Source organism: uncultured Sneathiella sp., from assembly GCF_963976355.1.
In the GTDB taxonomy this organism is placed as follows: Bacteria; Pseudomonadota; Alphaproteobacteria; order Sneathiellales; family Sneathiellaceae; genus Sneathiella.
In genome coordinates, this window is record NZ_CAXBKA010000012.1 from 1 (window position 1) to 50897 (window position 50897).

The following is a 50897-nucleotide window of genomic DNA, read 5'->3' on the forward strand; positions in this document are numbered from 1 at the left end:
CATGGACGTCCGGCGGATGGAGCCTGGACGGTTCTTGAAGGCATAGGCCTCGATATTGAGAAAGCAATGTCGGATGCAAAGATGCCGGATGTCGTGGGCACCTTGAATTTGGACGCAGCGGATGTAAGTGCAATCGGTGTGAACAAGACACCAACGTTTTTTGTTAACGGAAAGCCGCTAACACAATTTGGCGCTCAGCAATTGCAAAGTATGGTCAAGGCGGTGGTGGCAGAAAATTGAAAACAGTACATCTTATCCTTTGGGGAGCCATCGCAGCTGGTTTGGTCCTCTTTCTTTGGCTAAACATTTTTCAGGATGCTAGCCACCTTATAGAGGATAACTCATCGCAGAACACGGCGGTCGCCTTTACACCGACCTTCTCTCTGACCGATCAAAGCGGAAATGCTGTTACGGAGCAAACTTACCGAGGCAAATGGCTTCTGGTCTTTTTTGGATTCACTAATTGCCCGGACATCTGCCCGACGACGCTTGCCGATCTTGCCAGTGTGATGGAACAACTCGGGGCGGACGCCAAAGCAATAAAGCCATTGTTCATTTCCGTCGACCCTGATCGCGACCAGTTGGAAACCATGGCGGAATATGTCTCCGCCTTTCATCCAGCTATTGTTGGATTGACGGGTACGGGCCCGCAGATAGCTGAAACAGCAGGATCATTCAAGGCCTACTTCGAAAAACAGCCGCATGAATCCGCTCCAGACGGCTACACTATGGGGCACACCTCTGCAGTGTATCTTGTTTCTCCCGATGGCGCATTCGTTCGCACATACAGTTATGGAACGCCGCCGGAGGAAATCGTCACGGACCTTCGACAGAAATTGTGAGATTTAAAATATGTCAAAAGCTTTATATTCATTTTTCTTAGCCTTTTTCTTCCTTGCTTCTGCATTTCCGGCATTCGCTGAACCGACTCAGCTCGGAGATCTAATTATCGAAACACCGTGGGCGCGCGCATCGATCGGCATGTCACGGCCGGCCGCTGCTTACGTAACTATCAGGAACGAAGGACAGACAACCGACATCCTTACAGGAATTGAAACAACCGTCTCCGCCATGCCGGAAGTTCACAGGATGGAGATGAAAAACGGCGTTGCCAGCATGGGACCGGCCGGCCCCGTGGAAATACCGGCGAATGGTTCCGTCAAACTGGCCCCCGGGGGTCTGCACGTCATGCTCATGAAACTGCAGCAGCCACTGAGAAAAGGTGATCAGTTCTCGATGACCTTGATCTTCAAGGACGCCGGACGAGTCGACATATCCGTTCCCATCTACAGCGTGGGCGCCTCCGGACCCGAGGAATGAAGCACCATCAAATGTATGGGCTTATCGGCCTTGGGGTTGCGGGTGTCGGGACGGCTATAATGCTTTCAGTCGGGTCACTCTTAGGAAGTTCCGACACCAAGTCATTGGTCGAGGTAGTATCCGCACCAGTGATATTTGATGCTGGCGATTACGAGCGGAAAAGCACGCGCGCCAACTTGTCTATCCGGCGAGAAAAGAGCGAGCAGACAATTGAACTGTTTCTTAAGCCGGGAGACACGCTGCTGAGCGCCCTCGTTAGGGCTGGCGTCTCCGGCAGTGAAGCCCGTGCGGCCAGCGAGAGCTTGAAATCGATGATCGATCTCCGCGCGCTCAAGGTGGGCCAGGAATTGAAATTGAGTCTCCGGGCAGACGACAAAACTGCTACAGAACGCCGTCTTGGAAGTTTGGCGCTAGTCCCGGAGATTGATCGGCTTATCGTTATCGAACGCTCCGCCGACAATAGCTTTGACGCTCAAGCTCGAATGATCGAGCACAATATTGGTCTGATCTCGGTGTCAGGCAGGATCACGGCAAGTCTTTATGAGGCCGCGCGCGATCAAGGTACACCGATGCCCGTTCTGTTGCAAACATACAGCCTTCTGGATAAAGCCATTGATTTTCAGCGCGATATCCGCGAAGGAAATCGCTTCATTTTGGGCTATGAAAAGTTCGACGATGGAGATTTTGGGGAAGAACATACGGGAAAACTCGTTTATGTCTCGCTTACCTTGGCCAACCGTACGCTTAGCTACTTCCGCTATAAGGCCAGTGACGGTTTTACCGGATACTTCGACGCCGATGGCAATAGCGTTCAGACCAGACTGACAAAGACTCCGGTTGATGAGGGGCAACTCTCTTCGCTCTTTGGTAACCGCGAACATCCGGTCCTTGGCTACGCACGAATGCACAAGGGTTTTGATTTTGCCGCCCCGCGGGGCACGCCGGTGTTCGCAGCCGGCGATGGTGTCGTTACCCGTCGGACACGCAACGGCAGCTTTGGAAAATACATCAGCATCCGCCATGACAACCAATATGCTTCGGGTTACGCTCACCTCAGCAAATATGCCGACAACCTTGAAAAAGGGGATCGCGTCCAGCAAGGCGACATTATTGGATATGTAGGCGCTACCGGCCTGACGACCGGTCCTAACTTGCATTACGAGGTCCTGCAGGATGGCAAGCAGGTAAACCCTATGACAATCAACTTACCTCCACAGCGAGTGTTGACTGGCAACGAGCTTGTGCGATTTAGGAAGGCAACAGCCAAGCTGTTATCGGCACTGGAACTCAACGGCTCGAAAAACGAAGCGCTAAGTAAGCCCGATCTCCCGAAAACGGGGCCAAGAAATGGATAGATATTGCAAAAGGAGGAAACCTATCCGTAATTTCACCTGTGCCTTGACAGCCGCCAGTCTTTTGTCAATTACTGATTTAGCGGTGAAGTGGGTAGTGACAACAATCGTCATGAACCCGCCGCGTCGAATCCCTATCCTGCCATTCTTCGATCTCGTACTTGTTTTTAATAGCGGCATGAGCTTCGGTCTGTTTAGTGAACCGGGAGTCTGGGGCCCTAAAATCTTGTCAGGGGTGGCCATCAGCATCGTTGGATTACTCATTGTGTGGCTGTGGCATGTTCAACGCATGAACGAGGTTATTGGGATCGCCTTAGTCATCGGAGGGGCCATAGGAAACGTCATTGACCGCGTTCGAAACGAAGCCGTGACGGATTTTCTTAGTTTGTATATCGACCCATACTATTGGCCTGTTTTCAACAGCGCGGATGTATTTATTACAATCGGCGTAATATGTTTTCTCCTACCCAAATTTGGAAGTGAGCTAGGTGTTGCACATAGTGACAAAATAGCTCGAAAAACAAGATCACATAATATTTCTATAGGGGATGAATGAAGATATGACCGTCTCGCGACGCAATGTGGCGCTAGCTATCGGGGGCACTACCAGTGCACTTGCCGCCACATTGCTGTTCGGCTGGTGGCATACGGACGGACCCGGAGCTCCTCAGCGACCGGTTCGTTCCGATGTCTTGCCTCTTCCTCTTTATGAGATGGATTTCCAACTGACTGATCATTCGGGATTAAAGATCGGGCCGGAGGACTGGATTGGCCGCCCGACACTCGTGTTCTTCGGGTTCACATATTGTCCCGATGTATGCCCGACGACCCTCACCGACATTACAGGATGGTTGCAAGGTCTTGGCGACGATGTCTCCCCGTTGCAAGTAGCGTTCATTACAGTTGACCCCGAACGGGACACGGTTCAGGCAATGGCTGACTACGTGAGCAATTTCCACCCCGCCATCGTTGGTTACACGGGCTCGCGTGATGAGATTGCCAAAGCGGCCGAAGGATTTCGGGTGAAATACGAACGAGTATCAACCGAGTATGGTTATACCATGAACCACACCGCCGGCGTATTCGTCTTTGATGCTCGCGGAGAGTTTGTCAGCATCATTGATTTCCACGAGCCTAGAGAGAATGCTATTCCAAAAATACGAAGAGCATTGCAATAAACGGGTTTGTTGTCATGTCTGGATGGCGCTTCTATGGCAAGGTAAAAATGTGATGTTTTCCGGCGGCTGGTTGCGGCCATGTCTCCGGCCTTTAAATGCGGCTTTTATCCGACAACCGCGGGCCCTGATGTTTTTCGCTGGAGCTGATCCCTCTCAGACTATCGTGCTTGAGAGACGCAAGACAGCACCTCGGGTTTTTCAGTCCTGACGACTTCCATTTCGCCTTGGGTTCACATCATCACTTTCTCACTCCGCCAATTGTGAATGCCCACAGGGCAATTTCTATTCATGACTTTCAATTATGCCATTTTCGAAGCAATCCCCTTGGGCGTCGGCTGGTATATTGTGTTTTGCATCATAACCGCCCTGCGATACATGCCATTTTGTTAGCCAGAGCAACGGCAACGAGCTAGAAAGGCATTTTTGCTAAATGCAATAAAACCTATACGGCAAGTGGAGTATCAGTTTTGCCCGACTTGATGCTGTAGAGGGCTGAATGGGCGCCGATAACAAGCAACTTTCGCAAACGCCGGTTACTCATCTTTGTGATGCGGCCCAGAGGGGTTGGCGTGATCACCGCGACGGCCCTGGTAGCGACGATCGGTGACGGCAGCAAGAACAAGCTGGGACGAATATCGAAGCGGGGAGATGGGTACATTCGGCGTCTGCTTGTGCACGGCGCCCGAACTGTGCTGCGTTGGCACCGCGCGAGACCAGAAGCAGATACCGGGTGGGCCGATCAACTTCTCGCCCGTCGACCAACCAATGTCGTCCTCGTCGCTATGGCCAACAAGACAGCGCGGGAGATGATCCGGCTGGGGCACGAGGTGAAACTGATTCCGCCACGCTATGTCAAACCGTTCGTGAAGCGGCAGAAGAACGATGCGGCCGATGCCGAGGCAATCGTGATTGCGGCGCAGAGACCCGAGATGCGCTTCACCGCGCCTAAATCGGAGGAGCAACAGGCGCGAGCCGTGCTGTTCCGGAGTCGGGAGAGGCTGGTTCACCAGCGAACGGAACTGGTGAAGGCGTTGCGATCGCATCTCTACGAGTTTGGATACACGATCCCGCAGGGAATTGGACACCTCAACCGTGTGAAGGCGATCCTTGATGATCCCGGTTGCGACTTGCTGGATCTGGTTGGTGAGGAATGCCACGACCTTCTTGACCAGATCTCGGAGATGACGGTGCGGATCGGCGCAAAGACGAAACGGGTCCAGCTATTGGCGGCGGAGGCAGATGTGGCGCGACGGTTGCAGACTATGCCCGGGATCGGCCCGATCAGCGCGCTGGCAGTCGAAGCTTTCGCACCTGACATGGCGCGCTTCAAACGCGGCAGGGACTTCGCGGCCTGGCTGGGTCTTGTTCCCCGATAATATTCCTCTGCGGGCAAGGAGCGATTGGGCCGCATCTCCAGAGCCGGGCAAGCCGATATCCGCAGATTGTTGATTATCGGGGCGATGTCCCGGCTGAACTGGCTGGGTCGCAAATCGATCCCGGAAGGCTCGTGGCTGGCGCGGCTACTCGAAAGGAAACCGAAGATGCTCGTCGCGATTGCCCTGGCCAACAAGATGGCGCGGATGATCTGGGCCCTGCTGACAAAGGATGAGGACTACCGGGATCCGGCAAAGGCTGTCGTTGCCTGACAATGATACAACGCACGACAAGCCAAAGCCGGTGAAAGGGAGGGTGAGAAGTCGACGACCTGCAGGGGCGAAATGATTGAATAGATCTGGAGCAGGAAAACCAGTGCTGGCCCACGAGCCAATCCGAGCTCGTTCATCAGATTTGGACCTGATCCGCGGATCACCATACCGGCCCGTGGCTTCTGAAATGGCCGCAATTCAAGGCCTCACAGAAGACTGCACTCAATCACTTTTCAAATGCTTCAAAATACTTCTTGCATAATCTGCGGCAACCACAGAAGGGCCAGAGGTCAAAGCACCGCAACAAAAGGCCGGATACATGACTGCAAACCCGTCCCGCCACCAAATCAGAAATCTCTTGCATTTCAGGAGGCGTCCATACATGACAAAGCCATCTGACGCAGTAAGGTTTTTCCACCATCATAGGTATATCGTTTCTTGGCCATCTCCGTTACCTCCACAAGTTCCTAGAAAATCACAAACTTTTTGTATCAGATGCAGGGTGGGCAGAACACAGAGTTGGAATTTATTTATCTGAACCAGATTGCGCTAGAAAGCAATCCCTTACGATAACCCTCGTGGATACGTCAAATTGCACGAGGATTGCCTTGTTGAGCAATTCCGTTATCAGAGCGATGAACGAACCGGACACAAGAAGGACAGTCTCGATTGTCGTTTAATCCGAAAGAATAGAAAGCGGTGTCATTATCAGAAATCCCGGCAATTCTTGGCGTATAGCTTGCTCATTCCAGAATGCGGCCCACAATCCCGGCTTCGAAGCCCTTAGGGTGGCATGCCATCTCACCGTGTTATTTTTTGCGCTTGAGCCCTCGATTTTCCTGCGATTGTCCAATAATTAAATAATGAGCGGCGACGACAATAATCCAAGCGAGAAGCATAGTAACGATCGTATGAGAGAGAAAATGCCGACCGTTCAACATTTGAAATCCACCCATAACCCAACCGGCGATGAGAGCGAAGATGAGAGCCGTATTACGTTGCTTTCCCGGTTTCGCGAGAGGCACCAGGAACAACAGCGCAAAGCCACCTGATGCATGACCTGCAGGAAAACAGGCAGCGCTCTTAGCGCTAATGAAATCGAAAATCGGGCCCTCTTTAAAGGATCCGCCAAATTCCTCGAGCTGATAAGGGCAATAAATATTAGTTAGTTTTTTACCCGCACCCACAATCAGAGGAACAAGAGCTGCGCAGAGGACAATGAATAATTGCCGTCTTGAGCGAAACCGGCGCAAACCCTTTACACAGAAAGATAACGCCAATAGGATAAGCATGCAGCTGGCGAAAGTAACCAACAGCCATTTCGGAAGAATATAAAATAGAAAACGAAGTATAGGCTGCCGCGCTTCGATCAGCCAGCTTTGTCCATCATAAAATGCATGCGCTACTGAATAATCTAGTCCACTTATTCTGACGAGGTAAGGAATAAGCAAAATAGCCGCAATTGTTAGTAGAATGTGACGGCCCCACCTAATGTCATAGTAAGTTTCTTGTGATTGCGGTTTCATAGCGAGGTACTTTCGTAATTCTTGAGAATGCCCGTCAGTGATTTTAGTGTTGTAGGGGCGTTTCCTGCACATTCCGATCTGCGATCACGACGTTAGATTTCAAAACTACGAGTTTTTTTTGCGACTAGCTTCGTGGCGGACACTTAGAAAAAAAACCACAATATTACCTAACAACAGGAACACTCCACCTACAAGCGAAGGCATGTTGGTTTCAAATATCAATGCTGCGGCAATCAGAACTATTGCAATGATGGCGACAGTCAGACGAGCGTCACTGACAAACATACTGAACAATTCCACAAAAACATCTTTAAGCACATTCATCGCGTTCCCTCCAGGTTTGGGTGCCTGACCATTCGGGCGGCAACCAAGCCTGCGATAAGAAAGAAACCGCCAAAAGCGAATAACGCCAGATCATGTCCGGGCCAGTCCACACCCAGCCCCTCACCCGTCCAAAACACGCCGAATGCAGACAACATGACGCCGACACCGAATTTGAGTGTGTTTTCCGGAACCCGGGAGAGTGGACGATGCGCTATGGCTCCAATCGACAGCACCAGCACGCAGGCCACAAGTGCGCCGAGGCTGGCGGGCCAGAGGAGGCCGCGTCCTGACCCGACTGCGATGACGATGAATATAACTTCAAGCCCTTCCAGCAAAACCGCCTTGAATGCCGCGATCCCGGCAATCCAGTCCAGCGACGTTTTCTGCCGGTTGACTTCGGCGTTCAACTCCGTCGTTTTTTCGGCAAAGATTGCATCTTCGTTATGCAACGGGATAACTCCTCCCGCCCTAAGTGAAGCCTTGCGCAGCCAGCCGATGCCAAAAAGCAGCAACAGCACACCGATCACGAGCTGCAGAACATTGAGAGGCACTCTGTTTAACAATGGGCCAAGCGTCAGAACAATTGTGCCGAGCACAAGTAGCGCCGCCCCCGTCCCTATCATGGCGGGCTTCCAGCCGCGTAAGGTGGCGACAACCAACACGATCGTGAAGGCTTCCACAACTTCGACAACTGATGCCAGAAATGCGGCGCTGATGGCAGGGGCTGCTGTTGACCATTCAAGCATTGCAGGTGGCTCCGCAATAGTTATGTTGTCTCAGGACCACCGCTGAGCCTCCCTAACAGCTTCAAGTCGGCTCTTACCAATGTCGTTCAGCAATCGAGTATCCAACTCGGACAGGCGAACACGCTGCCGTTGCCGATCAAGCCATGCGAAAAGCGTATTTAAGAAGGAGTCGTCAGGTGTAAGCGGCGCAAATTGGCTGATAATGCTAGGAAAGTATGAAGTATATGCTTTCATTTTCTAATCCTCACTTGTTTTCATCATGGGCATCGAAGACCATACGCGCGTAGTCATCGAGAACCGCGACGCATCCCTTCAACCGTCCTTGCGCTTCGGTCGCCCGTTCAGCGCCATAGAAGTCAAGCTTCTGTATTTTCGCAAGCCAGTTCTGAAGTTTCTTCAGATCGACGTCATTTTCTTCAAGTTCAGCATACGTGTAATGGTTGGCTGTCACTTCCTTGGCAACCTCACGTTCGAAATCATCGCATTTATCAATGAACTCCTCATAGGCATCGTCCCTCTCGGCTTTAAAGCGAGTTAGAACTTTAGTCTCCTGTGTCGGATCGAGAGCGACAGTTTCGAGGATCACCGATTCACCGTTTGCCTCGAAAATATCATTCTCCAGCATCTTGAGGCGGCGGACATGATCATCTGTTTTGGGCAGAAGGCAGACACCATTCTGTATATAGACAGCGCCCATACCTTTAAGTTTACGCCAAAGAGAAACACGTTTAGCAGCAGGTTCCGGCGGGACTTTATAGGTGAGCAAAAGCCATGATATGTTTTTCATGACTCTTTTATATTGTTACGATCGTTACATGTCAATTAATTAATTCAGCACAAATATCTTGATAGAAATTGAACTAATTTCTAATTGCCGCCGTTATTTATTTGATTTTTTTATTCAAACTTTGCGACAGTTGTCTTAGCTCTTCTATTGTTCAGTTTGTTTTTGAATAATAGCTTCCATCAGATGTTGACGGAGTTCATCGATTTTTTCGTGCAGACTCATGATCTCAAGTTCTGCCTTGAGGTTTATTTCATAATCGTGATTTACTTCCACGCGATCCTTGGCGGCTTGCCGATTCTGCGACATCATGATGATTGGAGCTTGAATTGCGGCCAGCATTGATAAGATCAAGTTAAGAAAAATAAAGGGGTAGGGATCAAAAGCATCAACACGCGGAAGGAGCCACACATTCATTGATACCCATGCAATTAGAATAACGGCAAACAATATAATAAATGACCAGGACCCACCGAAAGCAGCGACACTATCCGCCATGCGTCGCCCAAACGTTAGGTTAGCATGAAACCGCGTGTTGATATTTACCGAGATTGCAATTCGCTTGGCAATCCGCTTTAGCACTTTTTGCTCATGAGGCAATAAGTCGTCATAACCAGTGTTAAGTAGCCTTCTTGCCATCTCCTTAATCGTATCGTCCATCATACTCTCCAAAAGAAATCGGCGTTTAGATGTTCGCCTGTTTATTCTTCATGCGAATGGTGGGCATGAAAACCAATAGCGCCGAAAACGCCCCCGCTCACAATCATATTGACATCTGCCGCCACCAGCAGCGGGTCAACGCCCCCCCATGTCGCCATGTAACGCGGACGCCACTCTGGCCCAAATTTGTTTTTATAGGCACGCAACCCTTCAAAATTATAGAAATGCTCACCAAGGTGATAGATTGTGATGCCAAGACGATCCCAAAGCCGTTTGTGCCTCGTTTGTTCCAAGCCTGACAACGGCGCCATACCGAGCGAAAATTCCCGATATCCTTCCTCTTTCAATTGCAACATCAGACGGATGAACAAATAATCCATTGTCACGGCCGGGGCATCAGAGGAATGACGCATTAAATCAATGGTTGCGTTGCCGCCTGCTTTTGTTTGCATAATGTTTGCAAACGCGACGATCTCACTTCCTTTTTTTACCAACGCCAGCGGGAAATACTGAAGGTAAGACTCATCGAAGCGACCGAGAGAAAAAGATTTTTCCTGAGCATTCTTTAATGACAGCCATTCATTAGAAATAAAGTTCAATTGGCGCAACAAACCTTCACTATGCGGTGGCCCAGAAATGTCAAAATTTAGCCCTTCTCGTTCCGCCCGGTTATTAGCTTGCCTCGCATCTCTGTTCTTTGACCCTTCCAACCCAAATTCCGCAAGTAAAATAATTGCCTCTTCACCAAGTTTATTCATTGTGAAGCCAATATCGATGTAAACGGGAAGGAGTTTGGACCCCGCCTGGTAAAACGCGGCGCGGCAATTTTCGCGATCTGCGAGATCAACAAAGTCGTCTATCAAGGCTGCAAAGGATGAATGATTGCCGATAGGATCGCCGAGCGAGATAAAGCTGCGACCCTGCTTCGCGTACATGATAAAGGCATCTTTATCTTCAGATAGCAGGACCTCCTTATCGTCGGTAAAAACAAATTTAGCGTCTGGATTTTCTTGTTGATCAATAACAGTCTCAATGAGAGTAAAGTCTATCTCGCCCCTCTGCCCTCTCGCACCTTTAGCCGGACGTAGCGCCATTGCCAGCAAGATCAACAAGCTGCCAATTGCTGCCGCACCAAATACCCGTATGGCACGGGGTGTATTGCGATCAAAAGCGAAGTCCCACCAATTATGGTGCTGATATCGCATGTCACCATGCGCGAACAAAAAAAGTAAGAATGCTGAAAAAAACAAGCCCCCGACTAACACCAGCCATTGGTTCGAAAATGTTTCTGTCGTCAGCCTCGATCTACGGTAAAAACTATGACGCGAAACCCACATAAGTGCTGCGATGAAGAGCAAGAAGGCTGCTAGATCATAATCTAGACGCTGTGCAAGTAATGAAAGTATTGCTACCAAAAGCGATGCCAAGGTAAGCCATAAAGCGGCTCGAACCTTACGCCGCAAGGCATTGGCAAGGATGACGAGTACTCCACCTATTACACCAACGATGACATTTGAGACCTCAAAAAACGAAGTTGAAACAATAGGTTGAACTTCTAAGAGAATTTCTTTCGGTATTGGCATAATGCCATTGAGTATAAGAATAGCGCCGCCAATAAATATCAGAGCCGACAAGCCTATAACCATGACTGGCTGCATTGACTGGATTAGGCTTCCCAGTGCATTGTCGGAAAGAAATTTTGCAGTGATTATACGGCTATTTTGAACGGCCTCTAGCACGGCCAAAATCATCAAAGATAATATAAAAGGAAGAAAGTAATATATTGCTCTATACGCAAGCAGAGCAGCAGCAACCCCTGGAACCAATTCCGGTGACGTTGACAAACCTGCAATCATAACCCCTTCAAAAACACCGATACCGCCGGGAATATGGCTCAAAACACCTGCCACTGATGCCGCCGCGAACAAAGCGACAAATATTGAAAATGGGATAGCCAATGCATCTGGCAGTAAGATATAGAGTGTCGTTGCTGCCAGCAGGATATCGGCGAGAGAAAATAAAACCTGGGCGCCCAAGCTAATCGGTTCCGGAAGACCTATTCTAAATCGTCCAAGCATAAAAGAATGTTTTGAAATCGAGCTCCACAGCCCAACGCCAATTATCAATAATAATAAAGCTAAGCTCGCCCAACGGATCACTTCCTGTGAAATAGGGAGTATGGGACTTAGTGCCGCAGGGTGATAAATTAATGCAGAAAAACCTACAAGAGTAACTCCTATGCCAAACGACATTGCACAAAACGTTGAGACAACAGCTACATCCGAGGTATCAAGGCCAAGCCCCCGGTAAAATCGATAACGAACCGCCCCGCCGGAGAATACCGACAATCCGACTGTATTCCCCATTGCATAAGCGGTAAAAGATCCGAAAATAAGAGTAGGTAGCGGCGCCGACTTGCCGATGAAGCGAAGAGCTGACCAGTCGTACCCGACAAGCGCCAAGTACCCGGCTAAAGTCGTGAACACTGCCAGAGCGATGGCAGATGGTGCAATTTGATGAAGCTGTGCAACAACGTCATGAATATTGACTGAGGTCAATATTTTATATATGGCAAAAGCACCCAATCCAAAAAGTAAAAATGAAACTACTATTGAACCATGCATTCCTAAAAATGCAAAAAGAGGAAACTCTTTTAATGGTTTCTTGGGTGATCTATTAGAACCCATTCTCACTCACCATTTCCTATAAATATATATCTTGAGAACGAATTTTAGACTGCCTTACAACCACTTTAATTTCAAGGAAGACGCTTAATACGAAACTAATCAAAATCACTAAATCGAGACCATTGTATTTAGCTCGAAAATTTACAAACGAATTCGCTCGGTGATATTTTTCACCGAGCGATTTTTTTCGCTAACTAGAATAACTGATGAAACTACGTTTAAAAACTAGTCATCGTCTTCATCACCGTCATTGTCTTCGCCATCCTTGTCGTTGGCAGCTCCAATTTTAATGATGTCGCCGGACATCGCATCAATCTTTACTTCATGCTCAGAACCATCAGAGGAAACGACTGTTACTTCATAAGCAGACAGCCCTTTTTCAATATCAAATGATACTTCTGATGCAGTGCCCTTTTGCGCTGCGGTCGCTACATTAATAGCGTCGATGATTGATAGCTTTGCAGATTGTTGGGCCTGTAACTCGGCAATATCCTTATCGTTCGTTCCACTGGAAGCCAAGGCTGTTCCAATTGTTCCGGCACCAAGCCCGGTGGCAACAATCGCAGCTGCTATGATCATATGTTTTTTCATGTCTCGTTCCTTTAATTTGCGGAAACACATTTTGTGTCCCTCTACAATGAATATGGGAACAGGATATTGCGGAAGTTTTTCGTCGAATTTACAATTTTGTATGATTTAAAAACTGACATTTGTGACGTCCGAATTTGAATAATTTTAGCCCATTTCCTAAGCCAGACCAACATACTCAAGGAATGCCCATTATTCGTCGCGATTTTTTGTAAATGAATGCCTAATAACCCATACTATATGAGAGTTAATCTGCTCTAACGGCTGAAATAAGAAGCTATCAAATTTCCCAGCCAACGCTCGTGCCAGTACTGCAGATAGAACAGAAATTAAAAATGAAGCAGCCATATCCAACGGAAAATGCACTCCTACATAAATTCGCGCCCAGGCTGTCGCTAATCCAAGCATGGAGATTACAATTCCGAGAACGCGTAACTGCCTCGTAACCAATAAACCAAAACCCAGAGCCCATAAAAACGTAGCATGATCACTTGGAAATGACGTTTCCGCCGCATGAATTAATAATATTTGTCCAACGCCGAGCTCGAAAGGACGCGGCGCATACGTCAAAGTTGCGAAAAGAAAATTTGCAGCCAGACCCGAGCTGAGCGAAATGCCTGCAATCATTAAGGATCGCCGCTGACCAGACGTTCCGAATAACCAGTAAAAGGTTGCTAATGACATCGCTACCCACGGAGAAAGAATGGCGAAGCCTTTTGCAATGACAACGGTGAGGGCGATCGGTGTTTCAGAAGCGTTAATAAAATGAAACAAAGTCATATTCATCGGGAAGTAAGTTTCCATCTTTATCTTTTCAGCAAAAGCTCTTGGATACAAAATTAAACGGTTTGATTGCCAGAATCAGCGCAGCCAACGCAATCTATTATTCTGGATTAATCTTGGGAAATTTCACGGCTACAGCCAGGCCCGGCTGGTGGTCTTCAAGAGACAATTCTGCGTCATGGAGATCGACGATTGCTTTGACCATGCTAAGTCCCAAGCCAGAACCCGCTGTCGTGCGACTCTTCTCAAGGCGATACAGACGCCGTAAAACAACCTTTCGTTCTGGCTCTGGTATGCCAGGTCCATCATCCATAATGCTGACGGTTACAGTGTTCTGACCAAGAACCATGAAATATTCTATTTGCGTATTCACAGGACAATGTCGTATGGCGTTTTCGAATAGGTTTGCAAATAGTTGGGTCAACAGCTCCCGATCTCCAAATATCTCAGCCTTTTCCAATTGAGTTGAAACACATTTTAATTTCATGCCCGCATCACTTGCTACATCTACATAGATGTCTGCCGTTTTCTCTAAAACTTCCGTAACGTCAACCAGAGAGAACCTGGATTTTCTTGCGCCAGATTCAATTTGAGCAATGCGGAGCAAAGCAGAAAAGGTTTCATTGATCTGGTCGCTTTCGCGAGCAGCAGCCTCTAATTCACCCTCAACATTTATTCCCTTTTCACTTTTGTCGAGGGCTGCCTCTATTATTATTTTTAGACGATTGAGTGGCGTTTTAAGGTCATGAGCAATATCAGAACTGACTTGTCTAAGGCCCTCGACTGCAACTGAAAGATGCTCAAGAGCAGCATTCACCTTTGCAGAAATCAGATCAATATCATCATTATTTCCGAGCAGAGGAATTCTGGCAGTTAAGTCACCCGCAGAAACCTGTTCCATCGTTTCGTTAAGTGCGTTTAACCTTCGTTTCGCTCGTATTGCAACCGAGATCGCGCCGGTTGCCGCAAGTGCGGCTGCAACAAATAATGCCCAACCAAAACTATTTAATAACACTTCGCCCAGTTCATCAATTTCAGCATTGCTCACACCGACAACCAGTCGGTTACCATTTACAATTCCTTCTAGCAGGCGATACTGATAATCTTGATTAAAACCGAGTTCATCACCAGTGATAACGGACACACCCGTTTTACTGCGAATTACAGGCATATTACCGACAATAAATTTCCCGTCCTGAGTAGCCAATAAAAGTATAGTATCACGGCTTCTATCAACCGCGATCCGCTGAGTTATACTCTTAATCAAATCTTGTTCGTTATTACCTGAGAGAACCTGAAATAGTTGAGCTACACGATGGTCATAAATTTCAGCGATTTCTCGCTTTGATGAATCATAAACGATAAAACCTGCGATAAAATACGTTACAGATGATAGAGCTACAAAGGAAAGAGCCAGCCTGAAAGGAGTGCTTAAATTAAAATTAGCGCGGAGCATGAAGAGAGTATCCAACGCTGCGAACCGTGTGCAGCAAATTTACATCAAAAGGCCTATCAATTTTTGCCCGCAAGCGGCTAATGTGGGTTTCGACCACACTTGTCTTTGGATCGAAATGAAAATCCCATACTTGCTCCAACATCATTGTTCGTGTAACGACCCGGTCAGCATTTCTCATGAGAAATTCTAGAAGGCTGAATTCCTTGGGCTGTAAATCTAATTCCACCCCAGCCCGTGATACCCGTCTGTTGATCAAATTCATTTCCAAATCATGGACACGTAAACTTGTTACCTGGCTTTGTACGGGTGGTCGTCTAGAGATAGCATTTACTCGGGCAAGAAGCTCAGAGAATGAATATGGTTTTACCAGATAATCATCACCTCCTGCCTCTAAGCCTTCAACACGGTCATCCACTCCACCTACCGAAGTTAAGAATATCACGGGCGTCTTTATACCTGCTGCACGTGCGGCTTTTACAAGGGACAAACCATCTAGTCCTGGCAACATGCGGTCAACCACAATTACATCATAGGTTTCTCGAGTAGCCTGAAAGAGACCGTCGTGACCGTTATCCAACGCATCACAAATATGACCATTTTCCTGGAATCCCTTACTTGCATAATCTGCAGTTTTTTGATCATCTTCAACTAATAGAATACGCATATTTTATACTACGCTTTCGAAGAAAAATTGAGAGATACCTATGTATCGTAGCACTCGAAGCCACCTTTTTTATAAAGAAAGCTAACCAGCTTCCCAAGTTTTTGGGCTATTCTAGCTTCTGCCCCCAACTTTTTCCAATCCCTTATGGGTCAATGTCATATACCCAATGATAACTACTATAGCCGTTAGAAACAGGGCACTAGTCACTACCGTACCAAATCCGAGCCCGCCGTTCGCTTTTGCCTGTGACAATAAATCACCGAATGAAGCACCCATCGGTCTGGTAAGAATATAGGCTAACCAAAAGGCAAGAATGCCATTCATCCTAAGGATATAATATACAGCAGTAATGACGGCAATTATGGCTCCGTACATCAAACCCGCTGTAAGATAACCAAGCCCTAACCCCTCAGCAGCCAGGTCTCCCGCAGCAGTTCCAAGCGCAAAAGTAAAAAGGATTGCAAGCCAATAGAAAGCCTCGCGCTTGGCCGTAAAAATAGTATGTATTGAAAGCGTTCTTTCTGAAGCAAACCAGACGGAGAATGTTGCTGCTAACGCTATTGAAAAAGCGATTGTAGTTGATTGCAGGCTAAAGCCAAGATTATCAACTAAATTATCGGTGACCAAAGTTCCAACAACGCTTATCAATACAACAGCCAGCCAGTATATCGAGGGGACATATCTTTTCTGGGAAAACTGCAGAATTAACGCCGCGATTAAAAGGCCACTCATAATCCATGAGGTTGTGGAAAGCCCCAACCCCAAGTTCTGATTAAGGAAATCTGCTGCCGTTTCACCGACAGTGACAGCCATTAGTTTGATCAGCCAGAATTCGACTGTAACTTGCGGTACGCGGTTATATTCTGGGGTAGCCGAGTCTAGTGCGGATGAGGTCATTATAATTCTCCAATATTGACCCATGCGAAATTCGCACTGTCAATCGGTGTTGCGGTATTTTGAGTCTACTATGAAAATACAGTCACTTGTGGCCCGTAGCCTTACAAACTCTCATGGAGTCAATACTCATGTCTAATACTAAAAAATCACGCAAATATTTCGCTAAATATACAAATACGTAAGGTTCCGATTTTTCACGTATTTCATTTTTCAGAAAACAAATAGGCACATACAGAATTATTTTCATATCACCCTTTACGCAGTATTCAGCTGATAAATTTGAAATATTAAGCAAGTAATAAGACATTTCCACAAGCGCAGTATTTTCAAAATTTTCTATTTAGATTAAAAGAAAAAAATCAAAATCCATACTATTAAACAATAACATAATGATAGCAGAACAGCAGCGCTCGCAACGTCTTTACTTGCCTTGGATAAGTCGTGATAGTCTTCGGAAATTCGGTTTATTGCGCATTCTATGGCGGTATTCAGCAACTCAGTTATCAAAACCGCAAACAAGCCAGATAGTAACAGCGCTATATCCAGAGGATGCTTACCTGAGAATAAGGCGACCGGGACTAGCAATATGGCTATTAATACTTCCTGCCGAAACGCTTCCTCGCTTTTTAAGGCAAATCGGAAACCATCCGTGGAATTTTCCAAGGCTGCAATGAGGCGCTTTACACCCTTATTTTTTACGCGGCCCAAAGGTTACTTCCTCTGCTCTTGATTAAACATAAATTTATCGGATATCACTTGTCGCCTGAGCGCGTTCTGCCAATGTCGATGAGAGTTTTCTGTGATTTGTTTTCCAAAGTGATGCTCTCTCGTAATTTGTCACGACTGATAGTAGTGCCTCCGAAGCCACTTTTTGTTTATCCTCCAATGTGCCCAGTTCATTTTCCAGACCATAGGCTTTGACTGGTTCGACAAATGTAACCGTGCCATTTTGATAGATGCCCAGCTTTTGAAAAGTTGCAATAAAGGCTCGCTCGACAAACGCATTTTTCATTATATCTCGACCAACAAATCTACTTTTATAGTCAAACCCTAGAACTGAGAGGAGCGTAACGGGCAGATCAATTTGGCTGGCAAGTTTGTTAATCTCCTGAGGCTTAATTAACCCAGGTGCGTAGAGCATAGCTGGAATATGGTATCGGCTTGGCGGTAATGAGGTTTTCCCCGCAGCCCCGGCGGTATGATCTGCAACGATAACAAAAATCGTATCGTTGAACCAAGATTCATTCTTTGCGTCTTCAAGAAAACGGCCAATCGCATAATCTGCATATCTGACGCCGGCCATTCTACCACCTCCCTCAACAGGAATATTGGCAGTATTTTTTGGGAAGGTATACGGTCGATGGTTAGACGTTGTCATAACCATATACATGAATGGTTTACCCTTTCCGTAATCTCTTTGCGCTTCTTTTATTGTTTTTTTGAATAGATCCTCATCGGCAACTCCCCAAGCATTGGAAAAGGTCACTTCTTCATCAGAAAGATCCGTGCGATCGACAATTTCAAAACCATTATTCTCGTAAAAGTAATTCATATTATCGAAGTATCCATAACCCCCATAAATAAACTTAGTTCTGTAACCACGATCTTTGAATATATATCCCAATGAAAAAAGGTTTTCGTTATTAGGACGCTTAACAATTGATCGGCCTGGAGAAGGTGGAATAGATAATGTTAGTGCTTCAAGGCCACGAACCGTTCTTGTACCGGTTGCGTATAGATTGCTAAAATTAAGGGAGCTTTTTGCAAGCACATCCAGATTGGGCGTAAAATTTCCTTTGGCACCATAGCGTCCCATAAACTCTGCACTCATAGATTCCATCATTATAAAAACGACATTTTTAAACTGCCGAGGCTTATCTGAGCGAACGTCCATCACTCCAATCAGCGGCAACGGTCGTTTCTCAATATCTTCGTAAGTGATGTAAAAATCTTGGTATGAAAGTTCATTGTTTTTAAACGCGGAAAACAAGCTATAAATTCCGTTCGCCGTTATCTCATTCGTGTAGTTATTTTCGGAAATGGCCTTATCTCTGAGAGATAATGCTTGATATCCAATAATTGTGAGTAGAATAAATCCTCCAGCGAACGCGATTCTAGATGTAATGCTAACTGAGTCTAAAGTACTCGGAATCAATTTTTTCCGCATAACAGCATACACGCCACCAACGATGATAATTATTCCCATAAAAATTGGGACTACCGGATAAGATTCCCAAATATTACCGAGTACTTCCCTCGCATAGACCAGGTAATCCACTGCAATAAAATTATATCGGACCGAAAACTCCTGCCAAAACGCATATTCGGAAGCGACATCAAAAATAACTAGGCTTGAAAAAATAACAAATGCACTATGGGTGGCGATCCGATCAAACTTCGTATTATGCCAACTTGCAGGAAGTAACAGCAGGTAGAAAATATATGGCAAAATAAACAATGAGTAGGTTGCAAGATCGAAGACTATCCCTACCGAGAGTGATTTCAGGATATCGTAAGGTTCCAAGGCATGAAACATCCATGCCGTGAAAATAATACGTACACTTAACTGAACAATCATGAACAGCGCAAAGCTCGGCGCTAGCCGCTTCATAAAATACAATAAGGACATTAGTTTTCTCACTGACAGTAAATTTTATACCGTGAGATTTACGTCCTCTTATTTGCATCTACTATTCTGAAATTATACAGTTTCGTAAGGTGCTGTCAGACGAATGCGGCCTCGTCTCTGTTTGGCGTAAATTGGCACAAACGTGCCGCTATTATGCCGCACTAAGTTGCTGCCACTCGACCAGTGCGGCGTTTCTTTGAAGCTTGAATGTTTCTCGGTTGGTTAGGCGGCGTTGATGATTGAAGTGGTTGTGGACTGATGAGTGAATTGAAACGAATTTCTGCAAACCTCGGAGATGCCTGAATTTCAGCATCGCCTGCTCTCTTCGTCGAAATGGTAGGTGGGAGTTTTCACAGCGATTGTTCAACCAACGTCCAATTTCCTGAACCTCAGCATTTCCAATTGTCTTCATCGCGGCACGGTACGAACGTAATCTATCTGTGACAATGATACGAGGTTTCCCATACCGTTTCATTATTTTCTTAAGAAAAACCATTGCTGCCTTACGATCGCGCCGTTTAGAAACAAAGGCTTCCAGAACTTCTCCTTCGTGGTCGACGGTACGCCACAGGTAATGTGTTTCGCCATTGATTTTGACAAAGACCTCATCAATATGCCATTTCCAGTTTGAATAATTTTGAGACGGACGGATCCGTTTCTTACGGATTTCACCGGAGAACATTGGACCAAATCTGTTCCACCAATAGCGAACGGTTTCGTGGCAAATATCGATGCCGCGCTCATGAAGAAGGTCTTCGACATTTCGTAGAGAAAGCGGAAATCGGACATACATCATCACCGCAAGGCGGATGACTTCCGGCGAGGTTTTGAAATAGCGAAACGGGTTCTGTTTTGTCATGCTTGGAGGCTAGTTGACGAGAAAATGACCATCAAGCAATTTTCTTCTGACGGTGCCTTCATTTACCAATAGAACGCCTGCGGTATCCCGCAGGCGCTAACTATTTTTAATATGTCTGTTTTAACTCGCTGTAGTCACCACGCAATCGCAATTTTATGGTTACGTCCTGACTGTCTCGATTGCGCCAGAACCAGCCATGATTGCCTTTAAAGGCGGCAACGATTTCACCTTCTGCCCCGGTCTTTCCTCTTCCTTTTTCATAGTTAATCGATTGACCGCCGCCATCACCGTGAAGGTCAAAATTTACCCGTCCATTTTCAGCGGTCCATTGGTATTCAGCAACAGCACCTTTCTCCATGACAAGCTTCCATTCAATGCCTTGGCCGGGCTCAAGAGAAAAGGTGATTTCATCTTTCCACGCGTCTTTTGCTTGTTGGGCATGAGCAGTACCTATAATCAGGTTGAAAATGCTGTCAAACACACTCGATTGTTCATCGGTTCCGCTGTTTGTTGATCTATCCTGTTCAGCCTCTTCCGCAAGCTGGGACTTTATTTCGCCCATCTCCGCAAGTCCGAGAAGACGGCCAACCCTTGTCGGATCGATACCGTATTCTGCGGGCAATACGACTGTAACAAGGATAACGATGGCTGCCAAAAAGGCGATTATCGTGGATTTAAGAAGCTGCTTGGAGCTTGGTAGTTCGTTTACATCAGGTTTTTGAGAATTATGCATTTGTATCTCCATTATTCCGCTATATTAGGCGGAAACAAAAAATCCGGTAATCTGGTATCCCATCAGAACAAAGCCTGCGGACATCATGACCACATTTGCGGTATAGGCATTCCGCCAGAACCCGACGGTTCGACGCCAATAACCCATGGCAATCAGAATTGCGCAGAGCGCAAGTAACTGCCCGAGTTCAACGCCCACATTAAAGGCGATCAAATTGGGTAAAAGGCCCTCAGATGAGATGTTGTAATCGAGAATCTTGGTGGCCAAACCCAGACCGTGGAAGAAGCCGAAGATGAGGGTTGCCGCTTTGGTATCAGGTTGAAATCCAAACCAACGTTGGAATGCCCCCAAGTTATCAAGAGCTTTGTACACCACTGAAAGGCCGATTATCGCATCAATGATATAGGCGTTCACATTCCATCCGAAGTAAACTCCCGCCAACATGGTCGTGGAATGGCCCAAAGCGAAAAGACTTACATAGATGGCGACATGTTTGAGGCGATACAGGAAAAACACGACGCCAAATAAAAACAGGATATGGTCATAACCTGTCACCATGTGTTTGGCACCGAGATACATAAAGGGGATGAGGTTCACTCCCCAAATCTCCTGAATATAACCGGCGTCACCTTCTGTAACGTTATGAGCCATTGCGTGAACTGTGCTCAATGACAGAATAGTTAGAACAAGGCAGGGGAAGAAAATTGCCCGGTGTACAGACAATCCACCCCAACCTGTGTTGAGCTTGATCATTAAATAATCTCCGAATTGTATAGATGAATTTGTGTTACCCGCGCTATACGCGGCAATCATCACGCCCTTGGAGGTCGTTCAATCCGGAATACATGCCATGGATTTTCGGGTGGGAATTCGAGACGTACAAGCGCGACAGGGTTTACGGTTAACCGAGCCATATCAAGGGAAGGCATTATAGCAATACTATGATCATGTTCAGCCACATCATGGCTGTGGCCATGCAAAACATGATAAAGATTCTCTTCCGGACCATGTGTATGACCGTGGTCCGCTATCATTTCTGCCTGTTGCAGTAAAGATTCCATCGTAACAGGCTGATGTAAAGGTGGAGGCGAAACGCACCAAATCGCAATTGTCAGGCACAAAAGTGCGACACATATACGTCGCATCCTTTCGACAAAGGAAATATGGGGCCTTACTTGCTTGTCGATCACTCGTTCGCCACTACACAATTACTATCTTGCCTCATCCTAGGGGGGAGGATACTGTATGTATATGTCAAAACACCACATACATGCAAGCCATGAAGCGCTGATTGTTCGATTAAGAAGGGCCGACGGCCACCTGCGCGCAGTAATAGAAATGATCGAAGCCGGTAAACCCTGTCTCGATGTCGCACAACAATTACAAGCAGTGGAGAAGGCAATTACCAATGCAAAGCGCGTCCTTATCCACGATCACATGGATCATTGTCTTGACGTGGAAGGCTCGGATACTGACCGTGCAGAGCTTAAGGCAATTGCTAAATACCTGTGATTTTTGATGATGGTGGAAATTTTAGCGGATAGAACATATCGCCATTTGTTTGGTGCGCAAGTAGTGGCGCTGATTGGGACGGGACTCGCAACAGTAGCTCTGGGGTTGTTGGCGTATGACTTGGCTGGTGATAACGCGAGCTTAGTCTTAGGAACGGCCTTCGCAATTAAGATGGTTGCCTACGTCGGGATAGCCCCGCTGGCGGCTGGCTTGGCGGAAAGAATAAACCGTCGCACTATATTGGTGGCGCTGGATGTGATACGCGTCGCCACCGCTCTCTGCCTTCCTTTCGTTACTGAAGTTTGGCAAATCTTCGTCCTGATTTTTCTGCTGCAATCGGCCTCCGCAGCCTTTACTCCCATCTTTCAGGCAACCATTCCGGACATATTACCCGAAGAAGACCGCTACACGAAGGCGCTGTCACTCTCAAGACTGGCATATGATTTGGAAAATATTGTCAGCCCAACGCTTGCGGCTCTCTGCTTGTCGATCATGAGTTACAATTCTCTTTTTATTGGTACCGCAGCTGGGTTTGTTGCGTCCGGGCTTCTTATCCTATCGATTTTGCTGCCTAGTCCAAAACCGTCTCAGTCACGCGGCATCTATGATCGCACAACGCGAGGAATTCGTATCTATCTGGCGACGCCACGTTTACGGGGATTGTTGGGGTTGAATCTTGCGGCTGCTGCGGCGGGCTCCATGGTACTCGTGAACTCTGTGGTTATGGTCCGTGGTTCGCTTGATATGCCCGATAGTGCGCTTGCTTGGACTCTGTTCGCGTTCGGTGCTGGATCAATGCTCGCCGCTCTTTTGCTACCCTATTTACTGGAGAGAATTCCGGACCGGCCCGTTATGACAGGCGGTGGATTTGTCATGATCAGTGTATTGATAGCATTGGCCGCTATTGTCATTTTGACAGGGTTGAGCTGGCCGGTCCTGCTGGTTGCGTGGTTTCTTGTCGGTTTAGGCTACTCAGCCGTATTGACGCCTACCGGACGCCTGTTGCGACGTTCAGCACATGCAGAAGATCGCCCTGCTGTCTTTGCGGCGCAATTTGCGCTGTCGCACGGATGTTGGCTGATTGCTTATCCGACGGCTGGATGGTTGATGGCAGAGGCTGGGACCACAGTTACACTTGTGATACTGGCGGTTATTGCCGCGATTGGTCTTGGAATGGCCTTTCGCCTATGGCCGAGAGATGATCCTGAGATTCTTGAGCATACACATCACAATCTGCCGTTGGATCACCCTCATTTAGGCAACAAAAGGCGTCATTCGCATCCTTTCGTTGTTGATGATATTCACTATCGCTGGACCACACATCTTTAGGCTCACAAAGTACAATCTGTTGAACTATTAAGAATAGGATGGATTAATTTCCCATCCTAAAACATCGGGAGCGATTAAAACATAGAATCCAGAGGGTACTTTACGGCATGTCTCTCATATAATTTATACGGCGACACCATAATCCGACGGTTTAACACTGCGGGAGGCATTGTCAGAGGAAAATGGCTTGGGCCGTGACGATGCTGGATTTACATTTTCTAAATGAAAAATCCATTCCGTTATTTCAAAACGTCGCCTGAAATTATTCGCTTGGCCGTCATGATGTATGTTCGATATCCACTTTCGTTGCGTCAGGTCGAAGATATTCTTCATGAGCGTGGGATCGACGTAAGCTACGATACAGTCCGGGCTTGGTGGAACCGTTTTGGGCCTTTATTTGCAGCAGAAATCAGAAAGAAAAGAGCTGTAACTCAGCGCCATTCGGCACAGTGGCAATGGCACCTAGATGAAGTATTTGTCTGGATCAACGGTGAAATGCATTACCTTTGGAGAGCGGTCGATCATGAAGGAGAGGTTCTTGAAGCTTTTGTCACAAAGCGACGTAACCGTAGTGTTGCTCTGAAGTTTCTGAAGAAAGCCATGAAGCGATATGGCAATCCGAAAATTATTGTGACGGATAAGCTTCGCTCCTATCGCGCTGCAATGAAAGAAATAGGCAATGCAGATCGCCAGGAAACCGGCCGGTGGTTGAATAATCGGGCTGAGAATTCACACCAACCCTTCCGACGACGAGAACGGGCGATGATCAAATTTAGAGCAACAAAATCATTGCAGAAATTCGTCTCAATCCATTCTTCAGTTCACAATCATTTTAACTTGGAACGCCACCTCACAAGCCGACTACGATTCAAACTTAATCGAGAAGCCGCTCTTACAGACTGGCGTCAATTCGCTGCTTGAAAAATTACGCCGCGCTTCATTTTAGTGTTTGATCATTTTACTCTGACAATGCCCGGCGAAGGGCCGCAACGTATTTTTTTCAAAAGCCCTTTCAAAAGAACTTAATTTATCCTCCCCGCCATTTTTAGGCACATTTTCTATTCGTGAATAGGACCGTTATTTCAGCTTCTGATGGATCTGCCTATTCTTGTGAGAAATTCTCTTTTTAACTGCAATTATCTTACTTAGATACTACCACTCTGAAATCGCCCTGAGTAGTAGTCTTCAAGAAAAGCTCAGTTGTTCCAAGCAATTTGAGAATGTCGGCGCTTGCATTAACCCTTGATACTCCAGGCTGCACAATCACGACTTCAAACTTTATTTTGGACCGCCTCGCCTTTTCTTTGAAATAAGAAAGCACCTTCATATCGCCTTTCAGGAATCGCGAATAACCTTCCCTGTCCCATATCTCATGGCGTCGCTTAAGGTCATGATACAGTCGCCCAATTCCAAGATGTTTGACCGTGATGCTTTTCTGTGCTTGGCCGCATACTGTATAGAAATTCCCAATATCGTTTGACACTCGAGCTCCGAGCGCGCCCTTGCAATGAACGAGGCACAACTTGATTGTCCCTTCATCGACATCCTTCAGGCAGACGAGGTCGCCCGCTTCGCCTTTTCCATCGTCGTTAAAGACCAATTCGTATTCATCCGCGATATTCATAAAACTGCGATACTGAATCGTGTCTGCGTTCCCCATTTTGCCGATGGATTCCTGGTTAAGCGGGATATCGTCCCATTCCCACATTTCGAGGCGTTCGCGTGGAAACTCTCCAGCATCGAGCGGCACCGGGATGTGGTAGCAGTTGTAGGAGTTGGTTCCGTCGGCGTACCGTACGATTATAGGATCGCTAACGAAATACTCGATCACGTCCATCTTCGGACCGTTTCTTTTACTGAAGAAGGTGTCGGGGCCTGATACTTTTTCGTATCGGTATCCGGCTTCCACCGCGCGATCAATACGGAAGCGATATTCAGATGACGTTGCGTCACTCGATAGCCGAAATTTGATGGCGCCGTCGTCTTCAATGGCAGCGATTTCAAGCTCAACAAGGTAAAGCGGAACCTCCTCTGCCGCGCCGAATACAATAAATTGTCTATCGCTAAATCCGGCTTGCGCTTGCTCGCCCCATTGCACACTTATAGGATGCACATCATAATGTTCAATCAACTTAATTGGCCGTAGGAAATCGCTTGTGATGTTGGGGCTAATCTCATCTTCCGTCGAAACTTTGGCCCATGTATGCTTAGTCCAACCAATCCATTGCGCAACCGTACCAGCTGCTTGCTGCCAAACTTTGCCGCGTTTCTGCGTACCACCCCAGAGAACTCGTTCACCGTTCTCGTAGCCGACACAGGCTATATTGTTAAGGGCGGATTCGGCACGCTCTATGCTGGCAAGGCCTTCTGTGACGTTTGGCCCGAAATATGATGTAAAACTAATCGCGCCGATGCGGGATGACCCGAGGTTTTTTACCAGCGGCAATTCGACATTGTTCAAAATGTTAAAGATGACGGAGCCTTGCAGAAGTGAAGTCTCTTCGTCCGTAATCGCTTTCGCGAGCAAAGTGCTTTTCAGCCCATCGTAATCACTCGAATAGAGGAATAGTGCTGCATTTTCTTTGTCCCATCTTGCGACAATCAGGTCGTACTGGGAGTCTAGCAGATTTTGGTACTTGCCCCATCGCACACGTGTGTTGCGATGTACGGCGGCTACTAGTACAGCATCATCGTCACTGATCGCATACCAACTCTCCGCGTCGCCTGACAGGACGCTTGTGTAATTTTGCGGTCGCCAGTCCGTGCATCGCGTTTTGAATATTTGCGTAGAAAGCGAGGGCCGAAGATTCCAGAGTGACAGGTGCGCATGAAGGTTTCCGCGTTCGCGCAAGTTGTGAACCACGTGCTGAAGCTGCAACTCTTCTTCGATTCGCTCTTCACTAAGCCGCTTGATTAAACCATCCCAATCTGCTCCTTCTGAGTACAGCATTTCAAGCTTGCCCTCGATTTCGGGGTCAGCGATGTTCGCAATCACCGTAGCTTCACCAATCTGTTCCCAATTTCCTTTTCGCGTGAAGCGGCCAATAAACTGCAGCGTGATTGCTAGCGATTTGTGAGCGTCGTGAAGCGCTGCTACTTTGAGGTTCGGCAAGTCGAACCCTTCGCCCAACATATCTACGCAAACAACAATGTGTGCACTGCCTGCCCTGCGGTTCGTCAATCTCTCCAATGCTTCCCGGTTCAGACGCTTACGCCCAGGCCCCGAAAAAACAAGTTGCGGCGACAAGTCCGGCGCGAGTTCTTTATAGAGCTCGAAGAGACCTTCCGCACGTGACTGTGATTTACACCGCGCCATTAGAATATGGTCGCGCCCTAGTACGTCCCGATCGTTCCGAAGCGCTTCAATTGCCATTTCTGCAATACTGCGATCGCGCGCCTCCTCATCCCCAAATTCCTCAATGGTCCGGAGATTAATCGGCCGGTAGTAATCGGCAGCCTGAGCATCGCCCAGCTTGAAATTGAATACAATCTTTCCGTCAATCCGACGACTGTCGCGGCGAAAGGGAGTTGCAGTGAATTGCGTGATCCGTTTGCCAGTGAATTTCTCACGCACACTCAACCACTGGGACGCAGGTATATGATGTGCCTCATCGACTATCAGATCGGAGCATTGTTCCACCAAATATTCAAGCGCTTCAGGAGCTGAAGCACTTAGTGTTTTCGGCAACGCAACAATGACATTTGCTTTTTCGATCACTGCCTCTGCGTCCTTTACCGAAGTGATTCCAGTCGTGAGTTTGGCCACTGCTGGACCTATCAGTTCATGAGGAACAACACCGGCATCGGGAAGTACGCCCAAAGAAACGAACTTATTTACTATCTGCGTGCGCAAAGCGTCACTCGGCACAATCACGAGTGTTTTCCGGAGCCGTTTGTATACCTGTAATGACAGCATGGTTTCTGTCTTACCTGTGCCAGTCGGCAGCACTATGGTCGCCGGCTCAAAAACTCTTCCGACTGAAAAATGTGCGGCAATTGAGTGCAAAGCGCCAATTTGTGGAGGCCTGAGTCCTCTCGCCCCCATTTCATTATCTTCTTCTCGGAATAAAAATTTATCTTTCCAGCTTTCTAATATTTGTCCGGGAGTAGAAAATTTTTCGACTAGAATACTTAGATTCTTCCCACTTTAATTCAATTTCAGGCCCTAAATTGACATGATTTTCTAGTTCGGGAGCGGATAAAACTAAATATCCTGTATTCGTGCGGCGAGTGCCTTTCCTTCGCAGCAACAGAATGTCAAAAGGAGGGTTTAAAGAAGTTTTGATAAGGTCGTAGCCCTTTACATCCGAGTCGAACACCTTCGCTTCGCAGCTACCACCGCGAAACGCCCGCTGATAAACTCTATTTTTCCCGACAGGACATATTTGTAGTGGGCTAGGCGGTAAATTAATTTCGCCCCGCCAAATAGGAATCAAGGTCAAACACTCTCCAATCTAAAGCAAAACCACTAGGAGAGTATACTAAAGCAACCTGTAAGTGTTATTCAATATTACATTTTATTTCTTTGCGAGAGCGACATACCTATTAATCGCTTTCCACTAGTTTACTGATATCATGCCGTCTGCTTCCATTAATGATTTGTCGGGGATGCCTGTTAACGCAAAAACTCACCTAACCTGTTGAGTTAGATGGGTTTGATTTGGTTGTGGGGGTCAGATTTGAACTGACGACCTTCAGGTTATGAGCCAGAGTTACATGCAAAGCCCTGAAAGTAGTATATTCGCGACCCCTCTTCAGGAGCGCTCGTTTACTTCAACAAAAATGTCATTCCACAAATCGTATGCTCAGAAGTAGAAAGTAAAAACCTGTTCTAATGAAACCTTCTCGCAAGAACCAATAATTCCGAGTTGTCATTTGTTGCGCAGGGGCTTAGCCGATATTTCCCCTTGCAATCCCCGCGCGTTTATCCTATGTTTAATGTGCCTTAGGAGAAGGTAAACGTCAGGCATGGCCCTGCCGGGACCCTTCTTCGGTGGAGAGAAAAGCGGGGCATGGTCCGGCGCATTCTCCTGAAGGGTCCATAGCTTTCCATGGTGTGAGCGTGGTTTTCGGAAACTTTCCGGGACTGCGCTTTTTTTATGGCTGGTTCCGGTAATTACGGAGCTTTAGCACCATGGAAAAGATTACCCTCATACAGCAGCGTCTTGATGCGCTCACGCCATATGCGCGCAATGCCCGCACCCATTCAGAAAAGCAGATCCGGCAGATTGCCGACAGCATCGAGGCCTTCGGCTTTACCAACCCGGTCCTCGTGGACAGGACGGGCGGCGTCATCGCCGGTCACGGTCGCATCGAGGCAGCCCGGCTCCTTAAGATGGAGCGCGTGCCGACCCTCTGCCTTGCGGATCTGACGGAAGAACAGGTCCGCGCCTATATCATCGCCGACAACCGCCTTGCGGAACTTGCCGGCTGGGACCGGGAAATCCTGGCCATCGAGCTGCAGGAACTGCTGTCGGTCGATCTCAATTTCGATATTACCCTCACCGGCTTCGAGACCCCCGAGATCGACATCCTGATCGGCGAGCTCAATGAGGAAACACCGGATGTTCCTGAAGAGGACATCCCGCTGCCTGATACCGGACCGGCCGTTACACAGATCGGGGATATCTGGCAGATCGGAAAGCACCGGCTGATCTGTGGCGATGCTACTAATGAGAATGTATACGCTAGTCTTCTGGACGGCGACAAGGCACAGCTGGTCTTTACCGACCCGCCCTATAATGTCCCTGTTGACGGCCATGTCTGCGGCCTCGGCAAGGTCCGCCACAGGGAATTCGCCATGGCAGCAGGAGAAATGGACGAGGAGGGCTTTACCGCTTTCCTCGGCACCGTCTTCCGGAACCTCGCTCGATTTAGCCAGGATGGCGCGGTCCAGTTTATCTGCATGGACTGGCGACATGTCGGCGAGATAACCGCGGCCGGCAAGATGGCTTACCCTTCCCTCCTGAACATCTGCGTCTGGGCCAAGACCAACGGCGGCATGGGATCGCTTTACCGCTCGCAGCATGAGCTTGTCTTTGTCTTCAAGGCCGGGACGGGCAAACATATCAACAATGTCGAACTCGGCAAACACGGGCGCAACCGCACCAATCTCTGGACCTATGCCGGGATCAACAGCTTTGGCAAAACCCGGGATAGCGATCTTGCCCTCCATCCGACAGTGAAGCCCGTTGCCCTGGTCGCCGATGCCATTCTCGACTGCTCGAAGCGGAACGGCATTGTGTTGGATGCCTTTGCCGGCAGCGGTACCACCCTGATCGCAGCAGAGAAGACCGGACGACGCGGTTATGGCATCGAGCTTGATCCCCGTTACTGCGATGTCATCGCAAGGCGGCTCATCGAGGTCACCGGCGCGTCTGCGGTCCATGGAGCAACGGGCCGGACATTTGACGACATTGCTGCCGACCGAGCGCAGGAGGCCGGCGAGAGTTCTTCCCCGGCCCCGGACGGCGCGATCACGACGGGAGGCCATCATGACGGACGGACACGCGCCTGATGGCGACTATGAGGTCGGGCATGGCCGCCCACCCAAAGAAACCCGCTGGAAGAAGGGACAGTCGGGCAATCCGAAGGGGCGGCCGAAGAGCAAAAAGACCGGGCCGGTCGATATCTCGGCCTTTCTTGATGAGCCGGTAGCAATGAAAATTAACGGCAAGGCCAGAAAGATACATCCGTTTGAAGCCATGGTCTGGCGAATGGTTCAGCAGATGATGAAGGGAGAAATCACCCCCTGATCCGGCTTGTCGAGCTTTGCGAAGATCATGGCCTTATTGATACCCCGCCCCCGGAATATGGCGGCGGGGTCATCGTTGCCCCAAAGGGAATGACTCCGGAACAATATGTGAAACAATATGGAGAGATCATCGATGACGAATAACGACCAGACAGGAGGAAAAGATTATGTCGGATAAAAATACAATACTGGCTTCAGGAAGAACCCAGAAAGACGGCGTCAATCCGGGCGGACGGCCAATGGGGTCGAAAAACCTTAAAACGATGCTGCGGGATATCATGCTGCAGGAATATGTCGTGATGGAGGATGGCAGGAAAAAGCGGCGGACGCTACTGGACATCACCCTGCTCAATCTCCGCAAGGCGGCCCTGGACGACGCCCGCCCCCGGGCAATGAAGAAATTCGGACAAGTGATGGAAAGATACCGCCCCGGCGCCATCGACGAAGATGTCGGCGTTCTGTTGGCCCCAGCAGATATGACCCCGGAAGAATGGGCGGCGGACCAAATAGAGAAAAACAAGACCCGCAAGCCGCCCCCGGGCGTCTATGACGATGATGAGCGTGACAACCCGTACTATGGCTAACATCTTTGCCACAGTTCGCCCCGTTCGGCAAAAGCCGGTCGCTGTTCAGTCTGATCCGCTTGAACTCGGCGGGCAGGCAAGCTAACGTCCGGATCGCAGGTAGCAATTTGCCTGCCGGGGCTTAAGAACCCTGCAACGAGCGGCTGGCATCAGCCGGAATGATGCCGCCTTTCGGTCCCTATGGCCGGGAGGCGGCGATGTATGTCCAGGCTTCACGGCTAAAGATCGTCGCGGTTGTCTCGTTGCAACTTCTTAACTCCCGGTCACCAGGGCGGTAACGCTCCGGTGACCTTTTGTTTTTTAAAGGAGTTCGAAGCAATGACACGGAAGACTTTTACGAAGGCACGCTATATCAAGCTCGGAAAACGCGGCGGATGGGAACAGAAATGCCTGGAAGAGGGTATTGCTCCCCTCGCCTATTACGACGTTCCCCATGAGATGGCGCTGGCCGGCGACAGGGACGCCATCCGCAAGATATATCTCAATATGGGACTTGCCGCCGGCACCGCCACCGGACATGCCAACCAGGTCCTCGACTTTTACGATCCCGACCCTGATGTCCTCTGGATTACCTTCTCCGGCGGATCGCTCTGGTGGGCCGAGCTTGCCCCCGAAGTCGAGTATCTGGGCGCTGATCCGGAAGAGTTCCCGCAAGGGAGCCGCTTCCGCCGGACGGTATCCGGCTGGCACAGGGCCTCCTTCGGAGGAACACCGCTGCTAGTCGGGGATCTCAGCGGCAATCTCACAAAGATCAGTGCTTATCAAGGCACTGTCTGCGCCCTGAAACCAGATCAGTTCGATTATCTGATGCGCAAGCTCCGGGATGAGGACCTGCCCGAGATCACGGCGGCGCAGGAGGCCCGCAGGCAGCTTCTGGCGACAACGGAGGAGGTCATCAAACTTCTCACCTGGCAGGACTTCGAGCTCTTTACCGAGCTCCTGTTCAGCCGAAGCGGCTGGCAGCGCATCAGTTCGCTCGGCGGCACCCAGAAGACCCTTGATCTCGAGCTGTTGCTGCCGACGACGGGAGAGCGCGCCATCGTGCAGGTCAAGTCCGCCACCAGCCAGGCCCAGCTCGATGACTACATAGACCGGTTCGGGGAGATGCCCGCAGACAGATACTTCTATGTCTATCATTCCAGCAAGCAGGATCTTCATGTCCGGGACAGCGGCATCCTGCTGATGGACGCTCCGGCGCTCGCCGATCAGGCACTGAAGGCAGGGCTTGTCGACTGGCTGATTACAAAAGCGGCGTGAGGAAGCCGGCAAGTGCTCTCCGGCGGCAGAAAGGACTGGACTTCCGCTGGCAACAGAGCGGTACTGTGGCGGCGATATAAGGGCGCCTGAACGCCTACCCTCGCCAGCCCGGCTCCTCTTCCGGGCTCGCCTCAGTGCAAGCTCCGGCGCACCGCCGGGGCAAAACCCACGGAGGTCGATATGACAGTAGCAGAGAAAGAACGACAGGCAGAGACAGTCAAAGCAATCACTGACGACACCGAAGAAACTTCACAAGCAATGACAAGGTCTGCCAAAGCGGCCGATAAACAGGCATCCTCTTCCCGAATACAGAAGCCAATAAAGGCCCCACCTAAAAAGCCGGAGATCATCCTGAAGCTTCTCAAGCGTCCCAAGGGCGCTCGCATACAGGACCTGCAGAAGGCGACAGGATGGCAGGCCCACAGTATCCGGGCTGCGCTGACGGGGCTGCGCAAACAGGGCGTGCGAATTGATCATTCTCGAACCCCTTCTGGAAAGACGATATATAAAGCCGTTGAGGGATGAGGCGATGGCAAACGTAACTACGAACGCCCAACCATCTCGACCTGATCTTGTCGACGCATGGATCAAGGCTTATGGCGGACCGCCACCCAAAGGACTAAGCACCCGGCTTCTTCTCTACGCCTGTCACTACAATCTTCAGGCGAAGGACGGCGGTGGGCTTAAGAAATCGACCCTGCGCCAGCTTAAGCGATATGTACCAGCTTCACCTGGGACGACGACAGTCGATACAGGAACGCCAGTCGCTCGCAAGCCTGGGGTTGGCAGTCGGCTGGTACGGGAATGGCGGGGAAAGACCCATATGGTCGACATCGAGGAAAATGGCTTCGTCTATCAGGGAAAACCTTATAGGTCGTTATCGGCCATCGCCCGAACCATTACCGGCGCCCGCTGGTCCGGCCCGCGGTTCTTCGGGGTGTAGGATGTCCATATGAAGCGTTGCGCCATCTATACCCGTAAATCGACCGAAGATGGTCTGGAGCAGGATTTTAACTCCCTGCAGGCCCAGCGGGAAGCCTGTGAAGCCTATATCAAAAGCCAGCGCCATGAGGGCTGGAAACACTTAACCACAGAGTATGACGATGGGGGCTACTCTGGCGGCACCATGGATCGCCCTGCCCTTACAAAACTGCTGGCAGCTGTTGAGCGGCACGAGGTAGATATCATCGTCGTCTACAAGGTCGATCGCCTCACCCGGTCACTTGCTGACTTCTCAAAAATCATTGAGAGGCTGGATCAACAGAACGTCTCCTTTGTCTCGGTGACGCAGGCATTCAATACCACCTCCTCCATGGGTCGGCTGACATTGAATGTACTTCTCTCCTTTGCCCAGTTTGAACGGGAGGTCACGGCGGAAAGAATTAGGGACAAAATCGCGGCCTCCAAAAAGAAAGGCATGTGGATGGGCGGCAATTTGCCGCTAGGTTACGATGTTGAGGATCGCAAGCTGGTGATCAATAAGGAGGAAGCCGCAACAGTAAGATTATTGTTCGATCTCTATATCGAACTCGGAACAGTGCGGCTTTTAAAAGCAGAGGCAGATCGCCTCGGCATTGTTACCAAGAAAATTATCCGAAAGGATGGATCTGTTACAGGTGGCAAGCCCTTCTTGCGGGGTAACCTGTATCGGCTGCTCTCCAATCCGCTTTACATAGGATTGATCCCACATAAAGGAGAGACCTACTCTGGTCAGCATGAGGCTATCATCGATCAGGAGACCTGGGACCATGTTCAGCAGACGATGAGTGGCAACCGCCGAGAGCGGTCTTCGCCGACAAATGTAAAGGCGCCGTTTCTGCTGACGGGGCTGGTCTTTGACGAAGCGGGAGAACCGCTCTATCAAGCTCAGGCCAGCAAAGACGGCAAGCGCTATCGCTACTATATCTCGAAACAGTTGGCGCAGAATGCGGAACCGGAAGCAGGTGGATGGCGTCTGCCCGCATCGACGCTTGAAGAGGCTATCCTCAATCCCATTCGGGAACTTCTTTGCAATCAGAGCAGATTAATTGATGTCCTGCATCTCAAGGACCACAACCTGCCTGACTTGCAATTGATAAACAAACATGCCATCGCGCTGGCCGAAAAAATCATGAGCGACGATACCGTTTCTCGGAAGGGTCTATTACAGGCGGTCATCCATCGGGTTGAACTCCAATTAGATTCTATCTCAATTGACGTGAACCGAGCGGCTTTGGTCAAATTACTGCAAATCAAAATGCTCGATGGTCCAAACGAAGATCGCACTATCGTTTCTCTCAAAATTGCGATGAAGCTGCAGCGTAAAGGTATAGAGGCAAAGTTGGTTATTGCCGGTCATGCCAGTACCCATCAGCCTGATCCGGATCTCTGTCGTCTGATTGCCAAGGCCAGGCATTGGTTTGATCAACTAGCATCAGGAGAGGCAAAGTCTGTTCAGGAAATTGCTTCTCGTGAACCTGTATTCGTTACCGAGATTAGCAGGGTTCTTCCGCTGGCATTTTTGTCGCCGAAAATCGTTGAAGACATATTGGCAGGCCGTCAGCCGGAAACCTTGACGGTCAGGCAGCTTCAACGACTACGCTCCCTCGCATTTGACTGGAAAGCTCAGCGAATACAGCTCGGATATCCAGCCTGACTCCAGCAGTAATATCAATGGATTGGACACGGAAAGTGGCCTGTAGAGACGAATGGGGATTAGCGGTCTTATGGAGCCACTCCAAGCGTCTCTGAGATCAGAGTATAACCTCGAAGCCCCGGAACTGCGGGGTTCGGGGGCGAACCTGGATTGGTCTCAGGTTCGCCCCTGAATGAGTGGTGGAGGAAGTAGTCTTGAGCGAACCCGTCTCAGCGATTTTCCCTGTTAAACAGGGAAAAAACAGGGATTATTGGCGATTTTAGCCCTGTTCAGGCGCTAGATACGCCATAACTCCCTAATTTTATTACGTTTTTATACATTTTCCCTAAGAAAAATAACAGGGTAAGTTATTTGAAGATCAGGGAAATTATATTTGAGAACAGGGAAACAATATTGTTGATCATCGTTGTAAACGAGGCGATGTAACACAGCCTTGATTTTTCAAGAAAGTTATTTGGCTGTGCCCAAATCAACATGATGTAACTTGGTCGTCATATCAAGACCAAGCGCTTGCATGACAGCCAGCGTTGTTTTCAACGTTGGATTTCCCTGCTCGCTGAAAGATCGATAAAGCTGTTCCCGCGAAAGTCCTGTTTCTTCCGCAATCTGTTTCATTCCCTTTGCCCGTGCAACCACACCTAGAGCCCTGGCAATGTAAGTCGTGTCACCCGTTTCAAAAGCATCCGCCATAAACACTTCAATAGCTTCCTGACTATCCAGGGCTACGGCCGGATCGTAACTATATAAGGCTTCAGCCATATTATTTACTCCATTCTTTCGCAAATCGTTTCGCTATCTCGATATCACGGCTTTGGGTACTTTTTTTACCGCCGCACAAAAGGATAATAATCTCTTCCTCTCGCTGTTTGAAATACACTCGATAGCCTGGTCCATAATGAATACGTAATTCACTAACTCCCTGACCCACCGGAGAAACATCACCAGCCAACCCGTTTGCCAGTCGAAAAATACGAGCCGCAATCAAAGCTCTTGCTCGCTTGTCTTTTAGTTTGCGTTCCCATTTCTGGAATGTCGCTGTCTGCTTTATCTCGATCATGAGTTAATGTAGTTTTTAAACTACTAGAACGCAAGAATAATTGTCTAGTAAGCATTGTCATGGTGCTGTCAGACGAATGCGATGTCGTCTCTGTTTGACGTAATTTGCCAATTAAGCACTCCTATTATGCCACGCTAAGTTGCCGCCACTCGGTCAGTGCGGCATTTCGTTGAAGCTTGAATGTTTCTCGGCTTGTTAGGTGGCGCTCAAGGTTGAAATGGTTATGGACTGATGCGTGGATTGAGACAAATTTCTGCAGACTATGCAAGCGTCTAAACTTTAGCATTGCGTATTCTCGTCGCCGGAATGGGAGGTGAGAATTTTCACAGCGATTGTTCAACCAGCGACCTGTTTCTTGCGATGCTTTATTTCCAATTACCTTCATCGCGGCACGGTAAGAACGCAATCTGTCCGTTACAATCACTTGAGGTTGACCGTAGCGTTTCATTATCTTCTTAAGGAAAACCATTGCTGCCTTGCGATCGCGGCGCTTGGAAACAAAGCATTCCAATACTTCGCCCTCGTGATCGACCGCTCGCCATAGATAATGAGTTTCTCCATTGATCTTCACAAATACTTCTTCCAGGTGCCATCGCCAGTTGGAATGATTCTGGAAGGGATAAATACGTTTCTTACGTATTTCACTTGCGAACAACGGACCGAAGCGATTCCACCAATAACGCACCGTCTCATGGCAAATGTCGATGCCGCGTTCATGAAGAAGGTCTTCAACCGTTCATGAAGAAGGTCTTCAACATTGCGAAGTGAAAGCGGAAACCTGACGCACATCATCACCGCAAGGCGGATGACTTCCGGCGAGGTTTTGAAATATCGAAAGGGGTTCTGTTTTATCATGCTCGGAGGCTAGTCGAGGAGCAAATGACCATCAAGCCATTTTCTTCTGACAGTACCGGCCGGAGACATGACCGCATCCAGTTGCCGGAAAACATCACATTTTTACCTTGCCATAGGAGCGCCATCCAGACATGACAGCGCCATCTAACTCATAAAAAAGTTCAGAAATCAAGAACAATGTTGGTTCTCAACTCCTGAACTAGTGTGCGGCAATAAACTATCCAAATGATTCTATTTATTGACTCGCGAAGGGAAGGTGATGGGAGGCTCAACTTCCCCTAATGGAAACAGACTTGTGGCAAAACATAAAATTATCTATCTTATTTTGAAACCACGATGTTTAAATTTCCCGTGAAAAATATGGAAGAGACATGCAATCAATTTACATGCTCGGAAGAAGACCTTTCACAGGATGTTCGTCGATAAGTTTGATAAATTCTTCGCGGGTCATATCGCCATATTTATCCGACAACTTTTGCATTTCGGCAATAAATTCCTTCGCTGGATAGCCTGCATCAGTTTGTTTTTTAATGAAGTCATTATAAACAGGCTGCATTTCGTTCCGAAGCTTTTTGCGATCTGCATCCGACAATTTGACAAAGACAACACCATTTTCACGCAGCGAGTCCATTGCGGCTTTTGTACCCTTCTCCACAAAATCAGCATAAAGAAGACTGCCATAATTCACGCCTTTCACCATGACTTTTTTAAGATCATCTGGTAGTCCAGTGTAAAATTTACGGCTGAAGGCAAAAGGCAGGCCCGCGCGGCCAAGGGCAAGCGGCACATAGTATTTGGCGATTTCCTGAACACGAAAAGTAAGAATGCTCTCTGCCGGCACCATTACGCCGTCAATTACACCCTGCTGGAAAGCTGTATACATTTCGGGTGCCTGTATTGTCACAGGTGTTGCCCCAAACCCCTCAACCATACGATTAACGAGTGAGCCAGCCCCGCGGATTTTCATCCCCTTCAGGTCATCAAGACTTTCTACTCTTTTAGTCGTCAAAAGATCATAAGGTGCGCTGCCACCTATGAAAGCGAGTTCCACACCCATGGCTTCGTACTCGTCCTTCAGATACTTTGGGTAAAGTTCCTGGGCAACACGAATAGCTGTATAAATGCTTGAAAATGCACCCGGTAGATAGAGGCCATGCGTCAAATGAAAGCTGTTCGGCACATAGACCGGGTAGGCTGGCGCGACATCGGTGATATCGGTCAGAATGGCCTTGAAACCATCCCGCGGACCATGCAGAACGCCATCCGGAAAGGTTTCCACCTTGATACGCCCGCCGCTTTGCGTCTCGATAAATTCGGCATACGGCTTCGTGACCGTATTGACCAAGGCCGAGCTGGAAGAATGATGCTGCGATACACGCAGCGTGAATTCTTCGGCTGATGCGCTGACGGTACCGAGTAATGCTGTCAGTGTGATGATTGACACGGCAATCAGTTTTTTCATTGGTTTTCCTCTCTTTTTCTCTCTGCTAGTGACTTCCGCTTGGCTGCGAAAGCGTCTTTTTTGTTCGTCTTTGGGTAAAGGGCTCCCTTTTCTTCCCTATCGCAACTAACAATCTACATTAAATCATCAGTCTTTACAAGATACATACTATACAGTTAGTATTTATATTTTAGGGCAATTGCTATTCCTGTGTTTATTGGCATCTGCAACGATATGATGAAATGCGCTCTACCCTTTCAGCCAATTCCGGATAGTTTCGTCGTCTTTTTCAGGAGTCTGCTTGACCGGCGGACGTATCGGGTCAGGGTTTGAACGACTGAAGCGCGGAGCTGGCGCGGGTTGTGTAACTCCCGCGACGTCAATAAATGTACCGCGAGACCGGTTATGCGGATGCTGAGCCGCATCTTCCAGTGACAGTACTGGTGCGTAACAACAATCGGTGCCTTCCAGGATCTCGTTCCACTCTGCCTGTGTTTTCTCGTCGATGCGGGCGGCGATCTGCGCCTTCAAACTCGCCCAGTTTTTCCGGTCATAGGTCGCGTCCAAATCATCATATTTAATCTTTAATGTCTCCAGCATGAGTTTCTGGAATTTAGGTTCGATCGGCCCAAGCGAAATCCATTCACCGTCCTTACATTGATATACGTCGTAAAAATGGGCACCGGAATCAATAACGTTCCGACCGCGCTCATAGGTCATTAAACCTTGCTTATACATACCTGCAAACACCGTCATTAAAGATGCTGCGCCATCAACAATGGCGGCATCAACAACTTGCCCCTTCCCTGAAGAGCTGCGTTCATAAAGAGCGCTTAGTATGCCGAAAACCAGATACATTGAACCGCCGCCATAGTCGCCGACAAGATTGAGCGGAGGTGTCGGAGGCTGATCCGCCCGACCAATTCCATATAATGCTCCTGCAAGGGCAATGTAATTCATATCATGGCCAGCAGCTTTTGCGAGAGGTCCGTCCTGCCCCCATCCCGTCATTCGACCATAAACAAGTCCTGGATTGCGCGCGAGGCATTCATCCGGTCCCAAACCAAGCCGCTCCATGACGCCGGGCCGGCCTCCTTCCAGCAAAACATCGGCACTTTCCACCAGCGGCCATATTTTCTCGAATTCGCTCGTATCTTTAAGATTTAGCGTGACGATTTTCCGGTTGCGTAATGTCAGATCAAGATCGCGCTCCCGGGGCAGTCCGACGTCAGTACCTCCGGGCCGCTCGACACGCAATACACTGGCACCGAGATCGGCCAGCAGCATTGCCGCGAAAGGCACGGGCCCGATAGCCTCCATTTCCAGTATTTTTAATCCGTTAAGTGGGCCCATTATATTCTCCCTTTTTTCCTCGTTCAAAACAGTCTTACCAACCGCCGAATGATAACCCGCCATTTACACTGACAGTTTGTCCCGTGATTTGTGCGGCCTCATCAGAGGCAAGAAAAGCAGCTACCGCCGCGACTTCATCCGCAGTTGGTGCACGTTTCTGCGGAAATCTATCCAGCGCCTTGGAAAAGACTTTCCGCTCAAATTCGTCATTATTGAATATCCGGTCCCATGAAGGTGTGTCAGAGGTCAAGGTCATGGCTACGGAATTTATCCGTATGTTAGCTCTTGAAAATTCGCGGCCTAACGTTTTCGTCATCAGGATTACAGATGCCCCGACAGCGCCAATAACGGATTCTCCCGTGGTCGGAAATCGCGCCGCATCCGTGGTGATAAGAACCACGCACCCTTTGCTTTCTTCCAACGCGTCGGCAGCGGCATGTACGGGAAAGATACGCGGAAAAAAGCGTGACGCAAAGCTCTCTTCAAGCTCAGAGGGCGTCATCTGCCGGAACGGTTTCGGCCCGAAGGGGCCTTCCGCACCAGCGCTAACCAATATGTCGATACCGCCATATTCTTCCCTGGCCCTCGCGACAATCCGCTTACAATTTTCATAATCGCCTGAATCGCCTTTGACAAAGACGGCCTTTACGCCAAGCATTATGAGTTCTTTCACTGCCTGAGCGCCGCGTTCCGCCGTTCTGCCGGAAACCACTAGATTACAACCACTAGCTGCCAGGCGCTTGGAGATGGCGAGGCCCAAGCCGCCGGATCCCCCGGTAACGATCGCGGATTTGCACTGCATATGCGTATATATCATTATCTTTTTCTCCCAAACCCATTATTAGCCTTTACCTAATGAGGTGATGGATTTCCACCGGCCTCCCCAAGCACTGGCCGCGTGTTCTCTATTGACACAAAGGCGCACAAAAAGCATACCATCTGGATAGTATTCGTCAACCGAAACAAATAACATATGCTTGGCGCATAAATATTGGCGCTTCCTCCGGCCTGGGCATTTCCGGAAGCTGGAGTGTCGCCTGGGCAGCAAAGAAACCAAATTAAAGGACAAGAAAACATGACCTATCTGGATATAACTTTCGAGAAACGCGACGGGGTTGCACGCATCTACATCAACCGTCCTGATAAGATGAACGCCTTTCGCAATCAGACCATTACTGATCTGATAAACGCTTTAAATGACGCTGGCTGGGATAATGAAATAGGTGTCATTGTACTTGGAGCCCACGGTGACAGGGCATTTTGTGTTGGCGGCGACCAATCCGCGCATGACGGTTTCTATGACGGAAAAGGCACCATTGGCCTACCAATTGAAGAATTGCATACGGTTTTGCGCGATATTCCAAAGCCGGTCATCGCCCGCGTTCAGGGTTATTCCATTGGGGGAGGAAATGTCCTGGTTACTCTTTGCGATCTTGCCATAGCCTCTGACAAAGCAAAATTTGGCCAGGCCGGACCGAAAGTCGGTTCCGTTGATCCCGGCTGGGGAACGGCATATCTTGCGCATGCGATTGGTGAAAAGAAAGCGCGAGAAATATGGTATTTGTGTCGCCAGTATTCTGCAGAACAGGCACTCGAAATGGGGTTATGCAACGCAGTAGTGCCACATGAGAAATTGGACGAGGAAATTGACCAATGGTGCAAGGAGATCCTGCAGAAAAGCCCCACTGCCATCGCCATTGCCAAAAGCTCCTTCAATGCAGCAACTGAAAATATCCGAGGTGTTGGAAATCTCGGTATGCAGGCATTGGCGTTATTCTATCAATCAGCCGAGTCGAAAGAAGGCGTGAACGCATTTAATGAAAAGCGGAAACCGAATTTCCGGCAAAAATTCTAGACGATTAATTTGCCCAATCAGGTGTTTTCGGGTATGCCTTATGTTGAATACCTTCCAAGAGAAGGGTTGCGAGTAGCCCGTTGACGGAAATATTATTAATGAAAATTACTGATGCCAACAAGGCGAAAACAATAGCCCGAAACGAGAACGTCACGGCTGGGAAAGAAATATCCCGGCCGGACAAATCTGGCTCAATAAAAAAGCGCAAGACAAAAAAGCAACAAAGCCAGGAAAGTTTTGAAAAGCTTATGGCCTGTGCCTGTAAGTTGTTCATTGCCAATGGGTATAAAGCAACGACCCTGGAAAGCATCGCGGCTGGCGCCAAACTTACAAAAGGTGCAGTTTACTTCCATTTCGGAACCAAAGAAGCATTGCTTCACTCCTTGCTCGATCGTGCCAAGGAACGAATTGTTGACCCGATTATCGAAGCCCTCAGTACAGATTGTGACTCCGTCAAGGCAGCGCTTGTCCATTTTATGCATGTTCACGCCGGGCTCGGTTTGACAAAACGTGACGAGATGCTGCTGCTTATTACAATGTCGATGGAATTTGCCGGCCAAAAAAATAAAATATCCCGGCATATCAGGGAGCTCTACCAGCTACTTTATACCCATCTGGAGGAAACCATTGCGCAAGGACAGAAAAGTGGTGAAATCAAGCTTATCGTTCCAACCCGAGAACTCGCATCAATTGTAATTGCCTTACATGACGGTATTTTTATTGAATGGTCGCGCCAGGAAATGAAAATGTCTGGTGATGACTTGATCCGTGCGGCACGGAGCCTTATTGTCAACGGCCTTTTCGACACGCGACAATAAATTTTTACCTATAGCTAGCTGCCCGATGTATTTCTAACCTCGCTGCAACCATGCGAGAAAGCATGGTTGCGCGACAACCTAATAAAAGGACTTCTCACTCACGTTCAGAGAAATTTAAAATATCATTAAAATTCAACCAACACTTTAATAGATAAATGACACTGCTAATTCGATTTATTTTTCCTGTCTTGCTGCGTCGACCAGTAAACGGCCAATAATATTGCGCTGGATTTGGTTCGTGCCTTCCACGATCTGCAGCATCTTTGCGTCTCTCATGTAGCGTCCGATCGGAAAATCATCGGAAATGCCGGACGATCCGTAGACCTGGACCGCATCTGTAGCGACTTTCATCGCGACGTCTGTTGCGAATAATTTGGACATCGCAGCAAGCGACGCCAGCTCATTACCTGTCGTCCCGGCGTCAACCTCACTCGCCGCCCGATAAACAAGGTTGCGGGCCGCTTCGATCGAGGTCGCCATATCGGCGAGCATCCAGCGCATTCCCTGAAAGTCGATAATTGGCTGACCAAATCCTTCGCGTGTCTTGATGAAATTAGCGGCCTTGTCCAGCGCGCCTTGCGCAAGCCCCACGCCACGTGCACCGACAATTGGCCGGGAGGCGTTGAAGGTCTGCATGACAATCTTGAACCCCCGACCCTCCTCGCCCAACCGATCTTCTTCCGGCACGAATACGTTATTGAGGTAAAGTGGATGGGACGGTACGCCACGCCCACCAGCCTTCTTCTCCTTGGGACCGATTTCCAAGCCTTCAGCGTTAGTCGGGACAATGAATAGGTTCAGACCGCCGCGTTCTTTATCGTCGCGGGAGATGCGGGCAGCAACCAATATGAAATCAGATTTGCTGGCATTTGTACACCAGGCCTTGCTGCCCGTCAGCCGGTAGCCTCCCGGTACGTTCTTCGCCCGGCAGACAACACCGGCGACGTCCGACCCGCTTTGTGGTTCGGTTACCGAAATGGCGGCGCGCGCTTCACCCGTCGCCAGTGGCGGCAAATATTTATCGCGCTGAGCCTGTGTGCCGCCCTCAATAATGGCGCCAATCGGCACCCATTGAACAACAAGGATATAGGCCGTGTTAAAGCAGATACGAGAAAATTCCTCCACCGCAATGCAGGCAGAAAGCATGCTGTTGGTCCCGCCATATTCTACCGGGAAGGGAAGCAGAAAGAGCTCCAACGACTTCAGTAGTTCGAACATATCCTCCGGATATTCGCCAGTTGCATCAATTTCATCAGCTCGCGGCGCCAAGCGTTCGAGCGCAACGCGGCGAAAATGTGCCTGCAACTGCTTCTGCTCGTCTGTAAGTGTAAACATTTTTCTTCCCCTTCTTGCGATCTGTCGCGGCATTTCGGCTAGATCTTCCTCACATTAACTTAGTCGGCGGCGAAGTGCGGAGTTCTCTATTTTAAATAGAAGCCCCGCGTCAGGCCGCACAAATTAAAATTCGTAGGGGCTAGCTTACATTCTATCCGGATAGTTTGTTAATTCAAGGATTACTTCCGACGACGCGCCTGAAATGCAGCTACCCGCTCCTTGAATGCCAGGCTGTCTTCGAGAATGGCCATATGAGACGAAATCATGTCGAGATGTGAATCCAGCGTTGTTGAAAAACCTTGAATTGCCGCACGCTTCATCATCCGAACTGCTTCCGTTGGCTGTTTCGCAATTCGTTCCGCAAATTTCACCGCTTCGGCGAGTGCCTGTCCGTCATCCACTACCCTTGAAACCATGCCAATTTGCACAGCCTCTTCACCGCTTACCACATCGCCTGTCCAGAGCAATTCCAGCGCCTTGGAGAGACCAACAAGTCGTGGCAGAAAATATGACCCGCCATCACCGGCGATTAGTCCCATGGCAATATATGATTCAGCAAAAGCCGCAGAGCGATCCGCGATACGAATGTCACACATCAGCGCCATATCTAGCCCGGCTCCCCTTGCAGTACCGTTTAGCGCTGCAATTATCGGAATGTCCATACTATGCACTTGGCGCATAACCCGATAGACATTGTCATAAAGAAACGATTTGCGTTCCGACATATTCATTGTGAGAAAGCTATCCAGCTCATCCATATCACCGCCGGCGCAAAACGCTTTTCCTGCGCCGGTCAGGACCATGGCACGTATATTTTTGTCCGCCGCGATATCTATCAACGTATCAGCCCACAGGTTGACCATTTCCCGATTAAACGCATTAAACTGATCGGGTCTGTTCAATGTCAGTATGGCGACACCTGTTTTATTGTTTTTCTCAAGCAGAATGCTTTTTTCCGTCATTACATGTCCTCATGCTGAAATTTACACCAACACCCAATCATATTATCCGCTCCGTCAGGCATCTGTCTTCTGCATAAAGCGGGCAATGCGTATTTTTGCCTCGCCGCCTGCGACCAGTTTTTCAATACCAGTGATTTCCAGCGCGAAACCGTCAGTATCGGTCGCGCCCTGCCCTGCAATACAGCCCTTGACAATACTAAGGGCTTCCCGTGGCATTGCAGCAATACGTCCGGCAATATCCGCCAACTCCATTTTAGACTGGCCATTTTCCCACAGCATTTCAACCAAATTAACGCGGTGCGCTTCCGCTGCGGAAAGAACGTCCCCCGCTAGCATTATTCGTGTTGCCACCCCGCGGCCGCAATGCCGAGTCAGCCGCTGTGTACCTCCTGCTGCAGGGAGCAATCCAACCTTGAGTTCCGGCAGGCCAAATTTCGCCTCTTCCGTTGCAATTCGCAGATCACAAGAAAGAGCGAGTTCCAATCCACCGCCCAGCGCAGCGCCCTCTATGAATGCAATGGTGACACCGGGAAGTTTTTCAAACCGTTTCATAAGCTGCTGAATACGTTGTGCATAGACCGCCACTCTCTTGGCGGCCCCTTCTTCATTCATCCAGGACAACATGCCCGCTAAATCACCACCTGCCGAAAATACCTTAAGATCGCTACGAATAATTACGACGTTCCAGTCGTCGCGCGTCTCCAGATCGTCCACCAACAGCTCTAATTTCTCGACGAAAACAAGTGTCAGCGCATTAACGGGCTCGTTGCGCATTGTGACCGTCGCGACGCGGTCTTCCACAGAAAAGTCAAACATAAAATATCTTTCGATCCGCGAAAATAAGAATTAGTAATCCGTCAGGCAATGTGCCGCCGAATTCCGAGTTACATCATTGTATAGCCGCCGCTCACGCTCAATGTCTGGCCCGTAACAAAACTGGAGGCATCGGAAGCCATGAACAATACGGCAGAAGCAATATCGCCAGGCTTGCCTATACGCCGCAAAGGATATGCCTTCGAAATACGCTCTCGCATTTCTGGCGTATTCCATTCCTTCATCTCATTGATCCAGATACTGTTTTCGCTTAACTCTTCCGTCGAATCCGGCATTGTGGTGCCCGGGCATACAACATTAAAACGGACACCAAAGCGGCCATTTTCACGCGCCAGCGACTTCATCAGCGCGATAACACCAGCCTTACATGCACCATAGACTGCCTCGCGAAATTCACCCATACGGCCAGCATCTGAGCCGATGCTGACAACCGAGCCGCCACCATTCTTGATCATCCCGTCAAGTACAGCCCTCGTACAATTGATTGTACCCCATAAATTAAGATCTATTTCCCGCTGCCATTCCTCACGAGTCTTCTCCGTGAAGACCGCGTCGCGTGTCCACCCAACATTATTGACCAAGACGTCTATCTTGCCGTGGCGCTCTTCCACCTCTGACACAAGCGCCTGCACGTTATCCCAATTGGAGACATCTGTTTTCACTGTGTGGGCAGATGCAGCGCCGAGTTCAATTGCTTTTTCCGCGACCTTTTTTGCCTGCACATCGTCAAGATCCGCGATGGTCAAATCTACGCCCTCAGTTGCAAAGGCGAGACTTATACTGCGCCCAATATTCGACGCCCCGCCGGTGACGATGACACTTTTCTTGTTCAACTGAATATCCATTTATTTATTTCCTATATTGTTTTTGCTGAGGCGAATGGGACCTAAAAGAGGCAATTCTCCTATTATTTCCGGCTTTTACGCCAAGCATTCGGCAGCACGTTTCCGTTTTCATCGATAACATCGTCGGTATGCTCGCCGAGCATTGGTGGAGGGACTTCATAACGGGTGTTACATCCTGAAATATTAATGGGATTTGCGAGCACTTTGATTGTCCCGATCTGTGAATGGTTAACATTCACAACCATATCATTACGAACCTCCGGATCGCTGAACACTTCATCCAATGTTCGTACAGGCGCAAACAGCACACCGGATTTTTCAAAACGATCAAGCCATTCACTTAATGGCTTCGTAGCGATAATACGTGCGAGCCATTCGTCAACAGCATCCCGATTATCGTTCCGCAAAGCATTCGTTAAAAACCTTGGGTCATCAGCTAGTTCCGGGTCGGCCAATGCATCGGTAAGCGTATGCCAGAATTTTTCCTGATGTGCGATGATCTGAATTTGTCGGTTATCGGACGTAGTATAGCTGTCACAGGGAACAATCTGATAATGCTTGTTACCTATTCGGGCAGGTGTTTTGCCTGTCTTAAAATAATAACCTTCACGCGGGATCATACCAAATATGGCAGCGTCCATCATGGACATATCCACGCGACCGCCTTCACCGGTCAGCTCACGACGATGCAACGCTGCCAAAATGCCGATGGTAGCAAGCGTGGGTGAGAAAATATCGACAAACGGGAAACCAGTACGTAGTGGTCCAGATTCCTCCGACCCATTTAGTTGCATCAAGCCTGAAAGAGCCTGAATAACCTGATCAAGTGCCGGACGTTTGGCGTATTTACTGTTCGGACGAAATCCTGCAACTGCGCAAAAAATAAGACCCGGATTGCTTCGAGACAATTCATCATATCCCAGCCCGAGCTTATCCATCGTACCGGGGCGAAAGTTCTCAACAACAATATCTGCCTGAGCTGCCAGATCCAGTGCGGCCCGCTTACCAGCAGCACTCTTTAAATCTAGGACAACACTTCGCTTATTACGACTTAAACTGAGAGAGGCTTCGCTTTCCAACAACCCCTCAACGGAGGTATTTCCCGTGCGCCGCATGGCATCACCTTCAGGGGGTTCGATTTTAATGACGTCTGCCCCCAGATCGCCTAGCAACATGGTTGAAAACGCGCCAGCGATCAATTGAGTAAAATCGAGTACTCGTATTCCTTCAAGCGGTAACATTGGACCTCCTAATTTTTGACCATAAATGGCGGCATTTCCGGGTCGTAAGCAGCGGATGACAGTTACTCATATTTTTATAGCATTGGCGCCATGTTTCCGCCTTGCCATATAAGATACTATCTGTATAGTATGTATAATGTCAACGATATAAACGTTAGAGTGTACACTAAAATTTAGTTATTACACCCATCGCAAAAAAGTGTACCCATACGTAAGTTTAAGGTATTTGAATTCCCAAGGCTGAAAACTGTTAAAAAACTAATAAGCGAGAGGAATTTGCCTTTATGGCATGAATATAGGGAGATACCATGATGAACATAAACTCAGCAACTTTTAACTCGACAGGGCTTTGTTAGTGACATGGTTGTAATAAAATTCGCCAATGCATTGAGATGGATAATAAATTTGATCCATCTCTTCGCGTCTTTTGTTGCGTTACCAACTCTCACCTTGGTAATCGCGGCTGACGTCACGATGCGTTACTTTGTCAATCGGCCTATTCTCGGTGCCGTAGAAGCGAGCCAATTTCTTCTTCTTCTTGTCTTCACATTGGGCCTTAATTTCACGACATTAACTGAAAAGCATATCCGTATGGATCTGCTTTTCGACATGATGCCGAGACGAATGCAACTCGGCATAGAGATCCTTTCCATGTTCTGTGGAATAGTCCTGTTCGGCGCGCTCGCACGTCAGTCATTCGATGACTACCGCTTTTCCATCATGATCTCGGATGCAACCGAAGAACTCAACATTCCTGTATGGCCGTTCCAGTTTATCATGCTGGTCGTCTTTTCCCTGCTATGCGTCCAATTGGTCGTTACAACCCTACTAAAACTGATGCCTACACCAGAAAATTCAAAAACCCGCAAATCGGCACGACCAAAATCCCTTGAAGAAACAGGAGTAAAATAAAATGGAGCCTATTGTCATTGGCTATATTGGTCTTGCCGTCATGATTGGTTTGATTTTTTTGGGCGTTCCCATTGCGTTTGCCCTGGGAACGGTCGGTATTGGCGGGATCGTTGTGGTTATGGGCGTTCAACAAGCACTGAGCCAGTCCACACTAGTATACTTTCATGAAGGTACGAATTTCGTTCTCATTGCTATTCCGATGTTCATGCTAATGGGGAATATTGCTAATCATACTGGAATTGCCGCTGGCCTATTTAGAGCAACCGCCAATACACTTGGGCGGTTTCCAGGTGGGCTGGCAATAGCCTCCGTTTTCGGCTGCGCCGGGTTTGGTGCCATCTCGGGATCAAGTACCGCAACTGTCCTGACGATGGGTCGTATCGTTATGCCGGAACTAAAACGATATGGCTACGACCAGGAACTGGGAGCCGGCGCATTGTCGGCCGCCGGCACGTTAGGTATTCTCATACCACCGAGCCTCATTCTCATTTTTTATGGTGTTCTAACCGAAAACTCAATCGGCGATCTGTTTATTGCCGGCATCGTTCCTGGTTTATTAACCGTAGCCCTTTTCAGCGCGCTAGTAATTGCCATTGCAGTAATCAGCCCTAAAAAGGCACCCCCGATACCAAAGCCTGACGCGAAAGAAACCGTCTTTTCTCTTATCGAGGCATTACCAATTCTTGCCCTATTTGCCCTTATTATCGGCGGTATTTATTTAGGTGCCTTCACGCCAACGGAAGCCTCCGGTATTGCAGTCGTTGGCGTAACTTTCTATGGTCTAATTTCGCGAAAACTGACGTGGGCGGCAATGCGAGAAGCGCTGACGGAAACCATCACCACAAGCGCAATGCTGTTCACAATCATCCTGTCTGGCTATATCGTCACCCGCTTTATTGCGGTAACCGGTATTACCGAAAACATGATCAATTTTGTACAGGCGATGAATCTGGGGCCGTATGAGTTTATTATTGTCATCACGGTGATATATTTGATTTTGGGATGCGCACTTGACGTTTTTGCCATGTTGATCCTGACCGTTCCCTTTATCTATCCAATCATTCTGCATTACGGAATAGACCCAATTTGGTTCGGCATTTATATCGTCGTAATGGCCGAAATTGCTCTGATTACGCCGCCATTGGGGCTTAATATTTTCGTCATGAACTCCATCGCACCGGATATAACGCTGATGAGAATTTTCAAGGGAGTTATGCCGTTTGTGCTTATCGAGCTGATGGTTGTTGCTTTGCTAACCGCGTTCCCTATCATCGCGCTTTATCTGGTCAAATAACCGGCGTTTATGTAGGATTAACAGGGCGCTTTCAGGCGAATACGGCCACGCCTCTTTTTGGTGTAGAATGGCACTAAAATGCCTCTATTATGACCCGTTAAGTTGCTGCCACTCAGCAAGAGCAACGTCACGTTGAACTTTAATGTGGTACTTTAGTTGAGATAGCGTTCCGTGTTGAAGTGATTATGGACTGATGCGTGAATAGAAACGAATTTCTGTAAACTTTGCAGACGCGTAAACTATAGCATTGCATATTCTCGCCGTCGAAAAGGAAGATGAGAATTTTTGCAACGATTGTTCAACCAGCAACCCGTTTCCTGGATCATTTCGTTTCCAATCAAGTTCATCGAGGCACGTTACGAAAATAATCTATATGTGACAATGACACGAGGTTTCTCATACCGTTTCATTGTTTTCATAAGGAAAATCAGGGCTGGCCCACAAGCCAATCTAGGTTCGTTCATCAGATTTGGGCTTGATCCGCGGATCACCATACCGGTCTGCGGCTTCTGAAATAGCCGCAATTCCATAACTCGCAGACGACTGCATTCAATCACTTCAAATGCCTTAAAAGACTTCTTGCATTATCAGCGGCAACCACTGAAGGGCCAGCGGTCATATGCACCGCGAAAACAGCCCGGACACATAATCGCAACCCTCTTCGATCAGGATTATCTCAATTTATCTCTTGCAAAACCGGAGCCAATGGTATGAACACCCGCCCTTGAGTTTTATGGCATCCTCGAGTGTGGGTATAACCCATATTTAAAGGAGAACAGAAATGGCCTTGACTCGTATTGGATTGGATTTAGCAAAGAATGTTTTTGAAGTTCATGGCGTTGATGAGCGGGATAAAACGGTTCTAAGAAAAACTCTGCGACGTGATCAGGTTGGTATTTTTTTCGCCAATATACCGCCCTGCCTGGTTGCCATGGAAGCATGCTCTGGCGCGCATTATTGGGCTCGCGAGATTGCTGACTTGGGCCATGCAACCCGTTTAATCAGTCCTCAATTTGTCAAACCTTATGTCAAAACAAACAAGAGCGACCCGAATGATGCAGGAGCAATATGCGAGGCGGCCAGTCGACCCAGCATGCGTTTTGTTACAATTAAAACCGGTGAACAATTGAGTATTCAGGCGACGCATCGGGTTCGCACGCGACTGGTCGAAAATCGAACCGCACTGGTCAAT

General features: G+C 48.5%; 47 protein-coding genes and 5 pseudogenes. 23 read left to right on the top strand and 29 right to left on the bottom strand.

The window, feature by feature from the left end; all coding sequences use genetic code 11:
• The 6 genes and pseudogenes from AAC599_RS18920 to AAC599_RS18945 form a co-directional block, all read left to right on the top strand.
• Positions 1–240 (top strand): annotated as a pseudogene (locus AAC599_RS18920) (disulfide bond formation protein DsbA); the annotation flags it as partial.
• Positions 237–842: an SCO family protein gene (locus AAC599_RS18925; RefSeq protein WP_340151961.1), complete on the top strand. Its 606-nt coding sequence runs from the start codon at positions 237–239 to the stop codon at positions 840–842. The pseudogene AAC599_RS18920 and the gene AAC599_RS18925, both read left to right, overlap by 4 nt.
• A 10-nt stretch (positions 843–852) precedes the next feature.
• Entirely contained in the window at positions 853–1320 is a 468-nt protein-coding gene (locus AAC599_RS18930; RefSeq protein WP_340151962.1) for a copper chaperone PCu(A)C, read from the top strand.
• Positions 1317–2675, top strand: a complete 1359-nt coding sequence (locus AAC599_RS18935) for a peptidoglycan DD-metalloendopeptidase family protein (protein ID WP_340151963.1) — start codon at positions 1317–1319, stop codon at positions 2673–2675. The genes AAC599_RS18930 and AAC599_RS18935 overlap by 4 nt, the downstream gene beginning before the upstream one ends.
• Positions 2668–3228: a signal peptidase II gene (lspA, locus tag AAC599_RS18940; RefSeq protein ID WP_340151964.1), complete on the top strand. Its 561-nt coding sequence runs from the start codon at positions 2668–2670 to the stop codon at positions 3226–3228. Before AAC599_RS18935 ends, lspA begins: the two co-directional genes overlap by 8 nt.
• Positions 3229–3232: 4 nt before the next feature.
• Entirely contained in the window at positions 3233–3850 is a 618-nt protein-coding gene (locus AAC599_RS18945; RefSeq protein WP_340151965.1) for an SCO family protein, read from the top strand.
• Positions 3851–4262: 412 nt separating this feature from the next.
• Here AAC599_RS18945 and AAC599_RS18950 read toward each other — a convergent pair.
• Positions 4263–4409 (bottom strand): annotated as a pseudogene (locus AAC599_RS18950) (IS110 family transposase); the annotation flags it as partial.
• A 1-nt stretch (position 4410) separates the two neighbouring features.
• On the opposite strand from AAC599_RS18950, the pseudogene AAC599_RS18955 reads away from it, so the two are divergent.
• Both AAC599_RS18955 and AAC599_RS18960 read left to right on the top strand, forming a co-directional pair.
• Positions 4411–4548, top strand: a pseudogene (locus AAC599_RS18955) (transposase); the annotation flags it as partial.
• Between the two features lie 108 nt (positions 4549–4656).
• Positions 4657–5496, top strand: a pseudogene (locus tag AAC599_RS18960) (IS110 family transposase).
• Between the two features lie 809 nt (positions 5497–6305).
• Here the strand turns inward: AAC599_RS18960 and AAC599_RS18965 are convergent.
• The 15 genes from AAC599_RS18965 to AAC599_RS19035 form a co-directional block, all read right to left on the bottom strand.
• Complete coding sequence (locus tag AAC599_RS18965) at positions 6306–7022, bottom strand: phosphatase PAP2 family protein (RefSeq protein WP_340151966.1); 717 nt, start codon at positions 7020–7022, stop codon at positions 6306–6308.
• 105 nt (positions 7023–7127) lie between these two features.
• Positions 7128–7346, bottom strand: a complete 219-nt coding sequence (locus AAC599_RS18970; RefSeq protein WP_340151967.1) for a hypothetical protein — start codon at positions 7344–7346, stop codon at positions 7128–7130.
• Entirely contained in the window at positions 7343–8092 is a 750-nt protein-coding gene (locus AAC599_RS18975; RefSeq protein WP_340151968.1) for a hypothetical protein, read from the bottom strand. Before AAC599_RS18975 ends, AAC599_RS18970 begins: the two co-directional genes overlap by 4 nt.
• Before the next feature lie 244 nt (positions 8093–8336).
• On the bottom strand, positions 8337–8879 hold the full coding sequence (locus AAC599_RS18980) for a Chromate resistance protein ChrB (RefSeq protein WP_340151969.1): 543 nt from the start codon (positions 8877–8879) through the stop codon (positions 8337–8339).
• A 144-nt stretch (positions 8880–9023) separates the two neighbouring features.
• Complete coding sequence (locus AAC599_RS18985) at positions 9024–9536, bottom strand: DUF1003 domain-containing protein (protein ID WP_340151970.1); 513 nt, start codon at positions 9534–9536, stop codon at positions 9024–9026.
• Between the two features lie 41 nt (positions 9537–9577).
• Positions 9578–12223 carry a bifunctional lysylphosphatidylglycerol flippase/synthetase MprF gene (gene mprF / locus AAC599_RS18990; protein WP_340151971.1) on the bottom strand — a complete coding sequence of 882 codons (2646 nt, stop codon included), beginning with the start codon at positions 12221–12223 and terminating at the stop codon, positions 9578–9580.
• A gap of 225 nt (positions 12224–12448) precedes the next feature.
• Entirely contained in the window at positions 12449–12814 is a 366-nt protein-coding gene (locus AAC599_RS18995; RefSeq protein WP_340151972.1) for a PepSY domain-containing protein, read from the bottom strand.
• A 189-nt stretch (positions 12815–13003) separates the two neighbouring features.
• Complete coding sequence (locus AAC599_RS19000; RefSeq protein ID WP_340151973.1) at positions 13004–13615, bottom strand: phosphatase PAP2 family protein; 612 nt, start codon at positions 13613–13615, stop codon at positions 13004–13006.
• Between the two features lie 79 nt (positions 13616–13694).
• Complete coding sequence (locus tag AAC599_RS19005; RefSeq protein WP_340151974.1) at positions 13695–15050, bottom strand: HAMP domain-containing sensor histidine kinase; 1356 nt, start codon at positions 15048–15050, stop codon at positions 13695–13697.
• On the bottom strand, positions 15037–15714 hold the full coding sequence (locus AAC599_RS19010; protein WP_340151975.1) for a response regulator transcription factor: 678 nt from the start codon (positions 15712–15714) through the stop codon (positions 15037–15039). Before AAC599_RS19010 ends, AAC599_RS19005 begins: the two co-directional genes overlap by 14 nt.
• Positions 15715–15825: 111 nt before the next feature.
• A complete protein-coding gene (locus AAC599_RS19015; RefSeq protein ID WP_340151976.1) occupies positions 15826–16611 on the bottom strand; it encodes a hypothetical protein in 786 nt (261 codons plus the stop codon).
• A gap of 742 nt (positions 16612–17353) precedes the next feature.
• The gene (locus AAC599_RS19020; RefSeq protein ID WP_340151977.1) at positions 17354–19240 is read right to left on the bottom strand and encodes a sulfatase-like hydrolase/transferase; all 1887 of its coding nucleotides are present in this window, start codon (positions 19238–19240) and stop codon (positions 17354–17356) included.
• Between the two features lie 151 nt (positions 19241–19391).
• A complete protein-coding gene (locus AAC599_RS19025) occupies positions 19392–20099 on the bottom strand; it encodes an IS6 family transposase (protein WP_340151978.1) in 708 nt (235 codons plus the stop codon).
• A gap of 106 nt (positions 20100–20205) precedes the next feature.
• Positions 20206–20832 (bottom strand): transmembrane anchor protein, encoded by a 627-nt coding sequence (locus tag AAC599_RS19030; RefSeq protein ID WP_340151979.1) that lies wholly within the window; start codon positions 20830–20832, stop codon positions 20206–20208.
• 24 nt (positions 20833–20856) lie between these two features.
• Positions 20857–21585 (bottom strand): HupE/UreJ family protein, encoded by a 729-nt coding sequence (locus AAC599_RS19035; RefSeq protein WP_340151980.1) that lies wholly within the window; start codon positions 21583–21585, stop codon positions 20857–20859.
• Positions 21586–22083: 498 nt separating this feature from the next.
• Between AAC599_RS19035 and AAC599_RS19040 the strand changes: the two genes are divergently transcribed.
• From AAC599_RS19040 to AAC599_RS19050, 3 genes are all read left to right on the top strand, one after another.
• On the top strand, positions 22084–22344 hold the full coding sequence (locus AAC599_RS19040; protein WP_340152007.1) for a metal-sensing transcriptional repressor: 261 nt from the start codon (positions 22084–22086) through the stop codon (positions 22342–22344).
• A gap of 6 nt (positions 22345–22350) precedes the next feature.
• Positions 22351–23673, top strand: a complete 1323-nt coding sequence (locus AAC599_RS19045) for an MFS transporter (RefSeq protein WP_340151981.1) — start codon at positions 22351–22353, stop codon at positions 23671–23673.
• A gap of 222 nt (positions 23674–23895) precedes the next feature.
• On the top strand, positions 23896–24594 hold the full coding sequence (locus AAC599_RS19050; RefSeq protein WP_340151982.1) for an IS6 family transposase: 699 nt from the start codon (positions 23896–23898) through the stop codon (positions 24592–24594).
• A 220-nt stretch (positions 24595–24814) separates the two neighbouring features.
• On the opposite strand, the gene AAC599_RS19055 is transcribed toward AAC599_RS19050, so the two are convergent.
• Together AAC599_RS19055 and AAC599_RS19060 are read right to left on the bottom strand one after the other, a co-directional pair.
• Positions 24815–27718: a DEAD/DEAH box helicase family protein gene (locus AAC599_RS19055; protein ID WP_340151983.1), complete on the bottom strand. Its 2904-nt coding sequence runs from the start codon at positions 27716–27718 to the stop codon at positions 24815–24817.
• Between the two features lie 28 nt (positions 27719–27746).
• Positions 27747–28115, bottom strand: a complete 369-nt coding sequence (locus AAC599_RS19060) for a hypothetical protein (protein ID WP_340151984.1) — start codon at positions 28113–28115, stop codon at positions 27747–27749.
• 692 nt (positions 28116–28807) lie between these two features.
• Between AAC599_RS19060 and AAC599_RS19065 the strand changes: the two genes are divergently transcribed.
• The 7 genes from AAC599_RS19065 to AAC599_RS19095 all read left to right on the top strand — a co-directional run bounded on the left by AAC599_RS19065 (position 28808) and on the right by AAC599_RS19095 (position 34903).
• Positions 28808–30190 (top strand): DNA methyltransferase, encoded by a 1383-nt coding sequence (locus AAC599_RS19065; RefSeq protein ID WP_340151985.1) that lies wholly within the window; start codon positions 28808–28810, stop codon positions 30188–30190.
• On the top strand, positions 30168–30428 hold the full coding sequence (locus AAC599_RS19070; protein ID WP_340151986.1) for a DUF5681 domain-containing protein: 261 nt from the start codon (positions 30168–30170) through the stop codon (positions 30426–30428). Before AAC599_RS19065 ends, AAC599_RS19070 begins: the two co-directional genes overlap by 23 nt.
• A gap of 166 nt (positions 30429–30594) precedes the next feature.
• Positions 30595–31011, top strand: coding sequence for a hypothetical protein (locus AAC599_RS19075; protein ID WP_340151987.1), 417 nt, complete (start codon positions 30595–30597; stop codon positions 31009–31011).
• A 318-nt stretch (positions 31012–31329) separates the two neighbouring features.
• On the top strand, positions 31330–32268 hold the full coding sequence (locus AAC599_RS19080; RefSeq protein ID WP_340151988.1) for a hypothetical protein: 939 nt from the start codon (positions 31330–31332) through the stop codon (positions 32266–32268).
• Between the two features lie 180 nt (positions 32269–32448).
• Complete coding sequence (locus tag AAC599_RS19085; protein WP_340151989.1) at positions 32449–32793, top strand: DUF3489 domain-containing protein; 345 nt, start codon at positions 32449–32451, stop codon at positions 32791–32793.
• A 4-nt stretch (positions 32794–32797) separates the two neighbouring features.
• Positions 32798–33211 carry a DUF2924 domain-containing protein gene (locus AAC599_RS19090; protein WP_340151990.1) on the top strand — a complete coding sequence of 138 codons (414 nt, stop codon included), beginning with the start codon at positions 32798–32800 and terminating at the stop codon, positions 33209–33211.
• 9 nt (positions 33212–33220) lie between these two features.
• On the top strand, positions 33221–34903 hold the full coding sequence (locus tag AAC599_RS19095) for a recombinase family protein (protein ID WP_340151991.1): 1683 nt from the start codon (positions 33221–33223) through the stop codon (positions 34901–34903).
• A 450-nt stretch (positions 34904–35353) separates the two neighbouring features.
• On the opposite strand, the gene AAC599_RS19100 is transcribed toward AAC599_RS19095, so the two are convergent.
• The 6 genes and pseudogenes from AAC599_RS19100 to AAC599_RS19125 form a co-directional block, all read right to left on the bottom strand.
• Positions 35354–35662 (bottom strand): addiction module antidote protein, encoded by a 309-nt coding sequence (locus tag AAC599_RS19100; protein WP_340151992.1) that lies wholly within the window; start codon positions 35660–35662, stop codon positions 35354–35356.
• Position 35663: 1 nt separating this feature from the next.
• Entirely contained in the window at positions 35664–35960 is a 297-nt protein-coding gene (locus AAC599_RS19105; protein WP_340151993.1) for a type II toxin-antitoxin system RelE/ParE family toxin, read from the bottom strand.
• A gap of 124 nt (positions 35961–36084) precedes the next feature.
• Positions 36085–36815 (bottom strand): annotated as a pseudogene (locus AAC599_RS19110) (IS6 family transposase).
• Positions 36816–37197: 382 nt separating this feature from the next.
• Positions 37198–38277: a TRAP transporter substrate-binding protein DctP gene (gene dctP / locus AAC599_RS19115; protein ID WP_340151994.1), complete on the bottom strand. Its 1080-nt coding sequence runs from the start codon at positions 38275–38277 to the stop codon at positions 37198–37200.
• A 228-nt stretch (positions 38278–38505) separates the two neighbouring features.
• Positions 38506–39609, bottom strand: coding sequence for a CaiB/BaiF CoA-transferase family protein (locus AAC599_RS19120; protein WP_340151995.1), 1104 nt, complete (start codon positions 39607–39609; stop codon positions 38506–38508).
• Between the two features lie 34 nt (positions 39610–39643).
• Entirely contained in the window at positions 39644–40426 is a 783-nt protein-coding gene (locus tag AAC599_RS19125) for an SDR family oxidoreductase (protein ID WP_340151996.1), read from the bottom strand.
• Positions 40427–40684: 258 nt separating this feature from the next.
• Between AAC599_RS19125 and AAC599_RS19130 the strand changes: the two genes are divergently transcribed.
• Positions 40685–41464, top strand: coding sequence for an enoyl-CoA hydratase-related protein (locus tag AAC599_RS19130; RefSeq protein WP_340151997.1), 780 nt, complete (start codon positions 40685–40687; stop codon positions 41462–41464).
• 98 nt (positions 41465–41562) lie between these two features.
• Complete coding sequence (locus AAC599_RS19135) at positions 41563–42282, top strand: TetR/AcrR family transcriptional regulator (protein ID WP_340151998.1); 720 nt, start codon at positions 41563–41565, stop codon at positions 42280–42282.
• 174 nt (positions 42283–42456) lie between these two features.
• Here AAC599_RS19135 and AAC599_RS19140 read toward each other — a convergent pair whose 3' ends face one another.
• The 5 genes from AAC599_RS19140 to AAC599_RS19160 form a co-directional block, all read right to left on the bottom strand.
• Positions 42457–43617, bottom strand: coding sequence for an acyl-CoA dehydrogenase family protein (locus tag AAC599_RS19140; protein WP_340151999.1), 1161 nt, complete (start codon positions 43615–43617; stop codon positions 42457–42459).
• A gap of 179 nt (positions 43618–43796) precedes the next feature.
• A complete protein-coding gene (locus AAC599_RS19145; RefSeq protein ID WP_340152000.1) occupies positions 43797–44579 on the bottom strand; it encodes an enoyl-CoA hydratase-related protein in 783 nt (260 codons plus the stop codon).
• A 54-nt stretch (positions 44580–44633) separates the two neighbouring features.
• Positions 44634–45395, bottom strand: a complete 762-nt coding sequence (locus AAC599_RS19150) for an enoyl-CoA hydratase/isomerase family protein (protein WP_340152001.1) — start codon at positions 45393–45395, stop codon at positions 44634–44636.
• Positions 45396–45463: 68 nt separating this feature from the next.
• Positions 45464–46258, bottom strand: coding sequence for an SDR family oxidoreductase (locus AAC599_RS19155; RefSeq protein WP_340152002.1), 795 nt, complete (start codon positions 46256–46258; stop codon positions 45464–45466).
• A 62-nt stretch (positions 46259–46320) separates the two neighbouring features.
• Positions 46321–47499: a CoA transferase gene (locus AAC599_RS19160; RefSeq protein ID WP_340152003.1), complete on the bottom strand. Its 1179-nt coding sequence runs from the start codon at positions 47497–47499 to the stop codon at positions 46321–46323.
• Between the two features lie 405 nt (positions 47500–47904).
• Here AAC599_RS19160 and AAC599_RS19165 point away from each other — a divergent pair, with 405 nt between their 5' ends.
• The 3 genes from AAC599_RS19165 to AAC599_RS19175 all read left to right on the top strand — a co-directional run.
• Positions 47905–48411: a TRAP transporter small permease gene (locus tag AAC599_RS19165; protein WP_340152004.1), complete on the top strand. Its 507-nt coding sequence runs from the start codon at positions 47905–47907 to the stop codon at positions 48409–48411.
• A 1-nt stretch (position 48412) separates the two neighbouring features.
• The gene (locus tag AAC599_RS19170) at positions 48413–49705 is read left to right on the top strand and encodes a TRAP transporter large permease (RefSeq protein ID WP_340152005.1); all 1293 of its coding nucleotides are present in this window, start codon (positions 48413–48415) and stop codon (positions 49703–49705) included.
• A gap of 781 nt (positions 49706–50486) precedes the next feature.
• The coding region (locus tag AAC599_RS19175) for an IS110 family transposase (RefSeq protein ID WP_340152006.1) at positions 50487–50897 on the top strand (411 nt) is incomplete at its 3' end.

Coding starts and splice junctions, on each gene's coding strand:
- AAC599_RS18995 (WP_340151972.1), bottom strand. CDS start 12,814: ATGAAAAAACATATGATCATAGCAGCTGCGATTGTTGCCACCGGGCTT.
- AAC599_RS19035 (WP_340151980.1), bottom strand. CDS start 21,585: ATGATCAAGCTCAACACAGGTTGGGGTGGATTGTCTGTACACCGGGCA.
- AAC599_RS18980 (WP_340151969.1), bottom strand. CDS start 8,879: ATGAAAAACATATCATGGCTTTTGCTCACCTATAAAGTCCCGCCGGAA.
- AAC599_RS18930 (WP_340151962.1), top strand. CDS start 853: ATGTCAAAAGCTTTATATTCATTTTTCTTAGCCTTTTTCTTCCTTGCT.
- AAC599_RS19005 (WP_340151974.1), bottom strand. CDS start 15,050: ATGCTCCGCGCTAATTTTAATTTAAGCACTCCTTTCAGGCTGGCTCTT.
- AAC599_RS19080 (WP_340151988.1), top strand. CDS start 31,330: ATGACACGGAAGACTTTTACGAAGGCACGCTATATCAAGCTCGGAAAA.
- AAC599_RS19160 (WP_340152003.1), bottom strand. CDS start 47,499: ATGTTACCGCTTGAAGGAATACGAGTACTCGATTTTACTCAATTGATC.
- mprF (WP_340151971.1), bottom strand. CDS start 12,223: ATGGGTTCTAATAGATCACCCAAGAAACCATTAAAAGAGTTTCCTCTT.
- AAC599_RS19030 (WP_340151979.1), bottom strand. CDS start 20,832: ATGCATAATTCTCAAAAACCTGATGTAAACGAACTACCAAGCTCCAAG.
- AAC599_RS18975 (WP_340151968.1), bottom strand. CDS start 8,092: ATGCTTGAATGGTCAACAGCAGCCCCTGCCATCAGCGCCGCATTTCTG.
- AAC599_RS19040 (WP_340152007.1), top strand. CDS start 22,084: ATGTCAAAACACCACATACATGCAAGCCATGAAGCGCTGATTGTTCGA.
- AAC599_RS18935 (WP_340151963.1), top strand. CDS start 1,317: ATGAAGCACCATCAAATGTATGGGCTTATCGGCCTTGGGGTTGCGGGT.
- AAC599_RS19100 (WP_340151992.1), bottom strand. CDS start 35,662: ATGGCTGAAGCCTTATATAGTTACGATCCGGCCGTAGCCCTGGATAGT.
- AAC599_RS19130 (WP_340151997.1), top strand. CDS start 40,685: ATGACCTATCTGGATATAACTTTCGAGAAACGCGACGGGGTTGCACGC.
- AAC599_RS19075 (WP_340151987.1), top strand. CDS start 30,595: ATGTCGGATAAAAATACAATACTGGCTTCAGGAAGAACCCAGAAAGAC.
- AAC599_RS19170 (WP_340152005.1), top strand. CDS start 48,413: ATGGAGCCTATTGTCATTGGCTATATTGGTCTTGCCGTCATGATTGGT.
- AAC599_RS19145 (WP_340152000.1), bottom strand. CDS start 44,579: ATGACGGAAAAAAGCATTCTGCTTGAGAAAAACAATAAAACAGGTGTC.
- AAC599_RS19155 (WP_340152002.1), bottom strand. CDS start 46,258: ATGGATATTCAGTTGAACAAGAAAAGTGTCATCGTCACCGGCGGGGCG.
- AAC599_RS19085 (WP_340151989.1), top strand. CDS start 32,449: ATGACAGTAGCAGAGAAAGAACGACAGGCAGAGACAGTCAAAGCAATC.
- AAC599_RS19140 (WP_340151999.1), bottom strand. CDS start 43,617: ATGTTTACACTTACAGACGAGCAGAAGCAGTTGCAGGCACATTTTCGC.
- AAC599_RS19020 (WP_340151977.1), bottom strand. CDS start 19,240: ATGTCCTTATTGTATTTTATGAAGCGGCTAGCGCCGAGCTTTGCGCTG.
- AAC599_RS19070 (WP_340151986.1), top strand. CDS start 30,168: ATGACGGACGGACACGCGCCTGATGGCGACTATGAGGTCGGGCATGGC.
- AAC599_RS18965 (WP_340151966.1), bottom strand. CDS start 7,022: ATGAAACCGCAATCACAAGAAACTTACTATGACATTAGGTGGGGCCGT.
- dctP (WP_340151994.1), bottom strand. CDS start 38,277: ATGAAAAAACTGATTGCCGTGTCAATCATCACACTGACAGCATTACTC.
- AAC599_RS19045 (WP_340151981.1), top strand. CDS start 22,351: ATGATGGTGGAAATTTTAGCGGATAGAACATATCGCCATTTGTTTGGT.
- AAC599_RS19135 (WP_340151998.1), top strand. CDS start 41,563: ATGAAAATTACTGATGCCAACAAGGCGAAAACAATAGCCCGAAACGAG.
- AAC599_RS19015 (WP_340151976.1), bottom strand. CDS start 16,611: ATGACCTCATCCGCACTAGACTCGGCTACCCCAGAATATAACCGCGTA.
- AAC599_RS19120 (WP_340151995.1), bottom strand. CDS start 39,609: ATGGGCCCACTTAACGGATTAAAAATACTGGAAATGGAGGCTATCGGG.
- AAC599_RS18945 (WP_340151965.1), top strand. CDS start 3,233: ATGACCGTCTCGCGACGCAATGTGGCGCTAGCTATCGGGGGCACTACC.
- AAC599_RS19090 (WP_340151990.1), top strand. CDS start 32,798: ATGGCAAACGTAACTACGAACGCCCAACCATCTCGACCTGATCTTGTC.
- AAC599_RS19050 (WP_340151982.1), top strand. CDS start 23,896: ATGAAAAATCCATTCCGTTATTTCAAAACGTCGCCTGAAATTATTCGC.
- AAC599_RS19000 (WP_340151973.1), bottom strand. CDS start 13,615: ATGGAAACTTACTTCCCGATGAATATGACTTTGTTTCATTTTATTAAC.
- AAC599_RS19150 (WP_340152001.1), bottom strand. CDS start 45,395: ATGTTTGACTTTTCTGTGGAAGACCGCGTCGCGACGGTCACAATGCGC.
- AAC599_RS19125 (WP_340151996.1), bottom strand. CDS start 40,426: ATGATATATACGCATATGCAGTGCAAATCCGCGATCGTTACCGGGGGA.
- AAC599_RS19055 (WP_340151983.1), bottom strand. CDS start 27,718: ATGGGGGCGAGAGGACTCAGGCCTCCACAAATTGGCGCTTTGCACTCA.
- AAC599_RS18970 (WP_340151967.1), bottom strand. CDS start 7,346: ATGAATGTGCTTAAAGATGTTTTTGTGGAATTGTTCAGTATGTTTGTC.
- AAC599_RS19025 (WP_340151978.1), bottom strand. CDS start 20,099: ATGACAAAACAGAACCCGTTTCGCTATTTCAAAACCTCGCCGGAAGTC.
- AAC599_RS19065 (WP_340151985.1), top strand. CDS start 28,808: ATGGAAAAGATTACCCTCATACAGCAGCGTCTTGATGCGCTCACGCCA.
- AAC599_RS18985 (WP_340151970.1), bottom strand. CDS start 9,536: ATGGACGATACGATTAAGGAGATGGCAAGAAGGCTACTTAACACTGGT.
- lspA (WP_340151964.1), top strand. CDS start 2,668: ATGGATAGATATTGCAAAAGGAGGAAACCTATCCGTAATTTCACCTGT.
- AAC599_RS19010 (WP_340151975.1), bottom strand. CDS start 15,714: ATGCGTATTCTATTAGTTGAAGATGATCAAAAAACTGCAGATTATGCA.
- AAC599_RS19095 (WP_340151991.1), top strand. CDS start 33,221: ATGAAGCGTTGCGCCATCTATACCCGTAAATCGACCGAAGATGGTCTG.
- AAC599_RS19105 (WP_340151993.1), bottom strand. CDS start 35,960: ATGATCGAGATAAAGCAGACAGCGACATTCCAGAAATGGGAACGCAAA.